Source organism: Chromobacterium sp. S0633, assembly GCF_024158805.1.
Lineage (GTDB): Bacteria > Pseudomonadota > Gammaproteobacteria > Burkholderiales > Chromobacteriaceae > Chromobacterium.
In genome coordinates this window covers 1-55,272 of sequence record NZ_JAMZGH010000028.1, presented here as the reverse complement: position 1 = coordinate 55,272, position 55,272 = coordinate 1, and the positions used below count along the sequence as shown (strand labels likewise).

At 63.5% G+C, this 55,272-nt stretch carries 55 protein-coding genes, 3 tRNA genes and 1 riboswitch (1 of these 59 only partly in view); of the genes, 35 read left to right on the top strand and 23 right to left on the bottom strand.

The window, feature by feature from the left end:
- Positions 1-452, top strand: the 3' portion of a protein-coding gene (locus NK214_RS16940; RefSeq protein WP_253315046.1) for a DUF2520 domain-containing protein. Its footprint begins 421 nt before the window's first position; the window shows 452 of its 873 coding nt (coding positions 422-873); its start codon lies off the left edge, out of view; the stop codon is at positions 450-452.
- Here NK214_RS16940 and pncB read toward each other — a convergent pair.
- From pncB to NK214_RS16925, 3 genes are read right to left on the bottom strand one after another with little or no spacing between them, the layout of a single operon-like run.
- A complete protein-coding gene (gene pncB, locus NK214_RS16935) occupies positions 441-1,640 on the bottom strand; it encodes a nicotinate phosphoribosyltransferase (RefSeq protein WP_253315055.1) in 1,200 nt (399 codons plus the stop codon). The genes NK214_RS16940 and pncB overlap by 12 nt on opposite strands.
- Positions 1,641-1,656: 16 nt before the next feature.
- The gene (locus NK214_RS16930) at positions 1,657-2,361 is read right to left on the bottom strand and encodes an SAM-dependent methyltransferase (RefSeq protein WP_253315045.1); all 705 of its coding nucleotides are present in this window, start codon (positions 2,359-2,361) and stop codon (positions 1,657-1,659) included.
- Complete coding sequence (locus NK214_RS16925; protein ID WP_227107222.1) at positions 2,358-2,939, bottom strand: nucleoside triphosphate pyrophosphatase; 582 nt, start codon at positions 2,937-2,939, stop codon at positions 2,358-2,360. The genes NK214_RS16930 and NK214_RS16925 overlap by 4 nt, the downstream gene beginning before the upstream one ends.
- A 107-nt stretch (positions 2,940-3,046) precedes the next feature.
- Between NK214_RS16925 and NK214_RS16920 the strand changes: the two genes are divergently transcribed.
- From NK214_RS16920 to NK214_RS16865, 12 genes are all read left to right on the top strand, one after another.
- On the top strand, positions 3,047-3,550 hold the full coding sequence (locus NK214_RS16920; RefSeq protein WP_107798365.1) for a DUF177 domain-containing protein: 504 nt from the start codon (positions 3,047-3,049) through the stop codon (positions 3,548-3,550).
- Positions 3,551-3,596: 46 nt separating this feature from the next.
- Complete coding sequence (gene rpmF / locus NK214_RS16915; protein WP_011136965.1) at positions 3,597-3,776, top strand: 50S ribosomal protein L32; 180 nt, start codon at positions 3,597-3,599, stop codon at positions 3,774-3,776.
- A gap of 57 nt (positions 3,777-3,833) precedes the next feature.
- The gene (gene plsX / locus NK214_RS16910) at positions 3,834-4,871 is read left to right on the top strand and encodes a phosphate acyltransferase PlsX (protein WP_107798366.1); all 1,038 of its coding nucleotides are present in this window, start codon (positions 3,834-3,836) and stop codon (positions 4,869-4,871) included.
- Positions 4,872-4,876: 5 nt separating this feature from the next.
- Positions 4,877-5,836, top strand: a complete 960-nt coding sequence (locus NK214_RS16905) for a beta-ketoacyl-ACP synthase III (RefSeq protein WP_107798367.1) — start codon at positions 4,877-4,879, stop codon at positions 5,834-5,836.
- 130 nt (positions 5,837-5,966) lie between these two features.
- The gene (gene fabD / locus NK214_RS16900) at positions 5,967-6,896 is read left to right on the top strand and encodes an ACP S-malonyltransferase (protein ID WP_107798368.1); all 930 of its coding nucleotides are present in this window, start codon (positions 5,967-5,969) and stop codon (positions 6,894-6,896) included.
- A gap of 52 nt (positions 6,897-6,948) precedes the next feature.
- Positions 6,949-7,686, top strand: a complete 738-nt coding sequence (gene fabG / locus NK214_RS16895; protein WP_107798369.1) for a 3-oxoacyl-ACP reductase FabG — start codon at positions 6,949-6,951, stop codon at positions 7,684-7,686.
- 106 nt (positions 7,687-7,792) lie between these two features.
- A complete protein-coding gene (acpP, locus tag NK214_RS16890) occupies positions 7,793-8,032 on the top strand; it encodes an acyl carrier protein (protein WP_019103041.1) in 240 nt (79 codons plus the stop codon).
- A 177-nt stretch (positions 8,033-8,209) separates the two neighbouring features.
- Positions 8,210-9,451 carry a beta-ketoacyl-ACP synthase II gene (fabF, locus tag NK214_RS16885; RefSeq protein ID WP_107798370.1) on the top strand — a complete coding sequence of 414 codons (1,242 nt, stop codon included), beginning with the start codon at positions 8,210-8,212 and terminating at the stop codon, positions 9,449-9,451.
- A gap of 126 nt (positions 9,452-9,577) precedes the next feature.
- Positions 9,578-10,870, top strand: coding sequence for an aminodeoxychorismate synthase component I (locus NK214_RS16880; protein ID WP_235089719.1), 1,293 nt, complete (start codon positions 9,578-9,580; stop codon positions 10,868-10,870).
- Positions 10,870-11,682, top strand: a complete 813-nt coding sequence (gene pabC, locus NK214_RS16875) for an aminodeoxychorismate lyase (protein WP_253315044.1) — start codon at positions 10,870-10,872, stop codon at positions 11,680-11,682. The genes NK214_RS16880 and pabC overlap by 1 nt, the downstream gene beginning before the upstream one ends.
- A gap of 198 nt (positions 11,683-11,880) precedes the next feature.
- The gene (locus NK214_RS16870) at positions 11,881-13,062 is read left to right on the top strand and encodes a dicarboxylate/amino acid:cation symporter (RefSeq protein ID WP_107798373.1); all 1,182 of its coding nucleotides are present in this window, start codon (positions 11,881-11,883) and stop codon (positions 13,060-13,062) included.
- A gap of 258 nt (positions 13,063-13,320) precedes the next feature.
- The gene (locus NK214_RS16865) at positions 13,321-14,193 is read left to right on the top strand and encodes an EAL domain-containing protein (protein ID WP_107798374.1); all 873 of its coding nucleotides are present in this window, start codon (positions 13,321-13,323) and stop codon (positions 14,191-14,193) included.
- Positions 14,194-14,325: 132 nt separating this feature from the next.
- Here NK214_RS16865 and NK214_RS16860 read toward each other — a convergent pair whose 3' ends face one another.
- The gene (locus NK214_RS16860; protein ID WP_107798375.1) at positions 14,326-14,595 is read right to left on the bottom strand and encodes a DUF4936 family protein; all 270 of its coding nucleotides are present in this window, start codon (positions 14,593-14,595) and stop codon (positions 14,326-14,328) included.
- Between the two features lie 93 nt (positions 14,596-14,688).
- Between NK214_RS16860 and NK214_RS16855 the strand changes: the two genes are divergently transcribed.
- Complete coding sequence (locus NK214_RS16855; protein WP_253315043.1) at positions 14,689-15,591, top strand: prephenate dehydrogenase/arogenate dehydrogenase family protein; 903 nt, start codon at positions 14,689-14,691, stop codon at positions 15,589-15,591.
- Between the two features lie 3 nt (positions 15,592-15,594).
- Complete coding sequence (locus NK214_RS16850) at positions 15,595-16,347, top strand: SDR family oxidoreductase (protein ID WP_227107232.1); 753 nt, start codon at positions 15,595-15,597, stop codon at positions 16,345-16,347.
- Here the strand turns inward: NK214_RS16850 and NK214_RS16845 are convergent.
- A complete protein-coding gene (locus tag NK214_RS16845) occupies positions 16,331-17,233 on the bottom strand; it encodes a LysR family transcriptional regulator (protein WP_253315042.1) in 903 nt (300 codons plus the stop codon). The two genes, NK214_RS16850 and NK214_RS16845, sit on opposite strands and share 17 nt — an antisense overlap.
- Positions 17,234-17,334: 101 nt before the next feature.
- Here NK214_RS16845 and NK214_RS16840 point away from each other — a divergent pair, with 101 nt between their 5' ends.
- The gene (locus NK214_RS16840) at positions 17,335-18,597 is read left to right on the top strand and encodes an MFS transporter (protein WP_235089709.1); all 1,263 of its coding nucleotides are present in this window, start codon (positions 17,335-17,337) and stop codon (positions 18,595-18,597) included.
- A 229-nt stretch (positions 18,598-18,826) separates the two neighbouring features.
- On the opposite strand, the gene mnmA is transcribed toward NK214_RS16840, so the two are convergent.
- The 3 genes from mnmA to NK214_RS16825 are packed head-to-tail and all read right to left on the bottom strand — an operon-like array spanning position 18,827 to position 20,929.
- On the bottom strand, positions 18,827-19,903 hold the full coding sequence (gene mnmA, locus NK214_RS16835) for a tRNA 2-thiouridine(34) synthase MnmA (protein WP_107798379.1): 1,077 nt from the start codon (positions 19,901-19,903) through the stop codon (positions 18,827-18,829).
- Positions 19,900-20,448, bottom strand: coding sequence for a hypothetical protein (locus NK214_RS16830; RefSeq protein ID WP_253315041.1), 549 nt, complete (start codon positions 20,446-20,448; stop codon positions 19,900-19,902). Before NK214_RS16830 ends, mnmA begins: the two co-directional genes overlap by 4 nt.
- Before the next feature lie 28 nt (positions 20,449-20,476).
- Positions 20,477-20,929, bottom strand: coding sequence for an NUDIX hydrolase (locus NK214_RS16825; protein WP_107798381.1), 453 nt, complete (start codon positions 20,927-20,929; stop codon positions 20,477-20,479).
- 107 nt (positions 20,930-21,036) lie between these two features.
- Here NK214_RS16825 and NK214_RS25175 point away from each other — a divergent pair, with 107 nt between their 5' ends.
- Both NK214_RS25175 and bfr read left to right on the top strand, forming a co-directional pair.
- A complete protein-coding gene (locus NK214_RS25175) occupies positions 21,037-21,237 on the top strand; it encodes a bacterioferritin-associated ferredoxin (protein ID WP_019103980.1) in 201 nt (66 codons plus the stop codon).
- A 163-nt stretch (positions 21,238-21,400) separates the two neighbouring features.
- A complete protein-coding gene (gene bfr, locus NK214_RS16820; protein WP_107798382.1) occupies positions 21,401-21,877 on the top strand; it encodes a bacterioferritin in 477 nt (158 codons plus the stop codon).
- An 83-nt stretch (positions 21,878-21,960) separates the two neighbouring features.
- Here the strand turns inward: bfr and NK214_RS16815 are convergent, their stop codons facing one another.
- Positions 21,961-23,577, bottom strand: a complete 1,617-nt coding sequence (locus NK214_RS16815) for a YdgA family protein (protein WP_107798383.1) — start codon at positions 23,575-23,577, stop codon at positions 21,961-21,963.
- Between the two features lie 222 nt (positions 23,578-23,799).
- On the opposite strand from NK214_RS16815, the gene NK214_RS16810 reads away from it, so the two are divergent.
- From NK214_RS16810 to NK214_RS16785, 6 genes are all read left to right on the top strand, one after another.
- Complete coding sequence (locus NK214_RS16810) at positions 23,800-24,981, top strand: fatty acid desaturase (protein WP_107798384.1); 1,182 nt, start codon at positions 23,800-23,802, stop codon at positions 24,979-24,981.
- 175 nt (positions 24,982-25,156) lie between these two features.
- The gene (locus NK214_RS16805; RefSeq protein ID WP_107801671.1) at positions 25,157-25,993 is read left to right on the top strand and encodes a class I SAM-dependent methyltransferase; all 837 of its coding nucleotides are present in this window, start codon (positions 25,157-25,159) and stop codon (positions 25,991-25,993) included.
- A gap of 78 nt (positions 25,994-26,071) precedes the next feature.
- Positions 26,072-27,448 (top strand): cystathionine beta-synthase, encoded by a 1,377-nt coding sequence (locus NK214_RS16800; protein ID WP_107798385.1) that lies wholly within the window; start codon positions 26,072-26,074, stop codon positions 27,446-27,448.
- Between the two features lie 59 nt (positions 27,449-27,507).
- Positions 27,508-28,653, top strand: a complete 1,146-nt coding sequence (locus NK214_RS16795; RefSeq protein WP_253315040.1) for a PLP-dependent aspartate aminotransferase family protein — start codon at positions 27,508-27,510, stop codon at positions 28,651-28,653.
- A 57-nt stretch (positions 28,654-28,710) separates the two neighbouring features.
- A complete protein-coding gene (locus NK214_RS16790; protein WP_107798387.1) occupies positions 28,711-29,058 on the top strand; it encodes a RidA family protein in 348 nt (115 codons plus the stop codon).
- Between the two features lie 189 nt (positions 29,059-29,247).
- Positions 29,248-30,465 carry a peptidoglycan DD-metalloendopeptidase family protein gene (locus NK214_RS16785; RefSeq protein WP_253315039.1) on the top strand — a complete coding sequence of 406 codons (1,218 nt, stop codon included), beginning with the start codon at positions 29,248-29,250 and terminating at the stop codon, positions 30,463-30,465.
- A gap of 4 nt (positions 30,466-30,469) precedes the next feature.
- On the opposite strand, the gene miaA is transcribed toward NK214_RS16785, so the two are convergent.
- The 4 genes from miaA to NK214_RS16765 all read right to left on the bottom strand — a co-directional run bounded on the left by miaA (position 30,470) and on the right by NK214_RS16765 (position 35,175).
- On the bottom strand, positions 30,470-31,447 hold the full coding sequence (miaA, locus tag NK214_RS16780; RefSeq protein ID WP_253315038.1) for a tRNA (adenosine(37)-N6)-dimethylallyltransferase MiaA: 978 nt from the start codon (positions 31,445-31,447) through the stop codon (positions 30,470-30,472).
- A 215-nt stretch (positions 31,448-31,662) separates the two neighbouring features.
- A complete protein-coding gene (locus tag NK214_RS16775) occupies positions 31,663-31,923 on the bottom strand; it encodes a cyclic nucleotide-binding protein (RefSeq protein WP_107798390.1) in 261 nt (86 codons plus the stop codon).
- 23 nt (positions 31,924-31,946) lie between these two features.
- Entirely contained in the window at positions 31,947-33,656 is a 1,710-nt protein-coding gene (gene betA / locus NK214_RS16770; protein ID WP_253315037.1) for a choline dehydrogenase, read from the bottom strand.
- Positions 33,657-33,705: 49 nt separating this feature from the next.
- The gene (locus NK214_RS16765; RefSeq protein WP_253315036.1) at positions 33,706-35,175 is read right to left on the bottom strand and encodes an aldehyde dehydrogenase family protein; all 1,470 of its coding nucleotides are present in this window, start codon (positions 35,173-35,175) and stop codon (positions 33,706-33,708) included.
- A 325-nt stretch (positions 35,176-35,500) separates the two neighbouring features.
- Between NK214_RS16765 and NK214_RS16760 the strand changes: the two genes are divergently transcribed.
- The 3 genes from NK214_RS16760 (at position 35,501) to NK214_RS16750 (ending at position 38,795) form a co-directional block, all read left to right on the top strand.
- The gene (locus NK214_RS16760) at positions 35,501-37,309 is read left to right on the top strand and encodes a PAS domain-containing protein (protein ID WP_253315035.1); all 1,809 of its coding nucleotides are present in this window, start codon (positions 35,501-35,503) and stop codon (positions 37,307-37,309) included.
- Positions 37,310-37,479: 170 nt separating this feature from the next.
- A complete protein-coding gene (locus NK214_RS16755) occupies positions 37,480-38,523 on the top strand; it encodes a DMT family transporter (RefSeq protein ID WP_253315034.1) in 1,044 nt (347 codons plus the stop codon).
- Positions 38,520-38,795 (top strand): hypothetical protein, encoded by a 276-nt coding sequence (locus NK214_RS16750; RefSeq protein WP_107798394.1) that lies wholly within the window; start codon positions 38,520-38,522, stop codon positions 38,793-38,795. The genes NK214_RS16755 and NK214_RS16750 overlap by 4 nt, the downstream gene beginning before the upstream one ends.
- Positions 38,796-39,161: 366 nt before the next feature.
- On the opposite strand, the gene sbcB is transcribed toward NK214_RS16750, so the two are convergent.
- The 3 genes from sbcB to NK214_RS16735 all read right to left on the bottom strand — a co-directional run bounded on the left by sbcB (position 39,162) and on the right by NK214_RS16735 (position 42,267).
- Positions 39,162-40,577: an exodeoxyribonuclease I gene (sbcB, locus tag NK214_RS16745; protein WP_253315033.1), complete on the bottom strand. Its 1,416-nt coding sequence runs from the start codon at positions 40,575-40,577 to the stop codon at positions 39,162-39,164.
- An 82-nt stretch (positions 40,578-40,659) separates the two neighbouring features.
- A complete protein-coding gene (locus tag NK214_RS16740; protein WP_253315032.1) occupies positions 40,660-41,448 on the bottom strand; it encodes an enoyl-CoA hydratase-related protein in 789 nt (262 codons plus the stop codon).
- A gap of 30 nt (positions 41,449-41,478) precedes the next feature.
- Entirely contained in the window at positions 41,479-42,267 is a 789-nt protein-coding gene (locus NK214_RS16735; protein WP_107798398.1) for an alpha/beta fold hydrolase, read from the bottom strand.
- A 648-nt stretch (positions 42,268-42,915) separates the two neighbouring features.
- Between NK214_RS16735 and NK214_RS16730 the strand changes: the two genes are divergently transcribed.
- Positions 42,916-44,094 carry an ABC transporter ATP-binding protein gene (locus NK214_RS16730; RefSeq protein ID WP_107798400.1) on the top strand — a complete coding sequence of 393 codons (1,179 nt, stop codon included), beginning with the start codon at positions 42,916-42,918 and terminating at the stop codon, positions 44,092-44,094.
- Positions 44,095-44,209: 115 nt separating this feature from the next.
- A complete protein-coding gene (locus NK214_RS16725; RefSeq protein ID WP_253315031.1) occupies positions 44,210-45,499 on the top strand; it encodes an FAD-binding oxidoreductase in 1,290 nt (429 codons plus the stop codon).
- A 55-nt stretch (positions 45,500-45,554) separates the two neighbouring features.
- Here the strand turns inward: NK214_RS16725 and NK214_RS16720 are convergent, their stop codons facing one another.
- A complete protein-coding gene (locus tag NK214_RS16720; RefSeq protein WP_107798402.1) occupies positions 45,555-45,806 on the bottom strand; it encodes a hypothetical protein in 252 nt (83 codons plus the stop codon).
- Positions 45,807-45,901: 95 nt separating this feature from the next.
- Here NK214_RS16720 and NK214_RS16715 point away from each other — a divergent pair, with 95 nt between their 5' ends.
- The 3 genes from NK214_RS16715 (at position 45,902) to NK214_RS16705 (ending at position 48,926) form a co-directional block, all read left to right on the top strand.
- Positions 45,902-46,291: a DUF1289 domain-containing protein gene (locus tag NK214_RS16715; RefSeq protein WP_107798403.1), complete on the top strand. Its 390-nt coding sequence runs from the start codon at positions 45,902-45,904 to the stop codon at positions 46,289-46,291.
- A 33-nt stretch (positions 46,292-46,324) separates the two neighbouring features.
- Positions 46,325-46,906: a methyltransferase domain-containing protein gene (locus NK214_RS16710; protein WP_253315030.1), complete on the top strand. Its 582-nt coding sequence runs from the start codon at positions 46,325-46,327 to the stop codon at positions 46,904-46,906.
- Positions 46,907-47,105: 199 nt separating this feature from the next.
- Positions 47,106-48,926, top strand: a complete 1,821-nt coding sequence (locus NK214_RS16705; protein ID WP_235089675.1) for a methyl-accepting chemotaxis protein — start codon at positions 47,106-47,108, stop codon at positions 48,924-48,926.
- A gap of 65 nt (positions 48,927-48,991) precedes the next feature.
- Here the strand turns inward: NK214_RS16705 and NK214_RS16700 are convergent, their stop codons facing one another.
- The 6 genes from NK214_RS16700 to NK214_RS16675 all read right to left on the bottom strand — a co-directional run bounded on the left by NK214_RS16700 (position 48,992) and on the right by NK214_RS16675 (position 51,540).
- Positions 48,992-49,561 (bottom strand): TMEM165/GDT1 family protein, encoded by a 570-nt coding sequence (locus tag NK214_RS16700; RefSeq protein ID WP_253315029.1) that lies wholly within the window; start codon positions 49,559-49,561, stop codon positions 48,992-48,994.
- Between the two features lies 1 nt (position 49,562).
- Positions 49,563-49,745: riboswitch (yybP-ykoY riboswitch) on the bottom strand.
- 38 nt (positions 49,746-49,783) lie between these two features.
- Complete coding sequence (gene mscL / locus NK214_RS16695) at positions 49,784-50,239, bottom strand: large conductance mechanosensitive channel protein MscL (RefSeq protein WP_107798407.1); 456 nt, start codon at positions 50,237-50,239, stop codon at positions 49,784-49,786.
- A gap of 74 nt (positions 50,240-50,313) precedes the next feature.
- A complete protein-coding gene (locus NK214_RS16690; protein WP_253315028.1) occupies positions 50,314-51,162 on the bottom strand; it encodes a DMT family transporter in 849 nt (282 codons plus the stop codon).
- Positions 51,163-51,251: 89 nt separating this feature from the next.
- Positions 51,252-51,327, bottom strand: a tRNA-Asn gene (locus tag NK214_RS16685).
- Between the two features lie 27 nt (positions 51,328-51,354).
- Positions 51,355-51,430: transfer RNA gene (locus tag NK214_RS16680), tRNA-Asn, on the bottom strand.
- A 34-nt stretch (positions 51,431-51,464) separates the two neighbouring features.
- Positions 51,465-51,540: transfer RNA gene (locus NK214_RS16675), tRNA-Asn, on the bottom strand.
- A gap of 195 nt (positions 51,541-51,735) precedes the next feature.
- On the opposite strand from NK214_RS16675, the gene NK214_RS16670 reads away from it, so the two are divergent.
- From NK214_RS16670 to NK214_RS16660, 3 genes are all read left to right on the top strand, one after another.
- Positions 51,736-52,773: a folate-binding protein YgfZ gene (locus NK214_RS16670; RefSeq protein ID WP_253315027.1), complete on the top strand. Its 1,038-nt coding sequence runs from the start codon at positions 51,736-51,738 to the stop codon at positions 52,771-52,773.
- Positions 52,774-52,869: 96 nt separating this feature from the next.
- Complete coding sequence (locus NK214_RS16665) at positions 52,870-53,181, top strand: H-NS family nucleoid-associated regulatory protein (RefSeq protein ID WP_227107266.1); 312 nt, start codon at positions 52,870-52,872, stop codon at positions 53,179-53,181.
- A 166-nt stretch (positions 53,182-53,347) separates the two neighbouring features.
- On the top strand, positions 53,348-55,054 hold the full coding sequence (locus NK214_RS16660) for a hypothetical protein (RefSeq protein WP_253315026.1): 1,707 nt from the start codon (positions 53,348-53,350) through the stop codon (positions 55,052-55,054).
- The last annotated feature ends 218 nt before the right edge of the window (positions 55,055-55,272 follow it).

The following is a 55,272-nucleotide window of genomic DNA, read 5'->3' as shown; positions in this document are numbered from 1 at the left end:
GCGACGCCGAAGCGTGCCTTGTCTTGAGGGAATTGGCGCAGGCCATAGGCGGGCGGCCGTTTCAATTGGCCGAGGGCGGCAAACCGGCCTATCACGCGGCCTTGTCGGTGGCGTCCAATTATCTGGTGACGCTGACTGCCATCGCGCGGCGGCTGGCCGGCCAGGGCGGGGTGCCGGAGGCGCTGCTGACGCCTTTGCTGGGCGGTCTGATGCGGCAAACGCTGGACAATGCCTTGGCGCTGGGGTCGCAGGCGGCTTTGACCGGGCCCATCGCGCGCGGCGACGCCTCGACGGTGGCCCTGCATTTGCAGGCGATGGACGATGCCGATTTGCGCGCCGCCTACCAGGCCTTGGGCCGGCAGACGGTGGCGCTGGCCGGCGAGCGCCTGTCCGAGCAGGCGCGCCGGCAAGTGCTGAGCGCGCTGGCGCCCGCGGAGGGCTCAGGCAGGTAGCGCCACCTTGAACACCTGGCGCAGATAGGCGAGGAAGGTTTCGTCGCTGCACATGGTCTTGCCGGGGCTGTCGGACAGCTTGGCCACCGGCTGGCCGTTGCAGCTGACCAGCTTGAGCACGATTTGCAGCGGTTCCAGTCCCATGTCGTTGGTGAAATGAGTGCCGATGCCGAAGCTGACCTGGATCTGCGGGCTGAAATGGCGGTGCAGGTCCAGCGCGCTGTCCACGCTCAGGCCGTCGCTGAAGGTCAGCATCTTGGTGGCGGGATCGATGCGCAGCTTGCGGTAATGCGCGATCGCCTTTTCGCCCCATTGATAGGGATCGCCGCTGTCGTGGCGCAGACCGTCGAACAGCTTGGCGAAGTAGAGGTCGAAGTCCGCCAGGAAGGCGTCCATGCCCACCACGTCGGTCAGCGCGATGCCGAGGTCGCCGCGGTATTCCTGGACCCAGGATTCCAGCGCCGCTTTCTGGAAGTCGCGCAGCCGCACGCCCAGCGCCTGGAAGGCCTGGAAGAACTCGTGGGCCATGGTGCCTATCGGAGTGATGCCCAGCTTCCAGGCCAGGTAAACATTGCTGGTGCCGCGGAAAATGTCCGGCAAGGCGGTGTTCAGGCGCTCCACCACGTGCTGCTGCCAGTCCCGGCTGAAACGGCGGCGAGTGCCGAAATCGGCGATCAGCAAGGGAAAGCGTTGCTGCGCGGCCTCGCTGTCGCGGAAGCGTTCCAGCACGGCGATTTTCGCTTCCAGCCGGCGCAGGCCCTCGGCGCGGACTTCAGCCGAGTCCAGGCGGCGGAAATACAATTCGTTGACGATGGCGAGCACGAAGATTTCAAAAAACATCGCCTGAACCAACGGGCCCTTGATGCGGATCGCCAGCTCCTCGTCCTCGCAGGACACGGTGATGAAGCGCCGCTGCAGATGGAATAGCTCCAGATAATCGACAAAGTCGCTCTTGATGAAGCGCAAGGTGCGCAGATGGGCCAGCTCTTCCTGGGTGAAGTGCAGCTGGCACAGCCAGTCCAATTGCGCTTCCAGCTCTTTCTTCAGCTGGGTCAAGGGCATGTCCGGGCGGTTGCGGCACTTGAACTCGTACTCGCCGTGCGAGGCCGGGAACTGGTGCAGCACCACTTGCAGCATGGTGAATTTGTAGAGATCGGTGTCCAGCAGGGAATGGATCAGCGGCGGAATCTTGGCCATGGCGGGCTCAGGCGGCGTGAATGATGAAAATGGCCGGGCGCTTGTGCAGGTCCGGCGCGTCCTTGGGCCAGTCCTTGACCCGTCGGCTGACGATGGTCTGGCTCGGCAAGGTCAGATCGCAGGCCACCGCCAGCCGGGTGGCCGGGGACAGCGTGTCGCGCAACTGCTGCAGCAGCGCGTTGTTGCGGTACGGCGTTTCGATGAAGACCTGGGTCTCGTTGCGCTGGCGCGAACGCAGCTCCAGCTCCTTGACGATTTTTGCCTTGTCGGCGGCGTCCACCGGCAGGTAGCCGTGGAAGGCGAAGCACTGGCCGTTGGCGCCGCTGGCCATCAGAGCCAGCAGGATGGAGGACGGGCCGATCAAGGGTTCCACCCGCAAGCCACGCTCATGCGCCAGCGCCACCAGTTGCGCGCCGGGGTCCGCCACCGCCGGGCAGCCGGCTTCGGAGATCAAGCCCAGATCGTGGCCGTCCAGCAGCGGTTGCAGCAAGGCGGCGACGTCGGTGGCCGGGGTGTGTTCGTTCAGCGTGCTCATGGCGAGTTCGCGGATGGGCGCGCTGACGCCCAGCGCCTTCAGGTGTTTGCGCGCGGTTTTTTCGGCTTCCACCACGAAACGGGTCAGGTGCAGCACTTTGGCGCGCTCGGCTTCGGGCAGCCAGGCGATGGATTCGTCGCCCAAGGGGGCGGGGATCAGGAACAGGGTGCCGCTCATCGCAAAATCTCCACGCCTTCATCGGCCAGCATCGTAATCAGTTTGAACAGAGGCACGCCAATCAGCGCATTGGGATCGTCGGACTCCACGCGCTCCAGCAGCGCGCCTCCGAGGCCCTCGCTCTTGGCGCTGCCGGCGCAGTGCAGCGCGTCCGGCTCGCGTTCCAGATAGTTGCGGATTTGCGCTTCGCTCAGCGCGCGCAGGGTGACGCGGGTGATGCCCACCGCTTCTTGCAGCCGGCGCTCGGCGCTGTTGTACAAGGCCAGCGCCGAATGAAACACCACGGTCCGGCCGCTCATCCATTGCAGCATCTTGACGCCGTTTTCGAACGATCCTGGCTTGCCGATCTGCTGTCCGTCAAGCAAAGCCACTTGGTCGGAGCCTATGATCAGCGCTTGCGGATGCTTGTCCGCCAGCGATTGCGCCTTGGTGCGGGCCAGCCGGACCGCGGTTTCCAGCGCGGTTTCGCCCGGCAGCGGGGTTTCGTCGCACACCGGCGGTTCGGCGTGGAAGGGCAGGCCCAGGCGGGCGATGATTTCTTGGCGGTAGCGGGAGGTGGAGGCCAGTACGATCTGCATGATGTGGACGTCGCTTGTTGCGGAGCCGGGGCGGCCTGGCGGCGCGCGCGGAGGGCTCCTTGTTTCTTTTGACAAATCAGGGGAATGGATTGTACCATGCGAGGTTTATGTCTAAACCGATTTTGATCGATCCGCTCAAGTTCGCCCGGGAAGGGCGTTCGCAGGCCGGCAAACTGCCGGTTGGCGAGCTGGATGAGCGCGTGCACAGCGACCTGTCCGACACCTCCGGGAACGTGGAATACGCCCTGGACGGTTTTCGCGACAGCTTGAACCGTTTGTCGCTGCGTCTTCATTTGTCCGGGGAACTCAAAGTGACCTGCCAGCGCTGCATGGAAAGCATGCCGTACAGCCTGGACACCGATTCGGTGGTCACCTTGTTTACCGATCCGGACAAGCTGGAAGAGGCTTGCGAGCAGGACGAGGAGCTGGACGCTATCATCGCCGAGCCGGAACTGAACCTGACGGCGTTGATCGAAGACGAAATCATTATGGGCTTGCCGCTGTCGCCGAAACACGACGACTGCGGCAGGGAAACTCTCTCGCTCGCCAAGGCTGACAAGCCCAATCCGTTTGCGGTGCTGGCGGCGCTTAAGAGACCCAAGTCCGAGTAAAACCCGGATTCGAACCGAATCTACTTGAATTTCTTAGGAGTCGACCATGGCTGTTCAACAGAACAAAAAGTCCCCGTCCAAGCGCGGCATGCATCGTGCACACGATTTTCTGACCGCTCCGGCTCTGGCAGTTGAAGCCAGCACCGGCGAAGCGCACCTGCGCCACCACATCAGCCCGAACGGTTTCTACCGCGGCCGCAAAGTTGTGAAGACCAAGGGCGAGTAATCTCCCCGTTTTCCTACTTTCCCCACTGATTAGGCAGCACTATTACCGCACTCGTTGATGACTATCACCGTCGCGGTTGATGCAATGGGCGGTGACGTTGGCCTCAAGGTTACCGTCCCTGCATCGATCCAATTCCTGCAGAACCATCCCGACACCCGTTTGATTCTTGTTGGCGACCAAGCAGCCCTAGAGGCTGAACTGGCCGCGCATCAAGGCGTCGCGCGTGAACGCATCCGCATCCAGCACGCCACCCAAGTGGTGGGCATGGATGAGGCGCCTCAGCTCGCCTTGAAGAACAAGAAAGATTCGTCGATGCGGGTGGCCATTAATCTGGTCAAAGAAGGCGAGGCTCAGGCCGCCGTGTCCGCCGGCAACACCGGCGCGCTGATGGCGACCGCGCGTTTCGTACTCAAGACCATTCCCGGCATCGACCGTCCCGCCATCGCCAAAATGCTGCCCACCGTCAAGGGCTCGTCTTGCGTGTTGGATTTGGGCGCCAACGTCGATTGCACCCCAGAACAACTGTTGCAGTTCGGCATCATGGGATCCGAACTGGTGGTGTGCCTCAGCGGCAACGCCAGCCCTAGCGTCGGCCTGCTGAACATCGGTTCGGAAGACATCAAGGGCAACGACAATATCAAAAAGACCGCCGAACTGCTGCGCCAGTCCGAGCTCAATTTCCACGGCAACGTGGAGGGTGACGACATCTGTAAAGGCACGGTGGATGTGGTAGTCTGCGACGGTTTTACCGGCAATGTGGCTTTGAAGACAGCTGAGGGGCTGGCTCACATGTTTGCCGTGTTCCTGCGCGAAGAGTTTGGCCGCAGCTGGTGGACGCGTTTGTGCGCGCTGGCCGCGCTGCCGGTGCTCAAACTGTTCAAGAGGCGCATCGATCCCCGCCGCTACAACGGCGCCAGCTTGCTGGGGCTGCGCGGCATCGTGGTGAAAAGCCACGGCGGGACCGACGTCACAGGATTCCGTTACGCGCTGGAGCAGGCTTGCGAGGAAGCCGGTTCCGACGTGATTGGTCACATCGCCGACCGGATTGCGCACCAATTAAACAATCTCAAGCAGTCCGAGGCGGAAGCGAACTGACAACCATGGGCTATTCCCGCATTCTAGGCACCGGCAGCTTTCTGCCCGAGCAGGTGCTCACCAATGCGCAGTTGGCCGAACGCGTGGATACCAGCGACGAGTGGATAGTCTCTCGCACCGGCATCCACGCGCGCCATATTGCTGCAGAGGAACACAAAACCAGCGATCTCGCGCTCAAGGCGGCGGAAGCCGCGATACAGAGCGCGGGCATCGACAAGCACGAGATCGATCTGATCATCGTGGCCACCACCACTCCCGATATGGTCTTTCCCAGCACCGCCTGTCTGTTGCAGGAAAAGCTGGGCATTCCCGGCTGCGCGGCGTTCGACGTGCAGGCGGTGTGCGCCGGCTTCATGTTCGCGCTGGTGACCGCCAACAACTACATCAAGAGCGGCATGGCCCGCCGCGCTCTGGTGGTGGGCGCGGAAATCATGTCGCGGGTGCTGGACTGGGACGACCGCCGCACCTGCGTGCTGTTCGGCGACGGCGCCGGCGCGGTGATTCTCGGCGACTCCGAGGAGCCGGGCATCCTGCACGCCAAGCTGGCGGCGGACGGCCGCTACAAGGACATTCTCAACACTCCGGCCCAGATTTCCGGCGGCAAGATTCAGGGCATGCCCTATCTGCACATGGATGGCCCGGCGGTGTTCAAATTCGCGGTCAAAGCCCTGTCCGACATCGCGGCCAAGACGCTGGCGGAAGCCGGCGTCGACAAGAGCGAAGTGGACTGGCTGGTGCCGCATCAGGCCAATCTGCGCATTATAGAATCCACCGCCAAGCATCTGGGCTTGCCGATGGAACGCGTGATCGTCACATTGCCGCAACAGGGCAATACCTCCGCCGCATCGATTCCGCTGGCCTTGGACTGCGCGGTGCGCGACGGCCGCATTCGTCCAGGCCAGACCGTATTGCTGGAAGGCATAGGCGGCGGTTTCGCCTGGGGCGCTGTATTGTTGAAGATCTGACCCGAAACATTGGCGCGCAAGCCGCCGACGGCTGACCGTGAGGTCACTAGCCTCAGCGATATTTGATCGTTAGGCTTGGCAGACGTCGCCGGTTTGCGTCATTCTTGCGTCGAATTCTCTGGAGTCGACTATGGCGTTTGCTTTTCTGTTCCCGGGCCAAGGCTCGCAAAGCTTGAAAATGATGGACGGCTTTGCCGACCTCCCCGTGGTGAAACACACTTTTGACGAAGCATCGGACGCCTTGAGCGTCGACCTGTGGGCGATGCTGCAGGCGGACTCGGCCGACGAGATCAACGCCACCGTCAATACCCAGCCCATCATGCTGGCCGCCGGCTACGCCACTTATCTGGCCTGGCAGGAGTTGAACGGCCGCCAGCCGACGCTGGTGGCAGGCCACAGCCTGGGCGAATACACCGCCCTGGTGGCGGCGGCGGCCTTGCCCTTCGCCGAAGCGGTGAAACTGGTGCGCCTGCGCGCCGAGGCGATGCAGTCCGCGGTGCCGGTGGGCGTCGGCGCGATGGCCGCCATCCTGAACCTGTCCGACGAGGACATCCGCGCCGCCTGCGCGGAAGCGGCTCAGGGCGAAGTGGTGGAAGCGGTCAATTTCAATTCGCCGGGCCAGGTGGTGATCGCCGGCCATAAGGGCGCGGTGGAGCGGGCCATGGAGCAGTGCAAGGCCCGCGGCGCCAAGCGCGCGCTGCCCTTGCCGGTGTCGGTGCCCTCGCATTGCGCGTTGATGCGGCCCGCGGCGGAGCAACTGGCCGCGGCGCTGGCGCAAGCGGATATCGGCGCGCCGGCCATTCCGGTGCTGCACAACGCCGACGTCGCCAGCTACAACGAGCCGGCGCAGATCCGCGACGCGCTGACCCGTCAGCTGTACATGCCGGTGCGCTGGACCGAAACCATCCAGAAGCTGGCCGCCGACGGCGTGACGCAGATGGCGGAATGCGGGCCGGGCAGAGTGCTGGCCGGCTTGGCCAAGCGCATCGACGGCAACATCAAATGCCTGGCGCTGACCGATGTGGCGGCGCTGGAAGCCGCTCGCGGCGAACTGAACTGAATGTAATGCGGCCGCGTCAAGGCGGGGCCGGAATAACGATAAGGAGACTGCAATGAGCCTGCAAGGCAAAGTGGCATTGGTCACCGGCGCATCGCGCGGCATCGGCGCGGCGATCGCCGCGGCGCTGGCGGCCGAAGGCGCCGTAGTGATCGGCACCGCGACCAGCGAGGCCGGCGCAGCGAGCATCCACGAGCGCCTGTCCGCACAGGGCGGCGCCGGCCGGGTGTTGAATGTGACCGAGGCCGGCGCGATCGACGCGCTGGTCGAATCCATCGAAAAAGAATTCGGCGCGATCGCCATCCTGGTCAATAATGCCGGCATCACCCGCGACGGCTTGCTGATGCGGATGAAGGACGAGGACTGGGACGACATCATGGACACCAATCTGAAATCGGTGTTCAAGGCGTCCAAGGCCGTGTTGCGCGGCATGATGAAAGCGCGCTTCGGCCGCATCGTCAATATCGCTTCGGTGGTGGGCGTGTCCGGCAACCCGGGCCAGACCAATTATTCGGCGGCCAAGGCCGGCATCATCGGCTTCACCAAGTCGATGGCGCGCGAGGTGGGCAGCCGCAACATCACCGTCAACTGCGTGGCCCCCGGCTTCATCGACACCGATATGACCCGCGCGCTGCCGGAAGCGCAACGCGCGGCGCTGGTCGAGCAGATCGCCCTGGGCCGCTTGGGCGACGCCAAGGATATCGCCGATGCCACCGCTTTTTTGGCGTCGGATCGCGCTGGCTATATCACCGGCCAGACGCTGCATGTCAACGGCGGCATGTTGATGCCGTGAACGAGCTTGCGGCCCGCCTGGAGATTTAGGTAGGCTGCTCTAATTTTTTTTTGTAGAATACCGGGGTTTTGTTATCCCGAATCAGAAAGGTCAAGGGTTTAAACAAATGGAAAACATCGAAGCGCGCGTTAAGAAGATCGTTGCCGAACAGCTGGGCGTGAACGAAGCCGAAGTGAAAATCGAATCTTCGTTCGTGGACGATCTGGGCGCCGACTCCCTCGACACCGTTGAGCTGGTAATGGCTCTGGAAGAAGAGTTCGAGTGCGAAATTCCGGATGAAGAGGCCGAGAAGATCACCACCGTTCAGCAAGCCGTCGACTACGTCACTGCCCACCTGAACAAGTAATTCCTTCCCTTTCGAGGGGTATTAGGACCTCTGCCCGGAGCCTTCTGGTCTCTTCGCAGAGGTCTTTTGCCAAGAGGATGCCAAACGCGCGTTTGATCCCTGCCAAACCGTAGGGCATCGCAATGCGTGGACGGTCTCGTGGGGAGACTGCCCTCCCATCTCTCACGGAGATTCTTCGTGTCAAAACGCAGAGTTGTAGTAACCGGCCTGGGCCATGTGTCCCCGGTCGGCAATGATGTCGCCACCGGCTGGGCCAATTTGCTGGCCGGCAACAGCGGCATCGCCAAGATTACCCGTTTCGACGCCAGCGACATGGCTTGCCAGATCGCAGGCGAAGTGAAGGGCTTTGAGATCAGCGACTATATCTCGCCGAAGGAAGCCCGCCGCAACGACTTGTTCATCCACTACGGCATCGCCGCGGCGCTGCAAGCGGTGGCGGACGCGGGCCTGGACGACGTGCCGGGCCTGGACAAGACCCGGGTCGGCGTCAACATCGGTTCCGGCATCGGCGGCCTGCCGCTGATCGAGGAAACCGGCGTGGCCTTGATGGAGGGCGGTCCGCGCAAGATCGGCCCCTTCTTCATCCCGGGCTCGCTGATCAATCTGATCGCCGGCCAGGTGTCCATCCTGAAAGGCTATCAGGGTCCGTCCTACGGTATCGTGTCCGCCTGCACCACCGGCGCGCACTGCATCGGCGACGCGGCTAGGTTGATCCAGTACGGCGACGCCGACGTGATGGTGGCCGGCGGCGCGGAAGGCGCGGTTTCGCGCTTGGGCATCGGCGGTTTCGCCGCGATGAAGGCCTTGTCCACGCGCAACGACGATCCGGCCACGGCTTCCCGTCCCTGGGACAAGGGCCGCGACGGCTTCGTGATGGGCGAGGGCGCCGGCGTGCTGGTGCTGGAAGACTATGAGCACGCGGTCAAACGCGGCGCCAAGATCTACGCCGAGCTGATCGGCTTCGGCATGAGCTCGGACGCTCACCACATCACGGCGCCGAGCGCGGAAGGCCCGGCGCGCGGCGTGAGCAACGCGCTGCGCGACGCCGGCATCAACGCCGACCAGGTGCAGTACGTGAACGCTCACGGCACGTCCACGCCCCTGGGCGACGCCAATGAAACCACGGCGATCAAGCTGGCGTTTGGCGACCACGCCAAGAAGCTGGTGGTCAACTCCACCAAGTCGATGACCGGCCACTTGCTGGGCGGCGCCGGCGGCGTGGAGGCGATCTACACCATTCTGGCGGTGCACAACCAGGTTTCGCCGCCCACCATCAACCTGAACGATCAGGATGTGGAGGCCGGCTGCGATCTGGATTACGTGGCCAATACCGCGCGCGAGATGAAGATAGACATCGGCATCTCCAACTCCTTCGGTTTTGGCGGCACCAACGGCACGCTGGTGTTCAAGCGCGTCTGATCGTCGTCTTGTCGATTGACAGTCCGAACCGCTGCGCTACACTCGCAGCGGTTTTTCTTTGTTTTCACGCCGTCCGGGTCAAAGCGGGCGGCAAGCTGCGCCGGGCTGCCGGCCCGGGACTTCTCGATGTTCACTCAGAAACTGGATTTTGCGCCGGACCTGCTGGCGATGCATGCGGCGGATCCGCAAACCTTTCCGTATTTGATGATGTCCTCCGGCGACGCCGGCTGGGATCTGTTGCTGCTGGAAGACGGCCGCGAGCTGTTTCACGCCGGCGAGGGCGGCGATTTTCTGCGCCGCCTGGCCGAGTTCAAGCCGCAGCCGGTCGATAACCGTCATCAACTGCCTTTCGTCGGCGGGCATTTCCTTTACCTGGGCTACGATCTGCTGTCCGAATTCGAGCCCAGCGTGGCCGATGCGCTGCCGGACAGCTTTCCGCTGGCGGCGCTGGCGCGCACCCCGGCCGCGGTGCTGGTGGATCGCCGCGAGGCTTGCGGCTGGATCGTGGCGGAAAGCGCGGAGCTGTGGCAGCGTGCGCTGAGCCTGGCCCAGGCGGCGCCGGTCTTCGAGCCCTGTCCGGTGGCGTTGCGGGGCTTGGAGGAAGACCCGCCGCAGTGGTACACCGACGCGGTCGTCCGCCTCAAGCGCTACATCTACGAAGGCGATGTGTTCCAGGTGAATATTTCGCGCGGCTGGCGCGCCGAACTGGACGCCGGCGTCGCCGCGGCCGATCTCTTCGCCGCGCTGCGCCGCGCCAACCCGGCGCCGTTCTCGGCCTTGGCAGATTTCGGCGGCGCGCAGATCGTCAGCTCCTCGCCGGAGCGGCTGGTGCGGGTGCGCGACGGCTGGGCGGAAACGCGGCCCATCGCCGGCACCCATCCGCGCTCGCCGGACCCGGCGGAAGACGCCGCCTTGAAGCAGCGGCTGATTTCCAGCGTCAAGGAGCGGGCCGAGCATGTGATGCTGATCGATCTGGAGCGCAACGACCTGGGCCGCATCTGCCAGCCCGGCAGCGTGGAGGTCAACGAACTGATGGCGGTGGCCAGTTACGCCTATGTCCACCATATCGAATCCAATGTCCGCGGCCGCCTGCGTCCCGGCGTCGGCCCGGTGGAAACGCTGCGCGCCTTGTTTCCCGGCGGCACCATCACCGGCTGTCCCAAGGTGCGCACCATGCAAATCATCCGCGAGCTGGAAAACAGCGCGCGCCGCGCCTATACCGGCAGCCTGGGCTATCTCAACCGCGACGGCAGCATGGACCTGAACATCCTGATCCGCACCTTCATGCAGGAGGGGAGCGCGCTGCGCTTCCGCGCAGGCGGCGGCATCGTCGCCGACTCCGATCCTGAACGCGAACTGCAGGAAACCCGCCACAAGGCGCGCGGCCTGCTGCGGGCGCTGGGCGTGGAGCAGGCCTGATGACGATGCTGATCAACGGCGGGCCCGGCGAGCGGATCGCCGCGGCGGACCGCGGCCTGGCCTACGGCGACGGCGTGTTCCGCACGCTAGAGCTGCTGAACGGCCGGCCGCGCTTGTGGGCCTGGCAGTACGCGCGCCTGTGCGAGGACGCGCGCCGGCTGCGCCTGCCTCCGCCCGAAGAAGCGCTGTTGCTGGCCGAACTGGCCGCGGCGGCGGACGGCCTGCCGCGCGCGGCGGCCAAGATCGTGCTGACCCGCGGCGAAGGCGCGCGCGGCTACGCGACGCCGGAGGCGCCGTCTTGCACCCGCATCGTCAGCGCCGCGCCCTGGAACGGCTATCCGCCGGAGCGCGCCGAACAGGGCGTGACGGCGCGTTGGTGCGAAACCCGCTTGGCCTTGCAGCCGGCGCTGGCCGGCATCAAGCATCTGAACCGGCTGGAGAACGTGCTGGCGCGCTCGGAATGGCGAGACCCCGCCATCGCCGAAGGCCTGATGCTGGATATGGAAGGTTGGGTGGCGGAGGGCACGATGAGCAATGTCTATCTGCTGGAAGGCGAGGCTATCGTCACGCCAAGGCTGGACCGTTGCGGCGTGAACGGCGCGGTGCGGGATTGGTTGACCGCGCATTGTTTGGATATCGGACGCTCTTTTACTGAAACGCGACTTTCCGCCCCGCGCTTGATTGACGCCGATGCGGTGTTTCTCTCCAATAGCCTGATGGGTATCTGGCAGATTACCCGCCTGGGCGAGCGTAGCTGGACGCCTCATCCGCTATTGAGCGCCCTGCGACACAGCTTGTCGCTTCAAGCCTGAGGCCAGGCGCCGGGAGGGCAGTTCCCGGCCCGCAGACAGGCCTGCCCGGACCGCGTCCGTTCTCTTGTCCATGCCGCCCTCGACGGGCGGATCTCCATTCTTCCGACTGGCGCGCCGTGTCCGGACCGGGCATGGCGGCAAGCGCACGCGCGGATCGCGAACAACATTAGACCAAAGACCAAGCTCAGAGAGGTTGCCGTGAAATTGATTCTTAAACTACTGGCCGGCATGGCGGTTGGCCTGGCGCTGGGGCTATGGGCCCCGGACGGCCCGCTGGCCCTGCTGATGACTTTCAAAGCCCTGTTCGGGCAGTTCATCGGCTTCATGATTCCGCTGATCATCGTGTTCTACATCATGAGCGGCATCGCCGCGCTGGAGTCCAACTCCGGCAAGATGCTGGGCTGGACCGTGGGGCTGGCTTACTGCTCCACCATTCTGTCCGGGCTGGCGGCTTTCGCCGTCGCCTCCGGCGTTTTGCCGTCCTTGATCGCTCAGGGCGTGCACGCCACCGACAAGCCGGCGGCGATCAAGGCCTTGTTCACGCTGGAGATCAAGCCGCTGTTCGATGTGATGACCGCGCTGATGCTGGCCTTCGTGTTCGGCCTCGGCATCGCCGTCACCCGCGCGCTGCGCCTCAAGGAGGTGGTGGATCAGGGCAAGGACATCGTCGAGCTAGTCTTGGCCAAGGTGCTGATTCCGCTGCTGCCGGCCTATATCGCCTGCGTCTTCGCCGAGATGGCTGCCGACGGTTCGGTGTTTTCCACGTTGAAGACCTTCGGCGTGGTGCTGGTGCTGGCCATCGCCATGCACTGGATCTGGCTGACCCTGCTGTACACGGTGACTGGCCTCGCCAGCGGCCGCAATCCCTGGTCCTTGATCCGCAATATGTTGCCGGCCTACCTGACCGCGCTGGGCACCATGTCGTCGGCGGCGACGATTCCGGTGGCGCTGCGCTCGGCCAAGCAGATGAAAGTGTCCGGCCCGGTGGCGGATTTCGTGATGCCCTTGTGCGCCACCATCCATCTGTGCGGCTCCACCATCACCCTGGTCACCTGCGCCACCGCGGTGATGCTGATGACGGCCGGCCTGGACGTGCCGAGTTGGGATGTGATGTTCCCCTTCATCCTGCTCCTGGGCGTGACCATGGTGGCGGCGCCGGGCGCGCCGGGCGGCGCGGTGATGTCGGCGCTGGGCATTCTGGCCAGCATGCTGCACTTCCCCGAGGCCAGCCTGGCCTTGATGATCGCGCTCTACCTGGCGCAGGACAGCTTCGGCACCGCCTGCAATGTTACCGGCGACGGCGTGATCGCGCTGTGGCTGGATCGCATCATGGGCCGGCCGGCGGAAGCGGAAGGCAAGCCGGCTTCTCAGCAGGCCTAAATCCAAGTCATAGATTTATGTGAACTATACAACGAGCATTTAATTATTTTTAGAGATAAAGAGAGCCATGTATATTGAGCGGGTCTTTCTGGCGCAGTAGAGCGCTGGCGGCTTTTGGCGGCTTTGTCGTCAAAGGCAGCCTCTTACTGTTTGTCGGTTCAACAGAACCGCATGCAGGTTTCTCTCGTATCCTGTTTGGGCCGAACGATGTTCGGCCTTTTTTCTTGTTTGTTTTCTTGGCGCATGCCGGGAGGCGCAATGTCGGCGATGGCGGAGTGTGAGGTAGCGGTTCTGGACCTGGGCGCGCGGCAGGCGCGGGCGGCGTTGCCGCGTCTGAATCAGATGCTGGCGCGGCATGGCTTCGAGGCGGAGCCGCTGGCCTGGCGTGAAGAACGCGTGCGCGGCCGGCATGAGGACTGGCGCTTCCGCAGCGTCTTCCAGCCGGTGTACCGCTTGCAGGACGGGGAGCCCAAGCTGTGGTCGGTGGAGGCGCTGGCGCGGGTGTCGGACCGCTTTGGCGGCCAGCTGATTCCCACCGTGCTGTTCGCTGCGGAAACCACGCCGCGCCGCACCGTGTATGTGGACCGGCAACTGCGCTGCCTGCACCTGCTCAATTTTCTGCTGCAATCGCCGCCGCCGGGCCTGGTGCTGTCGCTCAACGTCAATGCCCAGCATCTGGTGAACGTCAGCGAGGCGCACGGGCAATTCTTCGCCGAGGCCTTGCAACTGCTGGGGGTGGAGCCGCGCCATGTCTGCCTGGAAATCGTGGAGGACGCGGTCAGTGATCCGGTGCGGCTGCACGGCGCGGTGCAGCGCTACCGCGATCTGGGCTTTTTGATCTCTCTGGACGACTTTGGCCAGGGCGCGTCCAATCTGGAGCGGGTGTGGCTGCTGGAGCCGGATTACGTCAAGCTGGACAAGGTGCTGATGCGGCGCGCGCTGATGCGGCCGGCGCTGCGCGACAAGCTGGCCGAGCTAGTGGCCATCCTGAAGCTGCACGGCGCCAAGGTGGTGGGCGAGGGCATTGAAAGCGAAATGCAGCTGGACATCGCTCGCGCTGCCGGCTGCGATTTCGTCCAGGGCTTTCACTTGGCGCGGCCGACGGACAGTCTGAGCTGGCCAATTTCTTAGAACCTGTGTACGCGCTCGCGAGCTAAGGCGAAAACGGCGGAGAAAGCGGGGTGTACATGCGGTACATGAGCATTTCGAAGCGCTGCTCGCCGTGTAAGGTTCCACGACGCGCGGCAGATCGTAAGCCGGTGCTTAATCCAGCGGCTGAAACCACTCCTCATGGCGGCTCAGCGCCGCCAGACCGCATTCGGCGCTGACATCCAGCCAGAGGCGGCGGAAAGCGTCGGCGTCGGCAATCCCTTCATATACTTCCATCCAGGTGCCGGCGTCGTCGCGGCGGCGCAGCAGGCGGCCGGCGACGCCGGCGCGGGCCAGGAGGCCGGCTTGCAGCGTTCGCAGCTGCGCAAGCAGGGGCGCGTTGTCCGCGTCGACCTTGAAATAGCAATAAAAACTGTAGCGCATCGTATGTCCTAAGCAGGGCGCGCGGGATCGCGTCGCAACGGAGTGGTTGTCAGCCGACATTAGGCAGGTATGATAGCCGTTCTAGGTTCCGCCATGGATAGAGGAGAAGCGGTGCAGCAAGGGATGGATACCCTGGTGGTGGTGGGCGTCGGTTTGATCGGTGGCTCTTTCGCCTTGTCGCTGAAGCGCGCCGGGATGGCGCGGCATGTGATCGGCGTCGGCCGCACCCGGGAAAACCTGGAGCGGGCCTTGGAACTGGGCGTGGTGGACGAGATCAGCCAGGACTTGGCCGCCGTGGCCGAACGCGCCGATCTGGTGCTGTTGGCCTCGCCGGTGGGGCAGATGGGCGCGCTGATGGCGGCGATGGCGCCGAAGCTGCGGCCGGAGACCATCATCACCGATGCCGGCAGCACCAAGGGCGACGTGGTGGAGCTGTATCGCCGGCATCTGCCCGGCCAATTAATGCATTGCGTGCCGGCGCATCCCATCGCCGGTTCCGATTTGTCCGGCGCCGCCGCCGCGCAGTACGGGCTGTACGAAAACCGCAAGGTGGTGCTGACGCCGTTGCCGGAGACCCTGCCTGCCGCCGTGGAGCGAGTGGCGGCGCTATGGCGCGCCTGTGGCGCGGAAATCCATGAGATGACGGCGGAGGAGCACGACGCGGTGTTCGCCACCGTCAGCCACCTGCCGCATTTGCTGGCCTTCGCCTATGTGGACATGGTGGCGGGCAAGGCCGACGCCGAGCGCTGTTTCGACTTCGCCGCCACCGGGTTTCGCGATTTCACCCGCATCGCCGGCAGCCATCCGGAAATGTGGACCGATATCAGCCTGGCCAACCGCGACGCGCTGCTGCAGGAGCTGGACCGTTACCGCGCCGGGCTGGACCAACTGCGCCAGATGCTGGACGCCGGCGACGGCGAGCGGCTGGCGGAGCGTTTCGGCGCGGCGCGCGGCGCGCGCACGCGCTGGCATCAGCAATTCATGCGCAAGGCTTGATCCATGAATGAGGGCAAGGTGGTGCTGATCACCGGCGCTTCGCGCGGCATAGGCGCGGCGACGGCGCGGCTGGCGGCGGCGGAGGGCTGGCGCGTCGCCGTCAATTACCGCCGCGACCGGGCCGGGGCGGAGGCCGTGGCGGCCGAGTTGCGGCATGCGGGCGCGGACGCCGAAGCGTTTTGCGCCGATGTCTCGCTTGAGGCTGACATCGTCGGTCTGTTCGACGCGGTGGCGGGCCGCTACGGCCGCCTGGACGCCCTGGTCAACAATGCCGGCGTCACCGCGCCGATAGGCCGGTTGGAGGATTACTCGGCGCAGCGGGTGGAGCAGGTGTTGCGCAGCAATGTGCTGGGCCCCATTCTCTGCTGCCGCGAGGCGGTGCGCCGGATGTCCACCCGTCATGGCGGCGTTGGCGGCGCCATCGTCAACGTTTCTTCCGCCGCGTCGCGGCTGGGCTCGGCCGGCGAGTATGTCGATTACGCCGCCAGCAAGGGCGCCGTCGACACCCTAACCCTGGGTCTTGCGCGGGAAGTGGCCGCCGAAGGCATCCGCGTCAACGCGGTGCGCCCGGGCCTGATCCACACCGGCATTCATGCCGCCAGCGGCGAGCCGGGCAGGGTGGAGCGCCTGGCCGGCAGCGTGCCGATGGGGCGCGGCGGCGCGGCCGAGGAGGTGGCGGCCGCCATCGTCTGGCTGTTGTCCGACGCCAGCTCTTTTTGCACCGGCAGCCTGCTGGACGTCAGCGGGGGGCGTTGAGCCAGCGCTCGCGCATCAAGTTCAGAAACTGGTTGACCAGCGGCGAGTCTTCGTCCAGCCGCGTGGCCAAGCCCATCGCCAGATAAGCGCCCTCGTCCAGCAGCGGCACATAGCGCACGCCGGGAAGCCGCACGCATTCCAGCGGCGAGGGCAGGATGGCGATGCCGAGTCCGGCGGCCACCAGGCCGATCTGCGTGATCGCCTCGCCGGCCTCCTGCCGCGGCCGCCAGTCCATGCCTTGCCGGCTCGCCAGCTCGCGCAGCACCGTGTTCAAGCCGGTGCCGGCCTCCTGCGGGTAGCCGATCAGACTTTCCCCGCGCAATTGCTCCAAGCGCAGCGCCGGCAGGCCGGCCAGCGGATGCTCGGCGCTGATCACCACCCGCAGCGCGTCTCGCTGCAACTCCACCACCGCGATGTCCGCCATCGGCTCCAGGCCGTTGAAGCGGACGAAGCCGATATCCAACCGCCGTTGCAGCAAAGCCTGGTACTGGTCGGTGGTGAACATCTCGCGCAACTTGAGGCCGACCTCCGGGAAACGCAGACGATAGTCGTGCAGGCCGGCGTGCAGGATGGGGGACAGCGGCAGAGAAGAAGTGAAGCCTATGCTCAATTCGCCTATCTCGCCGCGCGCGGCGCGTCTGGCTTCCGCCGCGGCCAGTTCCGCGTCGGCCAGAATGCGCTGGGCCCGGCTCAGGAATTGGCGGCCGGCCTCGGTCAGCTCCACCTTGCGCTGGTGGCGGCGCAGCAGCCGCACGCCCAGCTCGGCCTCCAAGGCCTGGATCTGCTGGCTGAGCGGAGGCTGGCCGATATGCAGGCGCAGGGCGGCGCGGGTGAAATGCAGTTCTTCGGCAACGGCGACGAAGTAGCGTAGATGGCGTAGTTCCATGATTGATATTTTAAAAGTATCAAATGATGGTTAAATATATATTGGACTGCGCTTTCGGCCAAGACTAAGCTCAAAGCCATATTTCGCATTGAAAGCTTTTCATGTCCGCCGATTCCTCGTCACCCTGCCTAGGCGCCGTCGTACCGCCGCCGTCCGTCGCCCCCCTTCCGCCGGTCAAGCTGCACGCCGGCACCGCGGAATTCCGCGCCACCGCGCGCGCCATGTTCGTCGGCGGCTATTGCACTTTCGCCATGCTCTACGGCGCACAGCCGCTGATGCCGATGTTCGCGGAGGATTTCTCCTTGTCGCCGGCCGCCTCCAGCGGCGTGGTCTCGCTGGCCACCGGCAGCCTGGCCCTGAGCCTGATTCCCGCCGGCCTGCTGGCGGATCGCCTGGGCCGCCGCCCCTTGATGAACGCGGCGCTGGCGCTGGGCGCGCTGCTGATGCTGTTGTCGGCGCTTGCGGACAGCTTTCAGCATCTGCTGTGGCTGCGCGCGGCTTTCGGCGTGGCGCTGGCCGGCCTGCCGGCGGTGGCGATGACGTATCTGAGCGAGGAGGTAGACGCGAAATCTCTGGGCCACTCGATGGGCTTGTACATCGCTGGCAATGCCTTGGGCGGAATGAGCGGCCGTTTCATCGCCTCCTTGCTGGCGGATCATTTCGGCTGGCGCTGGGCCTTGTTGGCTTTGGCCTTGCTGGGCACGGCCGGCGCCTGGTTGTTTTGGCGCAATCTGCCGCCTTCCCGGCATTTCCAGCCGCGTCGGCATGATCTGGGCCGCATGTGGCGGGAGGCCAAGGCCCTGTTCCAAGACGCGGGTCTGCCTTACTTGTTCATCAGCGCCTTTCTGCTGTCCGGTTGTTTCGTCAGTTTGTACAACTACCTGGGTTTCCGTCTGCTGGCCGCGCCCTTCAATATGAGCCAGAGCCTGCTGGGGCTGGTGTTTTCGCTGTATATCGTCGGTGTCTGGTCATCGGCCTGGGTCGGCAAGCTGTCGGATCGCCTGGGCCGGCGCAATATGCTGTGGCTGATGGTGCTGGCCATGCTCTTGGGGCTGGCGCTGACCTTGAGCGATCACATCGTCCTGCTGGTGGCCGGCATCGCCTTGTTCACCTTCGGGTTTTTCGCCGGCCATTCGGTAGCCAGCAGCTGGGTGGGTTTGCGGGCGCGTCAGGGGAGGGCGCTGGCTTCGGCCATTTACTTGAGCGCCTACTATCTGGGCTCCAGTCTGGTGGGGTCTTTGTCCGGGCTGATGTGGGGCCGCGGCGCTTGGCAGGGCGTGGCCGCGGTCTTGGGGGCCAGCCTGGCGGCGATGCTGGCGATCAGCCTGGGCCTGAGGCGGCTGCCGCCCTTGCCGCAACCTTGAGTTTGAAAGAAAAAAGCCCTGCGGTTTGGCGCAGGGCTTTTTCATCGCATCGTCGGCGCTCAGCGGACTTTGAACCGCTGCTTAGAGCCTGTTTACGATCTGGCGAGCTAGGGCGAGACAAGGCGTTGCGGCTGAGAAAGCGGAGTGTACATAGGGTACATGAGCATTTCGAAGTCGGCACTCATCGCACAATGTCTCTACCGACGCGTAGCGGATCGTAAACAGGTTCTTATTGGATAATGCCGCCGCCCAGGCAGACGTCGCCGTCGTACAGCACCGCGGACTGGCCGGGGGTGACTGCCCATTGCTTGTCGCGGAACGTCAGCGTGGCCTGGCCGTCGACGATGGCGGACAGATTGCAGCCGGCGTCCGCCATGCGGTAGCGGTTCTTGGCCGCGTATTCGCCGGCCGCCGGCGGCGCCGGCAGCGTCCAGCTCAGGTCGGCCATCGCCAGCGTCGGCTTCAGCAGCAGCGGGTGGTCATGGCCTTGCACCACGATCAGCTTGTTGCCGGGGATGTCCTTGCCGGCGACGAACCACGGTTCTCCGGTGCCCTCGCGCGCGCCGCCTATATTCAGTCCCTTGCGCTGGCCCAGGGTGTAATACATCAGGCCGATATGCTCGCCCACCACCTTGCCGTCCGGCAGCATCATCTCGCCGGGCTGGGTGGGCAGATAACGCTGCAGGAAGTCGCGGAACGGACGTTCGCCGATGAAGCAGATGCCGGTGGAGTCTTTCTTGGCCGCGGTGGGCAGGCCGGCTTCCTCGGCCAGCTTGCGCACCTCGGTCTTGCGGATGTCGCCGAGCGGGAAGATGGACTTGGCCAATTGATGCTGCTGCAAACGGTAGAGGAAGTAACTCTGATCCTTGGTGTGGTCCACCGCCTTCATCAGATAGTGGGTGCCATCCTTTTCCAGTTTGCGCGCGTAGTGGCCGGTGGCGATGCAGTCGGCGCCCAGTTCCATCGCGTAGTCGAGAAAGGCCTTGAATTTGATTTCGGCGTTGCACAACACGTCGGGATTGGGCGTGCGGCCGGCGGAGTATTCCTTCAAGAAGTAGGAGAACACGCGGTCCTTGTACTCCTTGGCGAAGTTGACGATCTCCATGTCGATGCCGACGATGTCGGCCACGCTCATCGCGTCCAGCGCGTCCTGCTTGATCGAGCAGTATTCGTCGTCGTTGTCGTCTTCCCAGTTCTGCATGAAGACGCCGATCACCTCGTGCCCCTGCTGCTTCAGCAGCGAGGCGGTCACCGAGGAGTCCACGCCGCCGGACATGCCGACGACAATTCTTTTCTTACCCGTCACGGGGAATATCCTTCCATCCAAATATCGAGGGCAAGCACCACCGGGGCTTGCCCAAAGTCCTTGAACCAGCTGTCCACCGCCCAATCCTGGCCGGAGAGCAGGTCGCGCAGCACCGCGGTGTAATGCAGGTCGAGCAGGCGCGGCGCGCGCCAGGCCGGTTTGCCCACAGTGTGGTATTGCAGCCAGCCGTGATCCTGCAGATAAGTGAGGAAGGCGGTGACATTGCTGCTGTGGTCCACGCAGTCCATGCGGCCTTCGGCGGGCCCGTCGCGGAAATTGCCGCCCTTGTCTTGCCAAATGGGCAACGTGCGCGCGGCGATGTGATAAAGCGCGGTGACGGCGTCGCTGACGGCGGAACGTTCGGTTTCCGGGCTGTTTGCGGCGGACAGGCGAGCGGCGAGCCAGGCGTCGGCTTTGGCGGAGATGTCTACGTAGGCATGTCTGGAACAGCCGTAATGGTAGCAGATATTGATGGCGCTGGCTTGTGCCGCCCATGGGACGCCGGCCAGCAGAGCCAATAGGAAAGACAATGATCTCAAGGACATGCCGGCTCCGGGCGGTGGGCTTGGGCGGTCAGCGGCCCAGATGATGGATCAGCGCCAGGGGGTGGCGTTTGCCGGCGCGATAGTCGTCCAGGCATTGCTGCACCACCGGGCTGCGATGCTGGGCGCGCAGCGAGACGATGTCCTCGTGGCTCAGCCATTGCGCGGACAGGATGCCGTCGTCCAGCCGCGGATAGTCCTCGCGGCGCAAGGGGTGGCCGTAGAAGGCGAAGCGCAGATAGGTGATGTCGCTGTTGGGCCGGTCCACCAGATAAATGCCCACCAGGCCCAAGGGCCGGAAGTGCCAGCCGGTTTCCTCCAGCACTTCGCGTTTCACCGCGTCTTCCAGCGTTTCGCCGTATTCCAGATGACCGGCGGGCTGGTTGAAGCAGATGCCGTCGCTGGTCACCTCTTCCACCATTAGGTAGCGCCCGTCCAGCTCAATGACTGCCGCAACTGTCGCATTTGGTTTCCACTGCGTCATGGTCTGCGCTTTCTTGTTGACAATGATTCTTGTTTGAATCTATATTCTTGATAACGATTCTCGATTACTTTAACTCAATCCCGTCTTCATTCACCACCGGAACTGCCATGTACGTTTGCCTCTGCCACGCTGTAACTGACAAGCAAATCCGCGAAGCGGTACACAACGGGGCAACCCGCATGTGCGATCTGAGCCGCGAGCTTGGGGTGGCGACCGATTGCGGCAAGTGCGCCTGCATGGCTAACCAACTTCGCAAGGAGGCTGTCCACGCGCTTGGTCCGGCTTCGACCGCGCGCAGCGCCGCTTAATTCCTGACCCCGTCTGTTGCTTAGTCTCGGCCAAGGCCGGACGAACTGCAAATCCCCCACGCACCGCGTCAAGCGGGGCGAAGTCCTTTATTTTGGCTGTGATAACTTGAGACTGGCGCGCGCTATGTCATAATGGAAGAATCATTTCTTCCCGGAGAGCGCGATGCAAGGCGATAAAAAAGTTATCAAGTATCTGAACCAGATCCTCAAGAACGAACTGACCGCGATCAACCAGTACTTTCTGCATGCCCGCATGTACAAGAACTGGGGCTTGAAGAAGCTGAACGAGCACGAGTATCACGAGTCCATCGACGAGATGAAGCACGCCGACGCGCTGATCGAGCGCGTGCTGTTCCTGGAAGGGCTGCCGAATCTGCAGGACCTGGGCAAGTTGCATATCGGCGAGAATCCGAAGGAAATGCTGGAGTGCGACCTGAAACTGGAAATGGACGCGCTGCCGCTGTTGCGCGAAGCCATCGCCTACTGTGAAAGCGCCAAGGACTACGTGACCCGCGACTTGCTGGAAGACATTCTGGAGAGCGAGGAAGAACATGTGGACTGGCTGGAGACGCAGTTGGGCCTGATCGAAAGCGTGGGCCTGCAGAATTATCTGCAAAGCCAGATGCACGACGACGATTAAGCGCCGCAAGGTTTCGACCGGGTCGGAAAAGAAAAAGGGCTGTCGTATGACAGCCCTTTTTGCGTGCGGCGTGGGCCGCCGTCTTACTTCTTCTTGTCGGCGCTCTTGTCCGTATGCTTGTCGGAGCCGGGCTGGGAGGCGTCGCGCGGCGCTTCCGCCTCGATCTCCTCCCAGGGCAGGGCCACCTTCTTCTTATTGATGGTCAGCACGCCGCCGCCGTAGTTGAGTTCGGTGTTGATCTGGCCTTTGTCCTCAACGATGTACTGCTCGCTCTTCCACTGCGCCAATTGGCTGTCCAGTAGGTTTTTGGCCAGGTCTTCCACTTCCTTCATATTGGGCTGGTCTTCGGCGCTCTGATCGACGGTGAACAGCGTACGCGCCTGGGCGATCACCAGGTCTTCCAGCGTCTGGCGCGGCAGGCTGAGCTTGGCGTCCACTTCGAAGCGTCTGATGAACTGCGCGGCGTCGTTGAGATCCGCGGCTTGCAGGCCCTTGACGCCCAGGCTGCCTTCCAGCTTGGCTTCGCCGTTGGGCATCTTCAGGTAGAACTCGTTGATCACCACTTTGGGATCGTTTTGCAGCAGCGGAATCCCGTTCTTCTTGATGGTGTCGATGTATTGCTTGCGCAGCAGCGCCGGGTCCACGCCTTCGAACGGAATCTGGCCGATGGCCTGATCCAGTTTGACCAGGGTCGGGCCGTGCAGATGGTTGGCCGAGATGTCCAGGCGCATCGGACCGTAGCGGTGGTCGTTGAAGTTGAACTCGGCGAAGTTGAGTTTGCCGCGGGTGTTGACGTAGTCGTCCTGCTCGCTGGTGACGATCTGATAGCGGAAGTCCTTCAGCGTCACCGCGGACGGCTTGAATTCGCCGGACGGATTGATGAACTCGCCGACGCGCACGCGGGTCATCAGGTAGACCAGCTCGTTCAGCTTGATGCTGTAGGGCACGCTTTCGCGGGAATTGAGCCGGACATTGCCCACGGTCAGTTCGCTGGTGCCCAGCTTGACCCCGGTATTGCCGGGGCGGATGTCGGAGACGTAGCGCACGCCGTCGAAGGCCACGGTTCCCTTGCTGGCGGCTTCCAGCAGGAAGCCGGGCGACAGCGCCTCGCTCTTGTATTCCTTATAACCGTTGGCGTAGTCGAGCTTCAGGTCGAAGCCCTTCCATTTCATCTTCACGCCGGACAGCGCTTCTTCATAGTCGAAGGCCGGCACCTTGACGTCCAGTTCGCCGCCGCCGCCGAAGCCCAGACGGTTGAAGATGGTGATGGGTTCCTTGTCGCCGAAGAAGCTGGCCAGCGTCTTGCGGGTGGAGTCGCTCATCGCGAATTCGGTGCGCACCAGCGCGCGGCCGGGCCGGAAGTCGAAATCGCCGATGCCGGGGAGGGGGCCGTGTTTGACGTGGTTGGTGAACTTGATGGTGGCGTTCAGCAGCGGCTTCACATTGTCGGGCAGCATGTTTTCATACGGGCCGGACAAATGGCGGTTGAACACCAGTTCGGTGGTTTCCGTGGAGGAGAACCAGCCGCGTTGGTAGCTGTGGGATTTGACTTTGAACAGCGGCAGGTCGGCCAGCATCTTGTGCTGTTCCTGCAAGGTCTGCTCCGCCTTGACGCCGGCCCACAGGGTCGCGCCTCCATACAGAACGAACAGGCCACCGAGGGTGGCGCCGGCAATGATCAGACGACGATTTGGCAACACTAGCGCTTTTTCTTAACTAGGATGGAGTGAGGCCCTATGGTACACCATCGTCCACCGCTTGCGTTACTGCCGGCGCGTGAACCGGAGGGCGTCGGCGGGGTCCAAGTTGGGCGTTTGCGGCGGCGGGTTGCCGGCGCAAGCGCAAAACGGTCTGACATCGGCGGGCCGCTTGTATAGAATAGAGTCTTTCTTCTAGATTGCTTTACGAGGCGCGATTAGTACATGAATTGGATAAACGGCGTGCTTGACCTCCCCTGGTGGGGCTATATCGTGGTCGCTTTGGCGCTGACCCACGTCACCATCGCATCGGTCACCATCTTTCTGCATCGTCACCAAGCGCACCGCGCGCTCGATCTGCATCCCATCCCCAGCCACTTTTTCCGCTTCTGGCTGTGGCTGACCACCGGCATGGTCACCAAGCAATGGGCCGCCATCCATCGCAAACACCACGCCAAGTGCGAGACCGCGGACGATCCGCACAGCCCGCAGGTCTTGGGCATCAAGAAAGTCCTGTGGGAGGGCGCGGAACTGTACCGCGGCGCTTGCAAGGATCAGGCCATCATGGACAAGTTCGGCCACGGCACGCCGGACGATTGGCTGGAACGCAATGTCTACACCCGTCACAGCGCCAAGGGCATCGTGCTGATGCTGCTGATCAATCTGGTCTTGTTCGGGCCGGCTGGCCTGACGATCTGGGCGGTGCAGATGATCTGGATTCCGTTCTGGGCGGCCGGGGTGATCAACGGCATCGGCCACTTCTGGGGCTATCGCAATTTCGAGAACGAGGACGCGTCCACCAATATCTTCCCCTGGGGCATTCTGGTGGGCGGCGAAGAGCTGCACAACAACCACCATACCTTCGGCACCTCGGCCAAGCTGTCGTATAAATGGTACGAGTTCGACATCGGCTGGATGTATATCCGCATCCTGGAAATTCTGGGCCTGGCCAAGGTGCGCAAGGTGGCGCCGCGACTGGCCGAGGACGCTTCGCGCCCGCAACTGGACCTGGAACATCTGCAGGCCATCATTTCCAACCGCTACGCCATCGCCTCCCGCTATGCGCGCGAGTTGAAAGAGGTGTACCGCAGCGAGCTGGACAAGATCAATCTGCCGGACTTTTCCGGCAGCAAGCTGAGCGGCAAGATGAAGGTGTGGCTGAAGCAGGACGCCAAGGACACGCCGGAAACCGAGCGCATGCAGTTGGCCACCTTGCTGGAGCACAGCCAGGTGCTGGCCACCGTGTATTCGATGCGCCAGGAGCTGACCCGTCTGTGGGAGCGTTCCACGCTGAGCCGCGAGCAGCTGCTCAAGGAACTGCAGGACTGGTGCACCCGCGCCGAGGCCTCCGGCATCGCTGCCTTGCAGCGCTTCTCGATCAGCCTGCGTCAGGCGGCCATGGTTTAAGCCTGTCCGACTCGATGAAAACCCGCGGCGCGCCGCGGGTTTTTTTGCGTCCGCGCAGGCTTGTGGCGGGGTGGATAGACTCGTTTTTTATATGAAAATAAGAAATAAAATTTATATTTGTAATAATAATTGGAAATATAATGTGGCCATGTTGATGCAACTCTGCGAGATGGACATGGCCACATTGCAACTGACCGACGGGGCGAGCGAGCTGCCCTATATTCATGGTTTTTCCGCCGCCGAACAGGCGCGCCTGGTGCGCCAGGCGCGCTTCTCCGAGTCCGTGGTCTACCGGGACATCGATTTCTCCGGCGTCGGCCAGCTGCTGGAGGTGGGGTGCGGGGTGGGCGCGCAGACGGAGATCCTGTTGCGGCGTTATCCGGACCTGGAGGTCACCGGCGTCGACTTCAGCCAGCGTCAGCTGGCGGTGGCGCGTCAGCGTTTGCAGGGCAGCCCCTGGCAGGACCGCGCCCGGCTGCTGCATATGGACGCCGAGGATCTGGATTTCCAGCCGGCCAGTTTCGACGCCGCCTTTCTGTGCTGGGTGCTGGAGCATGTCTTGTCGCCGGAGCGGGTGTTGGCCGAAGTGCGGCGCGTGCTGAAGCCGGGCGCGCGGCTGTACGCCACCGAGGCGATGAACGCGTCCTTCTTTCTATCGCCTTATTCCTCGAACCTGCAGCAGTACTGGCTGGCCTTCAATGACCATCAACTGGCGGTGGGCGGCGATCCCTTCGTCGGCGCCAAGCTGGGCAATATGCTGCTGCGCCTGGGCTTTCGCCATGTGGAGACCCAGGTCAAGACCTGGCATCTGGACAGCCGCGATCCGCATCGTCGCCAGCAAGTGCTGGATTACTGGACCGAGCTCTTGCTGTCGGCCGCGGATCAGCTGATCGAGGCGAAACGGGTGGACGCCGCGCTGGTGGCGGCGATGACGCGGGAACTGCGCCAATTGCGCAGCAATCCGGAACTGGTGTTTTTCTATAGTTTTCTGCAAGCCACCGCCGTGGTGTGAAGCGGCGTTTTTTTATTTTCGATATAACTACAAGTTGTTAAAAACAATATTTATATGCGGTAGCTAGGAGATTTCAATATGCAAGACCAATCCGTTTTGTCCTTGATCGGCAATACGCCGCTGGTGAAGGTGACGCATCTGGACACCGGCCTGTGCGAGTTGTATCTGAAACTGGAAAGCCACAATCCGGGCGGCTCGATCAAGGATAGGGTGGCGCTGTCCATGATTGCCGCGGCCGAGCGCGAAGGCAAGCTGAAGCCGGGCGGCACCATCGTCGAGGCCACCGCCGGCAACACCGGCCTGGGGCTGGCGCTGGTGGCTTCGCAAAAAGGCTATCGGCTGGTGTTGGTGGTGCCGGACAAAATGAGCCGGGAGAAGATTCTGCATCTGCAGGCGCTGGGCGCGGAAGTGGTGTTGACCCGCTCCGACGTGGGCAAGGGGCATCCGGAGTATTACCAGGACCTGGCCGCGCGTATCGCCAAGGAAACGCCGGACGCTTACTACATCGACCAATTCAACAACCCGGCCAATCCGCTGGCGCATGAAACCGGCACCGGTCCGGAAATCTGGGAGCAGACGCGTCATGAACTGGACGCGGTGGTGGTGGGCGTGGGCTCCAGCGGCACGCTGACCGGGCTGACGCGTTTCTTCAGCCGGGAGGCGCCGCGGGTGGAAATCGTGCTGGCGGACCCGGTGGGCTCGGTGCTGGCGGATCATGTCGAGACCGGACGCCACGGCGAGGCCGGCAGCTGGCTGATCGAAGGCATAGGCGAGGACTTCATCCCGCCGCAAACCGACTTCAGCCTGGTCAAGCGCGCCTACCGCATCAGCGATCAGGAAAGCTTCGACAGCGCCCGCCTGCTGCTGAGCCGGGAAGGCATTCTGGCGGGCTCCTCCTCCGGCGCGCTGCTGGCGGCGGCCTTGCGTTATTGCCGCGCCCAGACCGAGCCCAAGCGCGTGGTGACGCTGGTTTGCGACAGCGGCAACAAGTATCTGTCCAAGATGTACAACGACGATTGGCTGGTGGACAACGGTCTGGTGGAGCTGCCGCGGCTGGGCGATCTGACCGATCTGATCGTGCGTCGCCACGCCGACGGCAGCACCGTCTCTTGCCACCCGGACGAGCCCTTGAACGTGGTCTATCAGCGCATGCGCCTGCACGATGTGTCGCAGTTGCCGGTGCTGGCCGACGATAAGGTGGTCGGCATCCTGGACGAATGGGACTTGCTGCTGTCGGTGCACGGCGAGCCGGAAAACTTCCGCCAGAACGTGCGCAGCGCGATGACCAGCGAGGTGAGGACCCTGTCGCCGCGCGCTTCGCTGCAAGACCTGCTGCATATTTTCAACGACGGCCACGTCGCCCTGATGGTGGACGGCGAGCGCTACCTGGGCCTGATCACCCAGGCCGATCTGCTGGCCTTCTGGCGCCGTCAGCCGCGCTCGCGCGCCGTCTAGCTCCTCCTCATCCCGGCCGGTCCAAGCGGGGCCGGCCCTCCGCATTGCGAGAAAACGCCATGACTGATTTCAATACTTTGTCCATCACCGCCGGTTTGCATCAGGACGCCTTCGGCGCGGTGATTCCGCCCATTTACGCCACCTCCACCTACCGGCAGCACGCGCCGGGCGAGCACAGCGGCTACGAGTATTCCCGCTCGCAGAACCCGACGCGCGAGGCCTTGGAGCGGGCCTTGGCGGAGCTGGAGGACGGCGCGCGCGGCTACGCCTTCCCTTCCGGACTGGCGGCCATCGCCACGGTGCTGGAGCTGCTGCCGGCCGGCAGTCACCTGATCGCGGTCAACGATCTGTACGGCGGCACTTACCGATTGTTCGAACAGGTGCGCAAGCAAAGCGCGCAGCTGGAGATCAGCTATGTGGCGTCGGAAGACCTCGCCGCCTTGCAGGCGGCGATCCGGCCGAATACCCGGATGATCTGGGTGGAAACCCCGTCCAATCCGCTGAACCAACTGGTGGATCTGGCGGCGGTGGCCGATCTGGGGCGGCGGCACGACCTGATCACGGTGGCGGACAACACCTTCGCCTCGCCGGTGGTGCAGCGCCCGCTGGCCTTCGGTTTCGACATCGTCGTGCATTCCGCCACCAAATACCTGAACGGTCATTCCGATGTGATCGCCGGCGCGGCGGTGGTCAGCCGCCGGCGGCCGGAACTGGCCGAGCAACTGGCCTTCCTGCACAACGCGGTGGGCGCGGTGCTGGACCCGTTCGCCAGTTTCCTGGTGCTGCGCGGCCTGCGCACGCTGGCCTTGCGGGTGGAGCGCCACAACAGCAATGCGCTGGCGGTGGCGCGTTGGCTGGAAACCCAGCCGCAGGTGGAGCGGGTCTTGTATCCGGGCCTGTCCAGCCATCCGCAACATGAGCTGGCGCGCAGCCAGATGCGGGGTTACGGCGGGGTGGTGTCCTTTTATCTGAAAGGCGACGCCGAAGAAACGCGGCGGGTGCTGGCGCGGTTGAAGCTGTTCACGCTGGCGGAGAGCCTGGGCGGGGTGGAGAGCCTGGTCTGCCTGCCGGCGGCGATGACGCATGCGTCGATTCCGCTTGAACGTCGGCGCGAGCTGGGCATTGCTGACAACCTGATCCGCTTGTCGGTGGGCATCGAGGGCGAGGCGGCGCTGATCGAGGACTTGCGCCAGGCATGGCAATAGCCGGCGCGGCCGGGTTAGAATCTTTGTCTTGTTCCGACTCACCCAAGGGGAATCCGCATGAGCATTTATCGTCACAAGCAGGGCGCGCGTCTGGCAGAAGCCGTGGTCACCAACGGCCTGATCTTCCTGGCCGGCCAGGTGCCGGAAAACACCGAGGCCGACGCCAAGGCGCAAACTGAAAACGTGCTGGGCCAGATCGACGCGCTGTTGGCGGAGCTGGATTCGGACAAGAGCAAGATCGTCGACGTCACCATCTTCCTGGCCAGCCTGGCCGATTACGACGCGATGAACGCCGCCTGGGACGCCTGGGTGCCGGCCGGCCATGTGCCGGCGCGCGCCACGGTGGAGGCCAAACTGGCCAACCCGGCCTGGAAGGTGGAAATCAAGCTGGTGGCCGCGCGCTGACATCGCCTCGCCGCCGCTACCGCCCACGTCCTGCGACGTGGGCTTTTTTTATCGATTTTTGCCGGCTGTCTGCTGAGCCAAAGGCCAGCAGGAAATAAGGATGGGGCTTTCTATAACCCTATGGTTTGCGGCGCAATGCTATTGGCATTGCGTCGCTTTGGTTTTTCCCAACCAGGAATGGAGCCCGAAATGAAACAAGCAGCTCTGATGATGGCCGTATTGGCGGCCTTGGCCGGCGGCGCGCAGGCGGAATCAAAGCAGCCGGACCCCTTATTGCGCCAGGCGGCGGTCAAGGCCTTGCAGCCCATGCTGCCGCTGGCCAAGGGGGAGGTGCTGGACATGCTGGTGGAGGTCAACCGCGACAGCGCCGACGGCGGCTGGGTGCTGGGATCGGTGACCCAGCCGCTGCCGACGATGACCACGATCGCGGCGATGGATCATGTGCCGGTGTCCAGGCTGTTCCTGGCGCGCCGCGACGCGCAGGGCTGGACGCTGGAACTGGAAGGCAGTCCGGGCTTCGCCGCGATGCTGAGCCTGGCGCCGGCCGATTGGCTCAACGCGGACGAGCGCCGCGCCTGGGGCAGCCAGTCGGCCAGGCCGGGCTTGCCGTTCGCGCCCAACGCCACCGGTCTGGGCCTGCCGTGGCGGCAGGGCGCGGCCTGGCGTATGACCGGCGGCCCGCACGGCTATAGCGGGGAAAGCCAGCCTTACGATTCCATCGACTTCGCCGGCGGCGACGGCAGGGTGTTGGCGCCGCAGGCCGGGGTGATCTACAAGAGCTGCGTGCGCGGCGGCAGCGGCCTGGTCAAGCTGGTGCACGACAACGGCTTCTCGTCCACTTACTACCATATGATCAATCTGAACACGCTGGCGGACGGGACGCGGGTCAATCCGGGCGCGTATCTCGGCACCATAGGCAACGGCCTGCCGTGCGGCGGCAGCACCACCGGCCCGCACGTGCATTTCTCCCTCTTGTATCAGGGCCGGGCCGAGCCGGTGAACGGCAAGCTGTTCGGCGGCTGGCAGTTCTTCGCCGGCAACCGCGCCTATCAGGGCTATGCCTTGCGCAACGGGACGCGGGTCAATGTCGGCGGCCTGCTGAACAATTACGGCGGCGGAGGCGCGCCGGCCGGCGCCAGCGGCGTGGCGACGCCGGCGAAGGGCGAGGGAAGGGTGAACCTGCGCAGCGCGCCCAGCCTGAGCGCCGGCATCACCGGCGCGGTCAGCCGCGGCGACAGCGTCGCCTTGCAGTGCCATGTGCGCGCCGAGGCGGTGGAGGGGGTGTGGGGCCGCACCGATGTGTGGAACCGCACCCGCGGCGGCGACTGGATCAGCGACGGCTTCCTGGACACCGGCAGCAACGGGCCGGTGGTGCCGCTGTGCGCGTCGGCCAGCCGGCCCTGGTGAGTGATTAATACACGCCGTCGAAACGCAGGCCGGCGGGCAGGGGCTCGCCGGCCTGGAAGGCGGCGACGGCGGCGCCCAGCTGTTCGGCCAGGCCGTCCCGCTGGGCGTTGACCGGCACCAGGTCCAGGCTGCGCATCCAGGTCAGCTGGCGCTTGGCCAGCTGGCGGGTGGCGGCGACGCCTTTGTCGATGAAGGTTTGCTCGTCGCCGACGCCGTCCAGGTATTCCCAGGCCTGGCGATAACCAACGCAGCGCATCGACGGCAGCTCCAGCGTCAGCGCCGGATAGGCGGCGCGCAAACGCCGCACTTCGGCCAGGAAATCCTGTTCCAGCATCAGTTCGAAACGCTGCGCGATGCGTTGGTGCAGCCAGCCGCGCTCCGCCGGCACCAGGCCCAGCGACAGCAGGCGAAAATCCGCCGCGGCTTCCTTGCCGCGCGCCAGCAGCCGCGACATCGGCTCGCCGCTGAGCAGGCAGACTTCCAGTGCGCGGTGAATGCGCTGCGAATCATTGGGATTGAGGCGGGCGGCGGTGTCCGGGTCCAGTTGCGCCAGCCGCGCGTGCATCGCCGGCCAGCCGGCCTGGGCCGCGTCGGCGTCCAGCTGAGCGCGCAGCGCCGCGTCGGCGCGCGGCAGGTCGGACAAGCCCTCCAGCAAGGCCTTGTAATACAGCATGGTGCCGCCCACCAGCAGCGGCAGCCGGCCGCGGCCGTTGATCTCGCGGATCAGCCGGTTGGCGTCGGCGTGGAACTGGGCGGCGGAATAGCTTTGCAGCGGGCTGATGATGTCGATCAGATGATGCGGGCATTGCGCCATTTCCGCCGCGCTGGGCTTGGCGGTGCCGATGTCCATGTCGCGATAGACCAGCGCGGAGTCCACGCTGATGATCTCCACCGGAAAATGGCGGGCCAGCTCCAGCGCCAGGCCGGTTTTGCCGGAGGCGGTGGGGCCCATCAGCAGGATGGCGTGCGGGGTATCGTTCATGGGCGGGTCTTGCGGTTCAATCGACGGATTGTCGCATAAGCGGCCCATGGGCGGACAGTGCCGCCCAGGACACGCAAGGTGTCGACGATGGGCTGCGCGTCGACGGGATGGCGTGGGCATGGGCCTTGGAACCGTCTGCAAAATGCCCGTGCGCCATGTGTGACTTCCGCGTTCCCCGCCGCAAGGCCTGGTCTCGCTAGAGGGTAAACACGCGCTCAGGCCCCGGATTCGGGCGCCGGCAGCGCCCGGCGGCGGCTGGCGCGCCACCAGCCGCCCAGGGTGATCAGGAACCACATGCACTGATTGACGAAGGACGCCAGGTTGAAGTGGTTGGACAGCGAAATCAGGATGCAGACCGGCCCGATCAGGTTCAAGGCGAAGTAGCGAGGGTCCGAGGTGCGCAGGCCCAATAGCTGGTTGCCCAAGTAGGCGCCCAGATAGCTGATGACGCCGATCAGGCCGATGAGGTCGTACATATGGGCTCCTTGGGCCGTGGCGTTTACAAGGGGGCGGTTTGCGCCGCGGCCGTTTCGGCGACGGGGTCTCGATCCCCGCCGGCCTGGTAGAACGGCGCGTTCGAGCGAGGCAGCGGCGGCAGTTGGCGGATCAGGTCGGCGATCTTCTCCGCCATCATGATGGTGGGCGCGTTCAGATTGCCGGTGACGATGCGCGGCATGATGGACGCGTCCACCACGCGCAGGCCGGTCAGGCCGTGCACGCGGCCCTGATGATCCACCACCGCCGTCGGATCGGCGGCGCTGCCCATCTTGCAGGTGCCGGACGGATGCAGCGCGGTTTCGGCGTGGGTTTTGACGAAGCGGTCGATCTCGCTGTCGCTGGCGACCTTGTCGCCCGGCTGGATTTCCCGGCCGCGGAAGGCGGAAAGCGCGCGCTGGCCGACAATCTCGCGCGTCAGCCGCACCGCGGCGCGGAACTCCCGCCAGTCGGTGTCGTGCGCCATATAGTTGAATTGCAGCAGCGGCTTGTCGCGCGGGTCGCGGCTGGCCAGCTTGACGTGGCCGACGCTGGGCGAGCGCATCGAGCCGACGTGGCATTGGAAGCCGTGCATCTTGACGGCGTGGCTGCCGTCGTAATTCACCGCCAGCGGCAGGAAGTGGTATTGCAGATTGGGGAAGGCGAAGCGCTCGTCGCTGCGGATGAAGCCGCCGGCCTCGAAGTGATTGCTGGCGCCCGGGCCGCTGCCGTTCAGATACCACTGAGCGCCGATGCGGGCCTTGTTCCACCAGCGCAAGGACGGGTATAGCGACACCGGACGCAGGCATTCGTACTGCAGATACATTTCCAGGTGGTCCTGCAGATTGGCGCCCACGCCGGGCAGGTGGGCGACCACGCCGATGTCGTGACGGCCGAGTTCGGCGGCGTCGCCGACGCCGGAGCGCAACAGCAACTGCGGCGAGGCGATCGCGCCGTTGCAGACGATGACTTCGCGCAGGGCGCGAACGCGATGGCTGCGGCCGCCCTGCAGGTATTGCACGCCGACGGCGCGCGCGCCGTCGAACAGGATGCGGTCCGCCAGCGCGCGGGTCCGCACCGAGAAATTGGCGCGGTCGCGAGCGGCGTCCAGATAGGCCAGCGACACGCTGCAGCGCCGCCCCTGGGCGGTGGTGGTGCGGTCCATGGGGCCGAAGCCTTCCTGACGATAGCCGTTCAGATCGTCGGTGCGGGCGTAGCCGGCTTGTTCGCCGGCTTGGATGAAGGCTTCGAACAAGGGGCTGATGCCGGCCTTGGGCGTGGTGACGTGCAGCGGCCCGTCGCCGCCGTGGTAGTCGTTTGCGCCCTTGTCGTAGCTTTCCGCCTTGCGGAAATAGGGCAGGCAGTCGGCGTAGCTCCAGTCGCCCAGCCCGGGCAACTCGGCCCAGCCCTGGTAGTCCAGCGCGTTGCCGCGGATATAGACCATGCCGTTGATCAGCGAGGAGCCGCCCAGGCCCTTGCCGCGCGCCTGGGCCATGCGGCGTCCGCCCATATGCGGCTCAGGCTCGGTCAGATAGGCCCAGTTATAGGTGCGGCCTTGCAAGGGGTAGGCGAGGGCCGCCGGCATCTGGGTGCGCCAGTCCAGACGCCAGTCCGGGCCGCCGGCTTCCAGCAGCAGCACCTTGACGCCGCTGTCTTCGCTCAGCCGCGCCGCCAGCACGCCGCCGGCGGAGCCGGCGCCGACGATGATGTAGTCGAATTCCTGAGTGGTGCTCATCTTGATTCTCCTTATCGGTGAACGAAGGCGGTACCGGGTGAATGGACCCTCAGGCGCCAAACCACCCCATCGGCTTGGGCGCCAGATTGATGTAGCTGTGCTTGAGCTCGGTGTACTCGTCCAGGCCGATGCGCGACAGCTCGCGGCCGATGCCGCTGGATTTGAAGCCGCCCCAGGGGGCTTCGGGGAAATAGGGGTGGTAGTCGTTGACCCAGACGGTGCCGAAGCGCAGCGCGCGGCTCATGCGGTTGGCGCGGGCCAGATCCCGCGTCCACACCGCCGCCGCCAGGCCGTAGGGCGTGTCGTTGGCCAGCTGCAGCGCTTCGGCCTCGTCGCGGAAGCGCTCCACGGTGATGACCGGGCCGAAAATCTCCTCTTTGGCGATGCGCATGTCGGCGTGGACGTCGACCAGCAGCGTGGGCTGCAGCCAATAGCCTTTGCGATAGCGTTCGCCGTCCGGACGGCCGCCGCCGTAGACCAGGCGGGCGCCTTCCTCCACGCCGGCGGAGATCAGGCTCAGGATCTTGTCGTGCTGCTGGGCGGACTGCACCGGCCCCATCTGAGTGTCCGGCTGCTGGCCGGGGCCGACGACGATGCGCGGCAGCCGTTCCGCCAGCCGGTTCACGAAGTCGTCGTGAATCTCGTTTTGCAGCAGCAGCCGCGAACCGGCCGAGCAGACCTGGCCGGCGTGGAAGAAGGCGGCGTTCAGCGCGTAGTCGACGGCGGCGTCGAGGTCGGCGTCGGCGCAGACGATGTTGGGGTTCTTGCCGCCCAGCTCCAGGCCGATGCGTTTGAAGTTGGCGCTGGCGGCGCGCATGATGCTGGCCCCCGCCTGAGCGCCGCCGGTGAAGGACAGCAGATCCACGTCGGGATGCTCCGCCAGTTCGGCGCCCGCCTCGGCGCCGCCGCTGACCAGGTTGAACACGCCCGGCGGCAAATCCAGCTCGGTCAGCAGCTGGGTGAAGCGCCAGCTGCTGAGCGGGGTCAGGCTGCTGGGCTTGAGCACGACGCAATTGCCGGCGCCCAGCGCCGGCGCGATCTTCCAGGCCGCTTGCAGCAAGGGGTAGTTCCACGGGGTGATCAGGCCGCAGACGCCCACCGGCTCGTGCAGGGTGCGGCTGATCACCTGCTCGGGCGCCGGGTTGACCTGGCCGTTCTCGGTGGCCACCAGGCCGGCGAAATAGCGGAAGGTGGCGGCGATGTCGCCCATGTCGGTGCGGCTCTCGCTCAGGGTTTTGCCGGTGTTCAGCGTCTCCAGTTCGGCGAGGCGCTCGCTGTCGCGCTCCACCAGTTGGGCGATGTCCAGCAGCAGGCGGCTGCGTTGGCGCTGGGGGGGGAGCCGCCAGGGGCCGTGATCAAACGCCGCGCGGGCGGCGGCGATGGCGGCCTGCGCATCGGCGCGGCCGCCGTCCGCGGCGACCGCGATCTCGCTTTCGTCGCAGGGATTGAGAATCTGACGGGTTTGCCCCTTGGCGGCGTCGCGCCATTGGCCATCGATGAAGAGCTGGGTAGAGATCATGGCAGCCTCACGCAAGAGATAAAATTAACCATTGGTAAATAAATTTACCTTTGGTTTAATTGTAGTGTCGATTCGGCGTGGCCGGCAATCCGTAATCGGCTATGGCAATGATGGATGTATTGAGTTTGGCTATATTGGCGAGGTTCAAGCCGGGCCGGAGGCCGGCCTGGCTTGCTTGGCTGTCGGGCTTTTGCTTCGCTTCGGGATTTTTCCGGCCTGAGTTAACATGGCCGGCTGACAGCCGCAGGCTGTGGCGCGCGCGCATTGGCGCGCCGAATTCGCATTCAATTACCCAGGAGGCGCGGCCGTCGCCGCGACCAGTTGCGTGTCGTCAAATCAAGTCAGCCAAACCCTTGTTCCCGCCGGGGATGAAACCTTCGCCACCCGCCTGAAGGAGGTGCTGGGGCGCAAGCGCGTCATGCTTAAACAGGTGGCGGAAGCCCTGGGCGTATCGTCCGCCGCCGTGCACAAATGGACGCGCGGCGGGGAAATCGAATATCGCAAACTGCGGGTGTTGGCGGATTTTCTGGGCGTGAACTGGATCTGGCTGCGCTACGGCGAGCAGGCGGTGCTGGATCTGGCGACGGCGACGACGACGGATGCGCAATTGACCGAGATCCGCCGCAAGCATCTGGCGGAGATCATGGAAAGCGAAGCGCGGATGAAGTTCGCGCAGAAGGTGTCCGGCATCGTCACCTGGGAGTGGAACATCCTGAGCGACGCGGTGGCTTACTCCGCCAACGCCGAGCACTTGTTTGGCCGCCCGGTGCGCCTGCTGTCCGATTTCTGGCTGGCGCTGGATCCGGCCGACGCGCCGGCCTTGCGCGCCAAACTGGAGGCGTGCCTGAACTCCGGCGCGGCTTACGAGGCCGAGTTCCGCGTGCGCTGGCCGGCGGGCGACACGAGATGGATCGCCTCGCGCGCCACCTGCGTGCTGGACGCCGACCGCCGTCCGGTGAAGATGATAGGCGTCAGCTTCGACATCACCCAGCGTTGCCTGGCCGAGCAGGCCTTGCGTCAGAACCAGGCCATTCTGGACAAGGCGCAGTCCATCGCCCATTTGGGCAGTTGGTTCTGGGATGTGCGCAAGGACGACTGCATCTGGTCGGATGAGGCTTACCGGATTTTCGGCTGGCAGCCGCAGGCCTTCAAGGTGACGATGGAGCGTTACTTCGCCGCGATGGCGCCGGAGGACCGGGATCGCATCGATCGGGCCATCCGGCGGGCGATCGATGAGCGCCAGCCTTATTGTGTGGAGTACAGCATCCTGCTGCCGGACGGCCGCCGCCGCCAGATTCACGAGGAGGGCGAGGTTCTATACGGGGAAGGGCGGGCGGAGGCCATGATAGGCGCGGCTCAGGACGTCACCGACAGCCGGCAAGCCGCGGTGGCCTATAGCGAAAGCGAGGAGCGTTTCCGCGAGGTCTTCGAGCAGGCGGCGCTGGGCCTGGCGCATCTGGGCCTGGATGGTCGATGGCTCAAGGTGAATCGCCGTCTGGCCGAGATGACGGGCTACGCGCCGTGGGAGATGGAGGGGATGAGCTTCCAGCAACTGACCCACCCCGACGACCTGGAGGACAATCTGCTGCGGCTGGATCAGTTGCTGAGCGGAGAGGTCGCCAGTTTTTCGCTGGAGAAACGCTTGCTGCGCAAACAGGGCGGCCATGTCTGGGTGAACGTCAGCGCCTCGTTGAGCCGTCACCCGGTGAGCGGCGAGCCCTGGCATTTGATCGCCGCGGTGGAGGAGGTGGCCGCGCGGCGCGAGGCGCGCCGCGCGCAGGAGGAAGCCCGGTTGCGCAGCGAATTGGCGCTGCAGTCCATCGGCATGGCCAGTTGGGAATGGGATCTGGGCGCCGGGCGGCTGCGCTTGTCGCCGCAGGCCGCGCGGCTATTGTTCGGCGAGGCTTTGGAGGAGACGACGGAGCAGCGCTTTCTGGATGGTTTGCGCATCGCCTCGCGGCAGGGATGGCTGGACAGCCTGGAGGCGATTTTCAATATTTCCAGCCGCGCGCAGCTGGATGTGTCGTGGCATGGCGAGGGCGGCAAGACTTTGCCGCTGGTCTTGTCGCTGGTGGCGCAGCGCGGGAGCGACGGCGCGCTCAGCCGCCTGATCGGCGCTTTGGGCGCGCGCTGATCTCGGCCGCGGCTAGGTGTGGACTAATTGACTGTTGGTGAAAAAATTAACTTATGGTAATTTTTGACCCTCGTCTGGCAAGGCAGATGGATTTCGTCTTGTTGCGTTCGAACCCAGAATAGGCGCCGCTGGAAGCTTGGGCGGCGTCCGACAACAGGAGCTGACGCGCTATGAACAGCATGCACAGACAGCGGTATCTTCGCCGCCGAGCCCGCTGGGGTTATGGCTGGGCCTTGTGGGCGGCGGTGTTGTGGGGCGCATGGTATGTGCCCGGCGCCGCGGTGTGGCACGAGGCGCCGCTGGCCGGGCTGACGCGGGGGCGGCCCGAGTGGTTTCTGATGGCGGCCGCGGTGTTGACGGCCTTTCACGCCTGCCTGGTGGCGGCGTTTCAATTGTTGTGGCTGGCGGCCTTGGGCAAGCTGGCCGACTTCTTCCGCACGCTATGGCGCTTCGGCGGCATTTCCAAGTGGTATTTCCTGGCCGCGGTCTTGGGCGGCCTGATGGCCAATTTCGGCTCATATCTGGCGATGGGTTATGTGGGCGCGGTGTTCGCCGCGGTGGCGGGCCTGTTGTATCCGGTGGTGGGCGCGGCCTTGGCGCGCTTGTGGTACCGCGAGCGGATAGATCGGCGCGCGGCGCTGGGTATCGCGGTCATCGTGCTGGGCGGAGCGGCGATTTACGCGCCGGGTCTGCTTGGGGACCTGAGCGGCGACGGCGACGCGCGCTGGCTGGGCTATCTGGGCGGCGCGCTGGCGGCGCTGGGCTGGGGACTGGAGGGCGCCATCGTCGGACGGGCGATGGATGTGACCGATCCCGATTGCGGGGTGGCGATCCGCTATCTGGCCGAGGCCCTGTATTGGCTGCTGCTGATTCTGCCGGCGCTGGCCTGGCTGACGCCCTTGCCGGTGTATGCGCTGGCTGGCGAGCTGTGGTCGTGGCGGCCTATGCTCTATCTGACGGTGGGCGGGCTCAGTTTCGCTTTCTGCGCCGTGGCCTGGTACAAATCCTTTCCCTTGATCGGCGTTGGGCGCGGCCAGGCGATCGGCGCTTTCTACGCGCTGTTCGCCACCTTGTTCACCGCCGCGTTCACCTTGAATTTTCCCGAGTGGCATTTTCTGATCGGCTTGGCCCTGGTGATTCTGGGCGGCTTCGTCATGGTGTCGGACAGCGAGCGCCATCCCGGTGCGGTGCGCAATGTGGAGGGCGGGGCGTGAAGGTGCACATCAAGGGTTTTATCCTGCAGGCTTTGGCCAGGCAGCCGGGCTTGTGGGACGTGGATCTGGCCCGGCGTATCTGCCGGGAGTACCGCAAACCGGAAGACGCTTACTGGCTGGGCATGGTGAGGGCCTGCCTGGCGGATTTGAGCGCCAGCGGTCTGGTGGTGGCCTTATGCGAACGTTGGCAGGAGGAGGGCGCGCGCCTGCTGTTCAATTATCGGGTCAGCGAGTTCGGGCTGGAGCGCATGCGGCAGACCGGTTTGGTCTAGATGCCCGCGCAAAGCCTCGCGAGCAAGAGTGAGACAAGACGATAACGGCTAGAAGGCGGAATGTACTCGTGGCGCATGAGCATGTCGAAGACGGGTTCAAGGCCCCGTTCTGGCCATCTCGCCGACGCGCGGCAGACATTGAACCGCTTTTAAGGAGAAGGGCATGTCCGACTATTGGGGTTATGAAGGCGCATCCACGCTGGCGATGGTTGTGATTGTGGGTTTGAGCCTGGCGGCTTTATTCGTCGCCAGGCGTTATGTGAGAACGCTATAGCCCTGAAGACAGGCCCTGCGCCGCGCGCGCATTCCGTTTTCTCCGCCGCAAGGGCTTGTCCCGCCCTTGCTCTCAGGCTTTGAACCGACTTTTTACAGTTGCGCGGCGTAGGCTTCCAGCTGCGCCAGCACGTCTTGCGCTTTTTCGCTTAGCTCGCCGGCGCGGGCTTCCTCCAGTTCCTGGCGGAATTGCCGGACATCGCGGCCGGGTCCGCCGTTGAGCTTGGCTTGACGCCATGTCTGCCAGCGTTCTTGCTCTTCGCCGGATAGGGAGCGTGGGAAGTTGCGCGCGCGGTAGCGGAATAAGAGTTCGGCCAGCTGCGGGTCTTCGAAGAAGGCCATCTCGCCGGTCAACTGGTCGGCCGACATGCGGCGCAGCTTGGTCAGCACTTTGCGATCGTTGTTGGAGACGAAGCCGCCGTAGAGATTTTCGTCGACGTCGCGCGGCTCGCCGGTTTCGCGCTTATACACCTTGCGCCAGACCGGGCTCAGATCCGGCAGCGCGCCGGCGTAGTCGGCGTGGCGCTGAACCTGCTCCATGTCCACGCCCCAGTGCGCGGCGCGCTCCGGGCTCAACACCTTGAGGTTGGCGACCACGAACGGCGATTTATTGATGTGCACGGTTTTGAGCGGCAAACGCTGCACGCCTTCCGGCAAATCTTCGCTGCGGGTGTACAAGCGCTCTCGGATGGCGTCCGGGCCCAGGCCTTGCAGTTCGCGAGGGTCGTGGGCCAAGTCCCAGACAATCACCTCGTTGGCGTTGTAGGGGTGGGCCGCCAGCGGCCAGACCACGGCCATATTGCCGCGCTCGGCGCCGTACATGCCGGAAACGTGCAACACGGGTTTGGGCGCGTGGAGGCTGAGCTGGACCTTGACCGCGTCTTTCTTGCGCAGCGACAGGTAGAAGTCGAACAGCTTGGGCTGGTGTTGTTTGATCAGGCGCGCCAGCGCGATGGTGGCGCGCACGTCGGAGAGGGCGTCGTGGGCGGCTTCGTGCGCCAGGCCGTTGGCGGCGCTCAAATGCTCCAGTTTGAAGCTGGGGCGTCCATCCTCGTGCTGCGGCCATTGGATGCCGTCCGGGCGCAGCGCGAAGGTGGCGCGGACCAGGTCCAGCAGATCCCAGCGGCCGCATTGGTTCTGCCATTCGCGCGCATAGGGGTCCATCAGATTGCGCCAGAACAGGAAGCGGGTGACTTCGTCGTCGAAGCGGATAGAGTTGTAGCCGACGCCTATGGTGCCCGGCGTCGCCAGCTCGCGTTCGATCACGCCGGCGAATTCGTGCTCGGCCACGCCGTGCTGCAAACACCATTGCGGGGTGATGCCGGTCAGCAGGCAGGCCACCGGAGACGGCAGGTAGTCGGGCGCGGGCCGGGCGTAGAGCATGACCGGTTCGCCGATTTCATTCAGCTCGGCGTCGGTGCGGATGCCGGCGAACTGCGAGGGGCGATCCTGGCGCGGCACGGCGCCGAAGGTTTCGTAATCGTGCCAGAAGAAGCTGTGGTTGGACATGGCGGCAACAATGCGGTGAAGTTGGCCGCATTGTCGCACCCATGGCGCGGCAGGGCCAGCCGCGCCGTTCCCCGCCGCTTGTTCAATCCATCCACGAGGGCTTGCGCGTTTCCAGCATGGCCTGAACGCCCTCGCGGCCTTCCTCGCTCAGGCGGATGGCGACAATGCGCTGGATGCAGATTTCCATGCCGTCTTCCCCGACGCCCAGGCCGGCGATGTCGGCCAGCAGCCGCTTGGCTTCCAGCATCGCCGCCGGGCTGTTGATCAGCAGATGGTTGATCAGGAAGTCCACCGCCATGTCGAGCTCATCGCTTTCCACCACCTGATGCACCAGCCCCAGGCGTTTGGCCTTGCCGGCGTTGAAACGCTCCGCGGTCATGAAGTAGCGGCGCGTCGAGCGCTCGCCGATGGCGCGGACCATATAGGGCGCCACCAGCGCGGGGATCACGCCCAGCTTGACGTCGGAGAAGCTGAACAGCGCTTCGGAGCTGGCGATGGACACGTCGCAGCAGGCGACCAGCCCCGCGCCCAGGCCGAAGGCGGAGCCCTGTATCTTGGCGATGGTGGGCTTGGGCAAGGTGTCCAGCGTGCGCAGCAGCTTGGCCAGCAGGCGGGCGTGGCGCTCCAGTTCCTCGCGGCCGAAGCTGGCCATCCGTCGCATCCAGTCGATATCGTGGCCGGCGGAAAAGCTGATGCCGCTGCCGGTCAGCACCACGGCGCGCACGCTAGCGTCTTCGGCCAGGGTTTCCAGCATCGCGGTCAGCAGGCCGACGCTGCTGTCGTCCAGCGCGTTCAGCAGTTCCGCGCGGTTGAGGGTGATGGTGGCGATTCCCTTTGAATCAACGGCAAGCAAAACGGACTCGGCGGTCATTCGGTTCTCCTTGTTCTGATAATGGGCGTTTCAGCCGTGGCCAAAACGGATAATGCTGCGGACAAAGGCGTCCGCGGCCTCGATGTGCAATACATGGCCGGTGCCCGGCAGAATTTCCAGCTGCGCGCCGGGCAGCCGTTCGCGCAATAGTTCGGCTTGATACAAGGGCGTCAGGCGGTCTTCGTCGCCAACCAGTATATGGCAGGGCATGCTCAGCTCGTGCAGCCAGGTGCGCGCGTCGTGCTCGGTGACGCCGGCGATCAGACGTATCACCGCGTCCCAGTCCACCATGCCGGCGATCAGCTTCATATCGTCGAGCATGGCGGCGTTGCTGGCGAGAAATCGGCTGGAAAACAGCCAGGGCACGCTGACCGCGTAACGCAAATCCAGCCCGCCGCTGCGGTTGGCCGCAATCCAGCTGTCGCTGATATGGTTGTTGACGCTGTCGGCCCAGGCCAGCGTGGCGGCCAGCAGCAGCCGCGACACGCGCTCGGGATGACGATGGGCGAAGTGCTGCGCCACCATGCCGCCGTAAGACAAGCCGGTGAGATAGACCTCCGCAATGCCCAAATGATTCAACAGACCGGCGGCGAGGTCGGCTTGTTCGCTGAGCGGATATTTGTCGCCGCCGGGTCGGTCGCTTTGGCCTTGGCCGAGAAAGTCGAAGCGCAATAGCTGGAAGTGCGGTTCCAGTTGCGGCTGCAGCAGGGCCCAGGCGGCGGTGGACATGGTGATGCCGTTGAATAGCGCCAGAACTTGGGCGCCCTGTCCGCTGAGTTCGTAATAGACCTTGTGTCCGGCGATTTCGGCATAGGGCATGGCGGTATTCCTTTGGTCAGGCGTTGCGCGGCGTCAACATGCATGCTTCATTCTAGAGCGCGTCGGCGTTTGCGGGGCAATTTGCTGGCGACGCGGACGCCTGGCGAGGACGCGGCGCCGCGCGCGCCGGTCTGCCTGCGGTGGAAAAGGGTAAAGTGTTTGACGAATTAAACAATGATGGTGGGGTTTTCGCCGCCGGCGTCTTAGGGGAAAGGGCCGGGTTTTCGGGTTTGACCGGCCAGCCTGGGTGAGGCGCGCGCGCCACAGAGGCGATAAATTTTCGAGAGCGTTTGCACTAGATATTGTCAAATTTATTAAACGTGGCATAGGCTTCTGTTCAAGACTAAAACGACAAAGGCGCTCGCCGTCGTCGCGGCCGCCGGGCCGTGTTCGCATTAAGCGCCGTACAGAGGAGACATCATGTTGGCAATAGGCACGGCGGTGGCGGCATGGCCACGCGCTCTCGCGGCGGGACCGCCGGCCGGCGCGGGACGCCGGACGGATTCTTGAACCCATGCGCGCGGGCCCAGGCCGGCGCGATCATCCAGCAAGGCATTCGATTGCCGCCGCGCCGCCTCGAGACGAGGCCCGCGCGGCGGACGCAGCCGGCCCGCGCCGCTGCGGAATTGCAATAGAGGGAACGACTCAATGACGCAAGCTATTGCCGCCAAACCGGCCCAGGCCGCTTTTTCCGCCCACAACGCCCAGGCCGCCGGAACCCAGGCCGACGCCGACAAGGCTTATCTGCGCATTGCCGGCGTACTGAAAAAGTTCGGCGATCATGTCGCTGTGGATCATGTGGATCTGGATATCCGCAGAAATGAAATCTTCGCCCTGCTAGGCAGCTCCGGCTGCGGCAAGTCCACCTTGCTGCGCATGCTGGCGGGCATGGAGACGCCGACTTCTGGTCGCATCATCCTGGACGGGGAGGACATGCAGGGCCTGCAGCCGTACGAGCGGCCGGTGAACATGATGTTCCAGAGCTACGCCTTGTTTCCGCATATGACGGTGGAGCAGAACGTGGCGTTTGGCCTGAAACAGGACAAGGTGCCGCGCGAGGAGATCGCGGAGCGGGTGGGCAAGATGCTGGATCTGGTGCAGATGCGCAAGTACGCCAACCGCAAGCCGCATCAATTGTCCGGCGGCCAGCAGCAGCGGGTGGCGCTGGCGCGCAGCCTGGTCAAGCGGCCCAAGCTCTTGCTGCTGGACGAGCCTCTGGGCGCTCTGGACAAGAAGCTGCGCCAGCAGACCCAGCTGGAGCTGGTCAATACCATCGAACAGGTGGGCGTGACCTGCATCATGGTGACTCATGATCAGGAAGAGGCGATGACCATGGCCAGCCGCATCGGCATCATGAGCGAAGGCTCCTTGTTGCAGGTGGGCACCCCGTCCGAAATTTACGATTACCCCAGCTGTCGCTTCACCGCGGAATTCATCGGCGAGAGCAATATTTTCGAGGGCGCGGTGGTGGTGGACGAGCCGGACCTGGTCGAAGTGCGCTCGCCGGAGCTGGGCGGGGACATCCGCATCGACCACGGGATTACCGGCCCCAAGGGCATGCACGTCTGGGCCAGCATTCGGCCGGAAGACGTGAGGCTGGACATCAAGCCGCTGCCGGCGGGCCCCAACGTCGCCGCCGGCGTGGTGGAGGACATCGCCTATCTGGGCAGTTATTCCATCTATCACGTGAAACTGGCCAGCGGCAAGGTCGTCAAATCGGTGGTGCCGTCTTCGCGCTGGTATGATGCGGGCGAAACCGCGCCGACCTGGGGAGATCCGGTCTTCGTCAGTTGGCGCCAGGATGTACCGGTGGTGTTGACGCGCTAGCGCCCGCGCACGCGCCGCAGCGGATGCCGCACGGCATCCGCTTTTTCTTCTCTTTCCCGAGGCGTTTGGTCCGCCCGGCTTTGGCCGCCATTCCTGTTTTCATTGAGAGGTCTTCATGTTTAGCTTTGCCCATCAGGCTCACGCTCCATCCTATTACGCCGCCACCGCTCTGCCCTGGGAGCCCGGGGCGGCGCTGGAAGGCGTCGTCGACTGCGATGTCTGCGTGGTGGGCGGCGGGCTGGCGGGCTTGTCGGCGGCGCTGAATCTGCGCGAGCGCGGATTCTCCGTGGCGCTGCTGGAGGGGGCGCAAATCGGCTTCGGCGCCTCGGGGCGCAACGGCGGACAGGTGATTTCCGGATTCGCTTGCGGCGTCGACACGCTGCGCGCGCAATTGGGCGACAGCCTGGCCAAGCAGATGTGGGACATGTCGGTGGAGGCGGTGGACATCATCGAACAACGGGTGAACCGGCACGGCATCGATTGCGATTGGCGGCGCGGCTATGTCAGCGTGGCGGTCAAGCCGCGGCATATGCAGGAGTTGGAGGACTGGCAGCGAGAGGCGGCGCAGGCCTATGACTATGGCGGCATGCAGCTGTGGGACCGAGACGAACTCAGGACCCGGCTGGCCAGCGATCGCTACCAGGGCGGGTTGTACGACCCGCGCTCCGGCCATCTGCACCCATTGAACTACACACTGGGCCTGGCCCGCGCCGCGCGCGAGGCGGGGGTGGCCATTTACGAGCAAAGCCCGGCGCTGCATCTGAAGCGGGGGGCGCGGCCGCAAGTGGCGACGGATCGGGGCGTGGTCAATTGCGACCAGCTGGTGTTGGCCTGCAATTCCTACATCGGCGCGCTGGTGCCGGAGCTGGAACGGCGTATCATGCCGGCCGGCACTTATGTGATCGCCACCGAGCCCTTGGGGAAGGAGCGGGCCGAGGCCTTGATCGCCAACGATATGGCGGTGTGCGACACCAATTTCGTGCTGGATTACTATCGTCTGTCCGCCGACCACCGCTTATTGTTCGGCGGCAAGGTCAGTTACTCCGGACGCGAGCCGGCCCATTTGGCCGACGGCATGCGCAGCGATATGCTGCGGGTGTTTCCGCAACTGGCCGACGTCAAGATCGACTATGCCTGGGGCGGTTTTTGCGACATCACGGTGAACCGCGCCCCTGACTTTGGCCGTTTGGACGGCAATGTCTATTATCTGCAAGGCTTTTCCGGGCACGGCGTCAACATCACCGGCCTGGCCGGCAAGGTGGTGGCGGAGGCGGTGGCCGGAGACGCTTCGCGCTTCGACCTGTTCGCCAAGATTCGTCATAATCCCTTCCCCGGCGGCAAATGGCTGCGCACGCCGGCCTTGGTGCTGGGCATGGCTTATTTCCGGATGCGGGATTATTTATAAGCGGGCGTCGTCGCGCCGCGGACCCTGGGCAGCCTTCGCGCTGCCTTTTTATTTTTCAGGTGGGGTCCAGATAATCGTAGCCGCCCCAATCCAACGCGTAGGCGGTATGGTTGTCCGCGGTGCGGACGGGTTTGAGCAAGCCGTTTTGCTGCATGTAGACTAGGTGCTCGTGAACGTCGGCCGCGCTGTATTCGCCGCCGGATTCGCGCGAGAGCGCCTGAAACAGTTTGTGTTCGTCTAGATACTGGATGTGCATGGTCTGCAGCAGGCGTAAGGTGCGGAAAATCAAGGTTTCATTGCGGGTCATGACAGCGGATATTTTATTTTTATGACTATTCATTTATCTGACACTTTAGTTTGGCGCGTCAAGAAATATGACATTATTGTTTCAAGGGCTGGGGCATGACGACGGAGCGCCCTGATTCGCCTTGCATCGCCGTGTGTTCCACCGCGGTGGGCGACGATATCTGCCGCGGCTGCGCGCGCAGCTTCGACGAGATCTCGCAGTGGTGCTTCATGGACGCGGAGGAGCGGGAGCGGGTGTGGTTGCAGCTGCCGCTGCGTCAGCGCGGATTGAAGATCGCCGCGGTGTTCTCCTGCCTGCCGGAGCTTCATCAGGGCGAGGATGGGGGCGAGTGGATGAGCGTGCCCTGCCTGCCCTTGTGGTTCCGCATGGAGGGGAACTGCCTGCGTTGGCTGCGGGCGGGAGAGCCGGCGTGTCAGCGCGATTGCGCCGGCTGGAGTCCGGCGCAGGTGGCCGCCTTTTTGCGCGAGCAGGCGGGCGTTGAATAGAACGAGGGGAAGGCGATGGCGCAGGACAGTTCTTTGACCGAGTTTTGGGATGTGCGTTATCGCGACGGCGTGACGCCTTGGGAGGGCGCGCGGCTGAGTCCGGAGGCCCTGGCGTTTTTCCAAGCTCAGCCTGCCAGTCGAATCTTGCTGCCCGGCTGCGGCAGCGCCGGAGACTTGCCCCTGTTGCTGGACTGCGGCCATCAGGTGCTGGCCGTCGATTTCAGCGCGCAGGCGGTGGAGATCGCTCGCGCGCAGTGGCCGCAGGCGGCCGCCCATATCCGGCAGGCGGACTTTTTCGCCGTCGAGGAAACGCCGTCTTTCGACATGGTGTTCGAGCGGGCCTTTCTCTGCGCGTTGCCGCCCCGCCTGCATGTCCGCTATGCGGAAAAGATGGCGCGCTTGTTGCGCCCCGGCGGCGCGCTGCTTGGAGTGTTCTTTATCGCGGACACGCCGCGCGGCCCGCCGTTCGGCTTGGGCATGTCGGCCTTGAGCGCTTTGCTGGAGCCGGCTTTCGTGTTGGAGAGTTGCGCGCCGCAGGCGGAGGGCGTGCCGGTGTTTGGCGGTCGGGAGTGCTGGATGGTGTGGAGAAGGCAACACGGAAACGGGGATTTGTAATACATTGACATGGCCTATTTGATGATAATCAATAGTCAGCCAACTATTCCAAAAACAAGGCCGCTATCGCTTAGCATGGCTGACTGAAGTCAATAAACAACAATAATTCTAGATAACAGCGACGGGCGGGCCCGAAGCGCCGGAGGGCGCGGGGCCGGCACCAGCCGCTGAACGGGATTGCGGAGCAAGAGGAGAAGTCATGCAGTGGTTCTGGCGCGTGTATACCCTGGTGGAAAAGACTTTCTGGGATACGTTGACCAAGAAATTGTGCAGTTTCTTTTTCATCAGCGTGTTTCAGCTGGGCATGGTGGCTTATGTTTATTATGTGCTGGAAAACATACGGAGTTCGCTGAAAGGGCAGGTCGCTTCGCCCCAGGTGTTGGCCGGCATCGAGTCCAGCATCGACGGCGCGCTGTTTTGGACGATGGCGCTGTGGGTGGTCAGCGTCGCTTTCATCGCCTTCATGGTCTGGTATCTGCGCTTCCTCATCGTCAGACCGCTGAAAATGATTATCCGGATTTTCAATGAAATCGGCGCCGGCGAGGGGGATCTGTCCAGAGACATTCCCACCATCACCCATGACGAAATCCGCGAATTGTCGCTGTCGTATAACCGTTTCCTGCTGAAAATGCGCGAGATCATCAGCAATGTGCGGTTGATGACGGTGCGGATCGCGATGGATTCGGCGCGCACCCGCAAGAACGTGGTCGAATCGCTGGAGGGCGCGCGCAAGCAGGATCAGCTGGCGACGCAGGTCCGGGCCGCCAGCGATCAGAGCACCGAGGGCGTGGGCCAGGTCACTGAGCAAACCCAGGCGATCTCGTCCACTACGCTGGCCAATCTGGATGTGGCGCGGGAATCCTACGCCGAACTCAAGTCCGTGGCGGAGAGCATCTACGGCATCAACCAGAAAGTGGGGCATTTCAATCACACGGTGGATGACCTGAGTCAGCGCTCCTCCAGCATCAAGACCATTGTCGATCTGATCAAGGACGTGTCGGACCAGACCAATCTGCTGGCCTTGAACGCCGCGATAGAGGCGGCGCGGGCCGGCGAGAGCGGACGCGGTTTCGCCGTGGTGGCCGATGAGGTGCGCAAACTGGCCGAGCGGGTCAAAAAGGCCACCGACGAGATTTCGCATAATATCGACGGCATGTTGGGGCTGGTGTCGGAGACCCAGGTGGAAACCGCGCAGATCACCGAGGACACCAAGTCGGCGCGGGAGATCGTCTCCAAGGCGTCCGACCATTTCAGCAAGATGATGGGAGACTTCGAAACCACGGCGAGCAGTCTCAGCCAGATCGCCGCCACCATGTCGGAGTTCGTCGCCTCCAATGGCCAGGTCAATCTGCATGTGGCGGAAATCCACGAACTGGGCCATCAGGTGACGGACCGTCTGAACCATACCGAAGACTCGGCCACCAAATTGTCCGGCGCGGCGGAGCAGGTGCAGCAACTGGTGGCGCGCTTCATTCTGGGCGAGGGCGAGTTCGACCAGATCATGCAAACGGCCCGCGAGGCGCGGGATGAATTGCAAACCATGATGGCCGCGCAACTGGCCGCGGGCGTGGCGCTGTTCGATCAGAATTACCAGCCCATCGCCGGCGCCAAGCCGGCCAAGTTCCGCACTCAGTACGACGCCAAGCTGGAAAAACTAATGCAGCCGGTGTACGACCGCGCCGCCAAGTCCGTGCCCGGCGGCGTGTTCTGCCTGGCGGTGGACACCAACGGCTACGCGCCGACCCACAATAGCTGGTATAGCCAGCCCTTGAGCGGAGATGCGGCCAAGGACCTGATCAACAGCCGCGACAAGCGCAAGTTCGCCGATGCCGCCGGTTTGCGGGCCGCGCGCAGCACGCAGTCTTTCCTGCTGCAGACGTATACCCGCGACACCGGGGAGGTGCTGTCGGAAGTGGTGCTGCCCATCATGTTGTCCGGCAAGCATTGGGGCGGCTTCCGCCTGGGCTTCAACCCGGAGCAGCTGTTGGAGGCGCTTGGGCGCGGAGCTACCCGGACTTGAAGCGCCGCAGGTCGGCAGGAAAGCAAAACGGAGGCCGCGGCCTCCGTTTTGTTTTGAGCGTTGCCTCAGATCTGCAACGGGCTTAGCAGGGTGATAATGCCCAGGCCGGCGAACAAGAGCGCGGCAATGGTGTGCACCAGCTTTTGCGGCAGCTTCTTCGCGGCCACCTCGCCCAAGAGCACCGCGGGCACATTGGCCAGCATCATGCCCAGCGTCGTGCCGGCCACCACCAACAGCAAGGCCTCGGGAAAGCGCGCGGACAGCGCGACGGTGGCCAGCTGCGTCTTGTCGCCCATTTCCGCGATAAAGAAAGCGATACAGGTGGTGCCGAACACGCCGAAGCGCTCCATGAGCCGGCTGTCTTCATCCAGCTTGTCCGGAATCAGCATCCAGCCCGCCATGGCGAGAAAGGAAAGACCCAAGCCCCAACGCATGAAGTCCGGTCCTATCTTGCTCATCAGCCAGTGACCCACCGCGGCGGCGGCGAAATGATTGAGCAAGGTGGCGACGAAGATGCCCAGAACGATGGGCATGGGTTTGCGGTAGCGGCCGGCTAGCATCAGGGCGAGCAATTGGGTTTTGTCGCCGATTTCAGCCAAAGCGACGATGCCGGTGGAAATAAGGAAGGCTTCCATGAAAACTCCGGGGGCTGCGCATACGCCATGACAAGCCCGCGCCGCAGCCCCGCGTTGCGCAGACATGTCATGGGTCTTGCCAAACGGAAGTTTTCGTCGCATGCGCCATGGCCGCGATGGCCAAGCCTGTTGACGCATGCCGGCGCTGAAAACCGCGCCGAGGCTACTCCCCCAGAACCAGCCGATTCTAAATCAGTTGGCGTAGCGGGGCAATCTCCGCTCTTAGAGTTGGGATGTGCACTGCGGGCATCGAGAGGCTTTTTCCGGAATGCTGGACACGCAGAACGGGCATTCCTTGGTGGCGGGGGCCGGCGCGGCGGCCGGTTCTTCGCGCTTCAGCCGATTGATGGCCTTGACCAGCATGAAGATGGCGAAAGCCACGATGGTGAAGCTGACCATGGCATTGATGAACAGGCCGATATTCAGCGTGACGGCGCCGGCCTGTTTGGCCGCGGCCACGGACACATAAGGCCCAAGCTGTTTGCTGCCTTCTTTTAGCACGAAGAACATATTGGAGAAATCGACGTTGCCGATCAATAGGCCGATTGGGGGCATGATCACATCGTCGACCAGCGATTTGACGATGGCGCCGAAAGCGCCGCCGATGACGACGCCGACCGCCAGATCGATGACATTGCCTTTCATGGCAAATTCTTTGAATTCTTTAATAATGGACATGGTTGGCCTCTGTTTAAATAGCGTTAAGCATTATAGGACATTCGGCCGCCGTCGCTCCACCGCGGGTCTTTCTATCAAGCGGCTGAGCGTGAGCGGACGGGCAGGCTGCCAAGCAAGGCGCCGCCAAGAATGAGCACGATGGCGGTCAGAGCGACGGCGTTCAATTGACCCTGGCCGCTGCTTATCAGTAGCAAGGTGGACAGCAGCGGCGTGGCGTAGGACAGGGAGCCGATCTGCCTGGGGTCGCCTTCCTTGAGCGCGCGGTCCCATAGAAAGAAGGCGCCGCCCATCGGCCCGATGCCGAGCAGGATCAGGGCCAGCCATTGGCCGGCGCTGGGGGCGACGCTGGGTTCGAACAGGGCGTGACACAGCAAGGAGAGCAGGCCGGACAGCAGGCAGAAGCCGCCCACCGCGCTATTGGGAAAGCTGGGCAGCCTGCGGGTCAGCAGGCTGAAGGTGGACCACACCACGGCGGCGGCGATGGCGAGCAGATAACCGGCGAGATGGCTGCTGGACAAGGCGAGCTTGCCCCCGCTGACAATCAGCGCCGCGCCGCTGAAGCCCAGCGCGCCGGCCAGGATGTGGCGGCCATGCAGCACGGTGCCCGGCACCAGGATGGGGGAGAGCATGACGATCAGCAGCGGCCACAGGTAATTCAGCAGATTGGCTTCCATCGCCGGCGCGTGCCGAAACGCGAAGAACAGCAGGAAGTGATAGCCGAACAAGCCGTAGATCCCCACCAGCAGGGTGGGCGCCGGGACTTTCCAGTCGCGGTAATGGCGCAGGCTGAGCAGGCTGCCGATCAGCAGACAGACGCCAACGACGAAGAAAGGGGGAAGCGAGCGTGTTTGAGCGCCAAGCGCGGCCAAAGAGGCCCAGAGCAGGATGGCGCCCCCGGCAAAGGCAATCGGTCTGGAAATCATTATTATTCCAATGGGGAGGGTGGGCCGATTGTAAAACGGAAGCGAAAATGGAAAAAGCCACAATCCGGAGATTGTGGCTTTTGAAATTTTGGCTCCCCGAGCAGGGCTCGAACCTGCGACCTGCGGATTAACAGTCCGTCGCTCTACCAACTGAGCTATCAGGGATCATAATGCGGTGATGCGGGCTTGTTTTGGCTCCCCGAGCAGGGCTCGAACCTGCGACCTGCGGATTAACAGTCCGTCGCTCTACCAACTGAGCTATCAGGGAATGGAAAACAAGCAATTCTCAAACTGGGCCGGAGTGGCTCCCCGAGCAGGGCTCGAACCTGCGACCTGCGGATTAACAGTCCGTCGCTCTACCAACTGAGCTATCAGGGATTTGAGTGAGGGCGAACTATAGCGTCAGCATGTCGGGCTGTCAACACTTGCGCGGCTGAAAATCGCTTGCGTCTGTCGGGCGGCTTGGACGCGGCGTTGACGCCCGCAATTCACCGCTGGCGAAGGGAGGCGGCGGCGCGTTAAAATTTCGTTTGTTGACAATGCGGGAATAGCCGCGTTTTTGAGGTGGGTTAAATGAATCTGGACGGTAAGCTCAGGCTGGATGCGCGCGCGGAGCGGGCAAATAAAGATGCGGCGGAAATGAATGTTCATTTGCGGCAGTTGGAGTCTTTGCGCGCAGGCGCCGCAATATCGGTTCTGGATAAGCATAAAATCATCCAGGTGGCGGGAGAGGACGCGGAGGCCTTTTTGCAAGGGCAGCTTTCCAGCGATGTGCGGGAGTTGTCGGACGAAAGCCATGCCCAGTACAGCAGTTACTCTTCAGCCAAAGGGCGAATGCTGGCCAGCTTCCTGGTTTGGCGGAGCGACGGCGTTTATTGCCTGGCGGTGTCGGCGGATCTGGCCGAATACGTGGCCAAGCGCCTGAGCATGTTTGTCTTGCGCTCCAAGGTGAAGGTATCCATTGCGGATAATCTGACCTTGATTGGCCTTGCGGGCGCGACGGCGCTGAATACGTTGGCCATTGAGCCGGCATTGGCGGCAAGCGTTGGGCCGCGTGAAATGATTCGAGTGGAATTGGGCCTGTTGATAGGCCTGCCCGGGGCGGGCTGGGTGCTGGCGGTGGATGAAGCCGGCGCAGAGCAGCTTGGCGCAAGGCTGACGGATACGGCGAGCCTGGTGTCCTCCAGCGTTTGGGACTGGCGGGATATTGACGCGGGCATCCCTTGGGTCAGCCTGGCGACTCAGGAGCAGTTTGTGCCGCAAATGGCGAATATGGAATTGATTGGCGGGGTAAGCTTTAAGAAAGGCTGTTACCCGGGGCAGGAAATCGTCGCCAGGTCGCAGTATTTGGGGAAAATGAAGCGCCGCATGTTCAAAGTGGCATTTAAACAGCCGCTCGCCATCGGTGCCAAACTCTATAGCCCGTCCGTGGCGGGGCAGTCGATTGGCATGGTGGCTGCGGTTTGCCAAGTGGTGCCGGATCAATATGAAGGCTTGGCCGTGGTTCAATTTCAAGCCTGGGAAGAAGGTATTTACGCTGACGAGGCGTACACAATAAGGCTTCAACAACTGGAGCTGCCCTATTCCTTGAATGAGGGGGCTGAGAATTAATTGATAATTTCTGTTTTGTTTCCTTGACTTGAGTGGAAAGGCTTGGCTACATTATCATCTGTAACGCACCACTACTCTTACAATATATTTGGGAACATGCTAATGGAACTGTCGAAATTGGATTTTACTCAGCTGGTGGCTCTGCGCGCCGATGTCGAAGCTGAAATCAAGCGCCGCGAAAGCGAAGAAAAGTCCAAAGCCAAGAAACAAATCATTGAACTTGCTCGCGCTTATGGTCTGAGCGTGGAAGAAGTGCTGGGCAAAACCGGCGGCGTGCGCAAGCCGGTGGAAGCCAAGTATCGTCACCCGGCCAGCCCGGAACTGACTTGGACCGGCCGCGGCCGTAAGCCGGTGTGGGTACAAGAGTGGATCTCCAGCGGCAAAGCCCTGGACGCTCTGGCTATCTAAGCAAACTGCGGGTTTGCAATGAATTTCGAAAGCGCCTGTCATGGGCGCTTTTTCTTTGTCCGACGGCCAGCGGGCCGGCTTGCGGCTTGCTATAAATGGATGTAGCGTTCAAGCTGTTTCGCGTAGTGATTGAAATGTGCTGACATTGTCTTGAGAGTGGGCGGCTATGCTGGATTTTTTTTCAAGAGGGGCTAAAGGTCGCTCCGACCCGTTGGCCAGCGCGGAAGCGGCCAGGGAGTTCGTGGCGGCTTTGAAGAAGGAGCATGGGGCGGCCGCGCATGAGCGCGTGGTGGCCTTGCTGTCGCCATTGGAGTTGGATTGGCACAATATCTCGGTGGATCGCGTCGAGGCGCTGCTGGCGCTGAATCAAGAGACTGAGTCGCTGCACGAAAACCTCTGCGCGCAATACTTGCTGAATACGCGCATGCCCAAGGCGCTGGAAGCGCAATTGCGAAGCCAGATACTGGCGTACGGCAAATGCTTCATCGATAGTTATCAGCATGTGCTGACGGTCGACGCCGATTCCGTTGAAGGCGCCAAGGTGCTGACGCTGCTGCCCATCGTGCTGTCGCGGATGATGTTCTATCTTGGCGAGCATGCGCGTTGGCATTGGATTCGAAGCTTTAATCCGGAAGAGGCGTTTTGGCTGGGGGTCAACCAGCTATATTGGTTCGCCGAGCATCATGGTTGCGATTCCGTGCCGGTGTTTCTGTTCGGCGATGGTCAGCCTGCGACGACGGTTCAGGATCAATTCCTCATCTTGCATATGCTCGCCGTGTTGACCGGGGGCAATCTCAGCGCCAGGCAATTGCACTTCGCCTATCAATTGCTGCAAGTGCTTAGCAACCGTATGTCATTAACCCGGGCTTGCGCGGAACATTCTAGTTTTGTGGTCTCTTTAAAAGGACCGCATCCCGCGGCAAGAGCGTCGGGCGGGCTGGTGGACGAAGCCGCGCGCTACTGGGGGACAACGGATCTGGTCGAAATCCTGCATGGCTGGAGCATTGTATTGGACGCCGGCAGAGTGCCGCCTGAAATTAAACGCATGATGGAGCCGGGCATAGACGCCAATACCTTGCGCGCTTTGATGCGGGAGTGGGCCCCCCAGCAAATGCGTTTTGAAAGGGCGGAGCGGGTGCCCGTTTCCGGGCAGAGCATAGAAGTGGCGTATCGCCTGCCCGTGCTGCACCGTTTGATTCGGGTCGTGGACGAGGCCAAGCAAACGGGCGCGCTGGAAGACGGTAATTTCGATGATGCGGCCAATATCCGTATTTATGGCTTCGTTACCACCAGGAAGCGGGACAAGGGCGCGCCGATGCCTGGGCTTGCCTTGGGCGGGGAGGCTGTTTCTCAGCCGGCAAAAGAAGAGTTTTCGCGCTGGGAAGTCGACAACGTCAGCCAAACCGGACTGGGTGTGACTTTGGGGGCGATGGGGAACGAATGGGTGGGCCTGGGCGCCTTGATCGGTTTTCGCGAGAAATCGGTGGATGGCTGGAGTCTGGGCGTGGTGCGCCGAGTGAAGCGTAATTCGGCGGATCAGATCTACCTCGGGGTTGAAACCCTGAGTAGAAGACCGGTGGCGGCTTCGCTGCGGCCAACCGATGTGAGGCTGATCGATCCCACTCTGCCGCCTGAACAGGTTTGGCTGGCCGGGCATATCGCCTTGTTCGTGCCATGCCAGCGCTCGGGCAAGGTAGTGAACGCCTTATTGCTGCCGTTATCCTTATATGTGTTGGGCAAGGAATTCTACATGACGGCCAAGGGCAAGCATTTCCAACTCTCCTTGGGCAAGGTGATGGATAAGGGCAGCGATTGGTGCTTGATCGAGGTGGAATTGGTCCAGGCTTTGGAAAAGTTGCCGGTTATGCCGTGACTTTCCATCATTAAAGGTGAGATTGAGAACGGGCCGAAGCTAAGCTTCGGCCCGTTTTTCATGGTTCGGCGGGGCGGTTGAGGCGTGCCGGCAAATACCCCTTTCGGATATTTCTTGTCGCATCAAGGGTTTGCCCTGTGAGACCCGCTTTTGTTGAGGTTTTTCTCGCAAAAGGTGTTGACGGGTTTAGGGGCCTGACGTATAGTTCGCCTCCTCAG

What these genes read in the sequence shown, in the direction of transcription:
- NK214_RS16930 (WP_253315045.1), bottom strand. Translation starts at nt 2,361, where the DNA reads ATGAGCGGCACCCTGTTCCTGATCCCCGCCCCCTTGGGCGACGAATCC.
- NK214_RS16925 (WP_227107222.1), bottom strand. Translation starts at nt 2,939, where the DNA reads ATGCAGATCGTACTGGCCTCCACCTCCCGCTACCGCCAAGAAATCATC.
- NK214_RS16920 (WP_107798365.1), top strand. Translation starts at nt 3,047, where the DNA reads ATGTCTAAACCGATTTTGATCGATCCGCTCAAGTTCGCCCGGGAAGGG.
- rpmF (WP_011136965.1), top strand. Translation starts at nt 3,597, where the DNA reads ATGGCTGTTCAACAGAACAAAAAGTCCCCGTCCAAGCGCGGCATGCAT.
- plsX (WP_107798366.1), top strand. Translation starts at nt 3,834, where the DNA reads ATGACTATCACCGTCGCGGTTGATGCAATGGGCGGTGACGTTGGCCTC.
- NK214_RS16905 (WP_107798367.1), top strand. Translation starts at nt 4,877, where the DNA reads ATGGGCTATTCCCGCATTCTAGGCACCGGCAGCTTTCTGCCCGAGCAG.
- fabD (WP_107798368.1), top strand. Translation starts at nt 5,967, where the DNA reads ATGGCGTTTGCTTTTCTGTTCCCGGGCCAAGGCTCGCAAAGCTTGAAA.
- fabG (WP_107798369.1), top strand. Translation starts at nt 6,949, where the DNA reads ATGAGCCTGCAAGGCAAAGTGGCATTGGTCACCGGCGCATCGCGCGGC.
- acpP (WP_019103041.1), top strand. Translation starts at nt 7,793, where the DNA reads ATGGAAAACATCGAAGCGCGCGTTAAGAAGATCGTTGCCGAACAGCTG.
- NK214_RS16880 (WP_235089719.1), top strand. Translation starts at nt 9,578, where the DNA reads ATGTTCACTCAGAAACTGGATTTTGCGCCGGACCTGCTGGCGATGCAT.
- pabC (WP_253315044.1), top strand. Translation starts at nt 10,870, where the DNA reads ATGACGATGCTGATCAACGGCGGGCCCGGCGAGCGGATCGCCGCGGCG.
- NK214_RS16865 (WP_107798374.1), top strand. Translation starts at nt 13,321, where the DNA reads ATGTCGGCGATGGCGGAGTGTGAGGTAGCGGTTCTGGACCTGGGCGCG.
- NK214_RS16860 (WP_107798375.1), bottom strand. Translation starts at nt 14,595, where the DNA reads ATGCGCTACAGTTTTTATTGCTATTTCAAGGTCGACGCGGACAACGCG.
- NK214_RS16855 (WP_253315043.1), top strand. Translation starts at nt 14,689, where the DNA reads ATGGATAGAGGAGAAGCGGTGCAGCAAGGGATGGATACCCTGGTGGTG.
- NK214_RS16850 (WP_227107232.1), top strand. Translation starts at nt 15,595, where the DNA reads ATGAATGAGGGCAAGGTGGTGCTGATCACCGGCGCTTCGCGCGGCATA.
- NK214_RS16845 (WP_253315042.1), bottom strand. Translation starts at nt 17,233, where the DNA reads ATGGAACTACGCCATCTACGCTACTTCGTCGCCGTTGCCGAAGAACTG.
- NK214_RS16840 (WP_235089709.1), top strand. Translation starts at nt 17,335, where the DNA reads ATGTCCGCCGATTCCTCGTCACCCTGCCTAGGCGCCGTCGTACCGCCG.
- NK214_RS16830 (WP_253315041.1), bottom strand. Translation starts at nt 20,448, where the DNA reads ATGTCCTTGAGATCATTGTCTTTCCTATTGGCTCTGCTGGCCGGCGTC.
- NK214_RS16825 (WP_107798381.1), bottom strand. Translation starts at nt 20,929, where the DNA reads ATGACGCAGTGGAAACCAAATGCGACAGTTGCGGCAGTCATTGAGCTG.
- NK214_RS25175 (WP_019103980.1), top strand. Translation starts at nt 21,037, where the DNA reads ATGTACGTTTGCCTCTGCCACGCTGTAACTGACAAGCAAATCCGCGAA.
- bfr (WP_107798382.1), top strand. Translation starts at nt 21,401, where the DNA reads ATGCAAGGCGATAAAAAAGTTATCAAGTATCTGAACCAGATCCTCAAG.
- NK214_RS16810 (WP_107798384.1), top strand. Translation starts at nt 23,800, where the DNA reads ATGAATTGGATAAACGGCGTGCTTGACCTCCCCTGGTGGGGCTATATC.
- NK214_RS16805 (WP_107801671.1), top strand. Translation starts at nt 25,157, where the DNA reads ATGGCCACATTGCAACTGACCGACGGGGCGAGCGAGCTGCCCTATATT.
- NK214_RS16800 (WP_107798385.1), top strand. Translation starts at nt 26,072, where the DNA reads ATGCAAGACCAATCCGTTTTGTCCTTGATCGGCAATACGCCGCTGGTG.
- NK214_RS16795 (WP_253315040.1), top strand. Translation starts at nt 27,508, where the DNA reads ATGACTGATTTCAATACTTTGTCCATCACCGCCGGTTTGCATCAGGAC.
- NK214_RS16790 (WP_107798387.1), top strand. Translation starts at nt 28,711, where the DNA reads ATGAGCATTTATCGTCACAAGCAGGGCGCGCGTCTGGCAGAAGCCGTG.
- NK214_RS16785 (WP_253315039.1), top strand. Translation starts at nt 29,248, where the DNA reads ATGAAACAAGCAGCTCTGATGATGGCCGTATTGGCGGCCTTGGCCGGC.
- miaA (WP_253315038.1), bottom strand. Translation starts at nt 31,447, where the DNA reads ATGAACGATACCCCGCACGCCATCCTGCTGATGGGCCCCACCGCCTCC.
- NK214_RS16775 (WP_107798390.1), bottom strand. Translation starts at nt 31,923, where the DNA reads ATGTACGACCTCATCGGCCTGATCGGCGTCATCAGCTATCTGGGCGCC.
- betA (WP_253315037.1), bottom strand. Translation starts at nt 33,656, where the DNA reads ATGAGCACCACTCAGGAATTCGACTACATCATCGTCGGCGCCGGCTCC.
- NK214_RS16765 (WP_253315036.1), bottom strand. Translation starts at nt 35,175, where the DNA reads ATGATCTCTACCCAGCTCTTCATCGATGGCCAATGGCGCGACGCCGCC.
- NK214_RS16755 (WP_253315034.1), top strand. Translation starts at nt 37,480, where the DNA reads ATGAACAGCATGCACAGACAGCGGTATCTTCGCCGCCGAGCCCGCTGG.
- sbcB (WP_253315033.1), bottom strand. Translation starts at nt 40,577, where the DNA reads ATGTCCAACCACAGCTTCTTCTGGCACGATTACGAAACCTTCGGCGCC.
- NK214_RS16740 (WP_253315032.1), bottom strand. Translation starts at nt 41,448, where the DNA reads ATGACCGCCGAGTCCGTTTTGCTTGCCGTTGATTCAAAGGGAATCGCC.
- NK214_RS16735 (WP_107798398.1), bottom strand. Translation starts at nt 42,267, where the DNA reads ATGCCCTATGCCGAAATCGCCGGACACAAGGTCTATTACGAACTCAGC.
- NK214_RS16730 (WP_107798400.1), top strand. Translation starts at nt 42,916, where the DNA reads ATGACGCAAGCTATTGCCGCCAAACCGGCCCAGGCCGCTTTTTCCGCC.
- NK214_RS16725 (WP_253315031.1), top strand. Translation starts at nt 44,210, where the DNA reads ATGTTTAGCTTTGCCCATCAGGCTCACGCTCCATCCTATTACGCCGCC.
- NK214_RS16720 (WP_107798402.1), bottom strand. Translation starts at nt 45,806, where the DNA reads ATGACCCGCAATGAAACCTTGATTTTCCGCACCTTACGCCTGCTGCAG.
- NK214_RS16715 (WP_107798403.1), top strand. Translation starts at nt 45,902, where the DNA reads ATGACGACGGAGCGCCCTGATTCGCCTTGCATCGCCGTGTGTTCCACC.
- NK214_RS16705 (WP_235089675.1), top strand. Translation starts at nt 47,106, where the DNA reads ATGCAGTGGTTCTGGCGCGTGTATACCCTGGTGGAAAAGACTTTCTGG.
- NK214_RS16700 (WP_253315029.1), bottom strand. Translation starts at nt 49,561, where the DNA reads ATGGAAGCCTTCCTTATTTCCACCGGCATCGTCGCTTTGGCTGAAATC.
- mscL (WP_107798407.1), bottom strand. Translation starts at nt 50,239, where the DNA reads ATGTCCATTATTAAAGAATTCAAAGAATTTGCCATGAAAGGCAATGTC.
- NK214_RS16690 (WP_253315028.1), bottom strand. Translation starts at nt 51,162, where the DNA reads ATGATTTCCAGACCGATTGCCTTTGCCGGGGGCGCCATCCTGCTCTGG.
- NK214_RS16670 (WP_253315027.1), top strand. Translation starts at nt 51,736, where the DNA reads ATGAATCTGGACGGTAAGCTCAGGCTGGATGCGCGCGCGGAGCGGGCA.
- NK214_RS16665 (WP_227107266.1), top strand. Translation starts at nt 52,870, where the DNA reads ATGCTAATGGAACTGTCGAAATTGGATTTTACTCAGCTGGTGGCTCTG.
- NK214_RS16660 (WP_253315026.1), top strand. Translation starts at nt 53,348, where the DNA reads ATGCTGGATTTTTTTTCAAGAGGGGCTAAAGGTCGCTCCGACCCGTTG.